Here is a 57,503-nt window from a genome sequence, read left to right on the forward strand (position 1 = left end):
CGAGTCCGCAGGAGCACGCATGGTCGCCACCGTCATCCGCCCCCACCGGGGAGCCCCGCCCCGCCTGCTCCCCGCGCGCGAAGACCTGCTCCCGGCAGGACGAGTCGGGCGGGGCTTGGTCGGGCCGGGTCTGCTCGGGCCGGGTCTGCTCGGGCGGGGTCTGGTGGGGTGGGGGCTGGTCGGGAGCGCGGCGGCGCTGGTGCCGTGGATATGGGTGCTCGCGAACACCCTGCCGTCCACCGCCACGGTGTCGAACTGGTCCACCGCCTGGGTGGGGTTGGACGCGATGGAGGCCGCCGCCCTACTGGGCACCGGCGTGCTCTTCCTCCGCCGCGACCCCCGGTACGGGCTGGGCGCCGCCGTGGCGGGGACGCTGCTGGCGGTGGACGCGTGGCTCGACGTGACGACCGCCACGCCGGGAACCGGACGGGTGTTGGCGATCATGCTCGCGGCGGGGCTGGAACTTCCGCTGGCGACGCTGTGCGCGACCCTCGCCGCACGGTCGTTCACCCAGCCTGGAGCCATGATCGACGCTTGGGTGAACAGTGATCGGCAAAGCCTTGACGGGAGTACGCCAGATGGGTGAAACCAGACGAGCCGGACCTCTAGAGTGAGTGCCGCGTGCGGGCCCTCTCGCGAGAGGGCCCTTTGTCCTGCCTGAACATCGCCTGGCCCGCACGTGGTCCCACTGCACGATTTGTCCAACTTGTGCGTATCCCGGCTGCACGATCCAGAGGTCCCGAACATGAACGACCACGAGGTGCATGAGGAGTGCATGCGGCTCCTCAGGGACGGCCTGCCCGTCCCCGCTCCCGCCGCCTTCGACGAGGGACGGGACTACCTTCCGCTCGGACTCGACATGGACGGCGACGTAGCCGTTGTCACGTTCCTGCACCAGTGGGGCGACGCCTCCGCGTTCATCGAGGGCTGGACGTTCCACCGCCGCGACGGCGAGTGGCGGGAGCTGGGCGGCGCCGGCGGGTCGGCGCCCGCCGAGCCCCTCGCGCGCCGCTCGTCCGGCGAGATGGGCCGACACCTGCTCAAGTACGGGTCGGGCAGGACGGTCCGCAACGCCAACCGGCTGCTGCCGTGGGGCGCCAAGTGGGTGAACGAGGCGCGGCTGCGGGCCTCGGCGGAGGTGGTGCGGGTCCGCGTCGGCAACCGGATCCTGGACGTCCCCGAGCACGGGCACGTCGTCGTGGTGTGGGGCGCCCGCCGGGGGCCGGTCGTGGAGGCGCTCGCCGCCGACGGCTCGGTGCTGGACGCCATGGACCTCGACCATCCGGCCGTCGCCGCGCGCCCGCAGGGCTGATCGCCGCCCGACGCTTTCCGGGGCGGCTCACCGGGCAGACTCAGGGCATGGGCGTCCAACCCGACTATGATTCCGACTCGGAGCGTTTCCGCCTCGCCGGCAGGGTCACCAGGAAGTACCTGATCGGGGCGCGGAGCCTGCACGATCACGTCGCCTCGAAACTGCTGAACGCCGGCGCGTCCCTCGTCCTGGACATCGGCTGCGGGGAGGGCGCCCTCAGCGCCGCCCTCCCCCATCCGCCGCCACTCGAACTCGTGGGCCTGGACGCGTCCGCCGCCCTGCTGGCCGCCCATCCGGACCCGCGCGTCCGGGCCGACGCCCTGCGCCTGCCGTTCCGCGACGGGACGTTCGACGCCGCCGTGGCCCTGAACATGCTCCTCCACCTGGACGATCCGGCCCGCGCGCTCCGCGAGGCACGGCGCGTCCTCGCCCCCGGCGGGCTGCTCCTGGTGTCCGCGATCCGCCGCGACGACAGCCCCGAGCTGTCACCCGTCTGGCGTCCCGAGCCCACCCCGTTCGACGCAGAGGACGCCCCGGACCGCGTCGGCGAGGTCTTCGGCGAGGTCGAGGTGGAACGCTGGGACGCCCCGCTGATCACCCTCCCCGACCGCGCCGCGATCCGCGACTACCTGATCGCCCGGCGCATGCCCCGTCCCCAGGCGGCCGAGGCCGCCACCCGGCTCCGCACGCCCCTACCGGTGACGAAACGCGGCTCGCTGGTCCTCGCCCGCCGCTGACGCTGGTCCTCGCCCGCCGCTGACGCTGGTCCTCGCCCGCCGCTGACGCGAAGACCCGCAACCCCGCGCCGCTCGGAAGCCCGGCCGTCGACGTCGGGATCACTTCAGGAGGCGGCCGAAGGCGAGGCGGTGGACTACAGCCAGCCGAGGTCTCGGGCGGTTCGGGCGGCGGCGTGGCGGTTGTCGGCGCCGAGCTTGGTGACGGCGGCGGAGAGGTAGTTGCGGACGGTCCCCTCCGACAGGCCGAGGCCGCGGGCGATGCGGGAGACCGGGGCGCCGTCGGCGGCGGCACGCAGGGCGTCCAGTTCGCGCGGGGTGAGGGGGCATTCCTCGGCGGCGAGGGCGTCGGCGGCGAGCTGCGGGTCGATGTAGCGGGCGCCGGCGGCGACCTGCCGGATGACCTCGGCGAGCCGCCGGCCGGGCGTGTCCTTGCCGAGGAAGCCGCGGACGCCGGCGGCCATGGCGCGGCGCAGGTTTCCGGGCCGCCCGTGCGCGGTCACGATCACCAGGCGGCAGCCGGGCAGGTCGCGGGACAGGCGTTCGGCGGCGGCGAGTCCGTCCAGGCCCGGCATGTCGATGTCGAGAACGGCGACGTCGGGTTTGAGGGCGAGGGCGCGGTCGACGGCCTCGTCCCCGCGCCCCACGTCGGCGGCGACCTCGATATCCTCCTCGGTCTCCAGCAGGAGGACGAGCGCCTCCCTGATCAGCAGGTGGTCGTCGGCCAGCAGCACGCGGATCATGCTTCTCCCTCCGGCTCGGCCGGGACGGCGGCCCTCACCCGGAACGTCCCGTCCCCGGCCGGGCCCGCGGAGAACTCGCCGCCCGCCGCGGCGATCCGCTCGGCGAGGCCGGTCAGGCCGCTGCCCGCGTCGCCGGCGCGGCGACCGGCGCCGTCGTTGACGATCTCCACGTGGACGCGGTCGCGGCCGGTCCGGACGGTGATCTCGCACCAGGTGGCGCTGGAGTGCCGCAGGACGTTGGTGGCCGCCTCGCGGGCGACCCAGCCGAGCGGCTCGTGGACGTGCGCGGGCAGCGACGGGGACACCTCGGGCCGCTCGCACCGGATCCCGGCGGCGCGCAGCACGGCGGACATGCCGTCCAGTTCGGTGCGCAGCGACGTGGCCCGGTAGCCGCGAACGACCTCGCGCACGTCCCGGACGGCATCCCGCGCCATGGTCTGGATCTCGGTCAGCTCCTTGCGGACGCGCCCGTCGTCGCGTTCCACGAACCGTTCGGCGACCTCGGCGCGCAGCGCGACCGCCTGGAGGCTGTGGCCGAGGACGTCGTGCAGGTCGCGGGCGAAGCGGAGCCGCTCCTCCCCCACCGCGGAGCGGGCCAGCTCGGCGCGCGCCTCCCGCAGTTCCTGGACGACGTGAAACAGCCAGACCGTGACGTATCCGGAGAAGGCGCCGAGCGGCACCGCGGCGACCTCGTACAGGACGGCCAGGGCGGGAAGCCCGAGGAGCACCCCGTAGGCGGGGGTCAGGACGGTCGCCGCCGCCGTCACCGCGATCGCCTCCCGGACCGGGAGGACGACGGCGATCAGCCCGGCCGGGACGAGCAGCGCGTTGCCCCAGCCCGGGGCGGTGCCGAGCAGCGGAGGCATCGCCCAGCAGGTCAGCCCGATCGCGGCCAGCCCGAGCCGGTGGGCGGGCGCGGTGCGGCGCATCAGGTTCTGCCACAGGAGCCGGGCGTACAGGGCGAACGAGGCGCCGACGCCGGCGACGGCGAGCACCAGCCGGCCCGCCTCCCGGTGCTCGGTGAGCTCGTACCAGAGCGCCGGTGCCAGGAACCCGGCCAGCGTCATCACCGTCATGCCCACGAGGATCGCAGCGATGACGGTGGGACGCGGGATGCCGGGCTGCACGCGCCCAGCGTATGCGGCCGTGCCTGCACCACCCATGGAGGCCCGGCACCTCCCATCAGGCGGCGCGGAGCCGGACGGTGTCCCGGCCGGTGACCAGGCGGCCCTCGTCCAGGAGCCCGACCCGGTCGGCGCGGCACGCCTCGTCCGGGTCGCGGGTCGCGACCACCACGCTGACCCCGTGCGCGGCCAGCAGCAGGAGGACGGCCCACACCTCGCGGGCGGCGGCGTCGTCCAGACCGGCGGTGGGCTCGTCGAGGAACAGGACGTCCGACCGTCCGATCAGGGCGAGGGCTACGTCGAGCATGCGCCGCCGTCCGGGGGTCAGTCGCTCGAACGGGACGTCGGCGACATCGGTGAGGCGGGCCAGGCGGAGGGCCTCGTCGCGGGTGAGCGGGTCGAGCGTCCAGCGCCGCCACGTGTCGATGACCTCGGTGACGGTCAGCCCTGGGAAAAGGCCGCCGTCGCGCCATACGGCGCCAGCGCGCGCGGAGTCGCGGTCGCTGTAAGGGTCCGCGCCGTGTAGGCGGATGGTCCCGCCTGTGGGTCGGCGTAGGCCGGCGAGCATTTCCAGAAGGGTGGTCTTGCCGGAGCCATAACGGCCCAGCAGCGCGTAGATCTCTCCCTCGGCCACGGTGAACGAGACATTCCGCACGGCCTCGTTCAGGTCCAGGTCGCGTACCTCGATCACAGGTGCCTTCATGACATCCATGCTGGCCCTTGGTGGCGGGGACGTTCAGTCACAGGCGTCAGGAAGGGACCGTGAGGATTGCAGGGGTGCCCCATGACAAATGTCATGGTTCGGCGATCGCCCATCCGGTGGGCGGGACGGTGGCGCCGTCGGCGGTGAAAATCGCTTCACCGGCTACGCACGTCCAGTTCGCGGCGGGAAGGTCCGCCCTGGCGGGCTCGCCGTCCAGGTTGAGGACGACCGCGAGCCGCTCTGCGTCGTGACCCACTGTGTAGGAGAGAACCGTGTTGGTCAAGGTGGCGACCTCGGTTCGGGCGCGCACGAGCCACGGATGGCGGCGCCTTAGGCCAATGAGGTCTTGGTGTAGGCGGTGGTGTGGGGCGGCGTAGCCGGGGGTCTCGTCGGGACGTTCTGGAAAGGCGGGCCGTATGGCGTCGTCCCCGCCTTCACGTTCCTCCTTGATCCCCTCGAAACCGAACTCGTCGCCGGCGTAGATGGACGGAACACCGCCGACGGTCAGCAGGATCACGAGCGCATGGTTTCGCTGCTCTTTCCGGATCAGGCGGCTGGCGATTCGAGTCACATCGTGGTTGCCCAGAAATGTCTGTGGGGCGAATGTATCGAGCATCGTGTTGTGCCGGTCGAGGGCATGAGCAAGCTCGAAGAAGTTTCGGTCGTTGAGTGAACTCCAGATGGCCTTCCAGAGTTCGTACTGGGTGACTGAGTCGAATCCGGTGTGCTTTACGAGTCCCGTGTAGTCGCCGTGGATGACCTCGCCGACGAACCAGACGTCGGGGAAGCGCGCGCGGACCCGGTCCGTGACCAGCCTCCAGAACGGAGGCGGAACGGCATAAGCGGCGTCGAGGCGCCACCCGTCTATGCCGCGCTCCAGCCAGTGGGTCATGACGTCGGTGACGTAGTCGGCGACCTCCGGTTCGTTGTGGTTCAGCGTGACGAGGCGGTCATGGCCTTCGAACGTGCGCAGATCCGGGTGGAACCAGTTGCGGTACGGCGAGTCGTCGCCCTTGGCGGTGACGTCGGCGAAGGGTTCGAAACCGTGTCCCACATGGTTGAAGACGCCGTCGAGCAGGATCCTGACGCCCTTCCGGGAAGCCTCGTCGATGAGCCGTCGCAGGTCGTCTTCGCCGCCGAGCCTTGGGTCGACGCGGTAGTGGTCGACGGTGTCGTAGCCGTGCGTCTCGGACGCGAACACGGGGCCGAGCGCGAGCCCGTTGCAGCCGAGCCCGACGAGGTGATCGAGCCAGCCGCTGAGCTTTGCGAGCCTGGGCGTCGCGGACGTGCCATCGGGCAGGGCCTCACGTTCGGCGCCGACGAATCCGAGCGGATAGACGTGCCACCAGATGGCATGATCAGGCCAGCGCATGCCGGTCTCCCTACCCGCAAGAGACGACCAATCACGACATGGCCGCGTGCCATGGCTCCTACTTGCGCGTCTCCGTGCGGGTCTATGTGCGCGTGAGGATTTCCGGAGTCAGCCCGCCCGGAGTCTTTATGCCGGAGAGGGCCATGGTCAGCTCCAGTTCGGCCTGGAGGCAGCGCAGAACATGCTGGACTCCCGCCTGCCCGGCAAGAGCCAGCCCATACGCGTACGGTCGCGCGACCAGGACGGCCTTGGCCCCAAGTGCCAGAGCCTTGGCCACGTCCGCTCCAGTCCGGATCCCGCTGTCGAACAGGACGGTCGCCTGGTCGTGGACGGCCTCGACCACGCCGGGCAGCGCGTCCAGTGAGGCGATGGCCCCGTCCACCTGGCGTCCGCCATGGTTGGAGACGATGACCGCGTCCATGCCGGCGTCCACGGCCTGGCGAGCGTCGTCGGGGTGCTGGATGCCCTTGAGCGCGATGGGCCCGTCCCAGTGGTCCCGAAGGAAGATGAGGTCGTCCCACGTCAGGCTGGGGTTCCCGAAGTTGGCGACCCAGTGCAGGATCGCCATGTCCCGGTTGGCGGCGGTGATCTCTCCGCCGACGGCCTTCTGGAAGACCGGATCGTTGAAGTAGTTCGCGACACCGACCCCGCGCAAGAACGGCAGGTAAGCCTGATCCAGGTCGCGTGGACGCCAGGCCAGCGTGAACGTGTCGAGAGTGACGACAAGGGCCGTGTAACCGGCCGCCTTGGCCCGCTCTAGGAAGCTGACAGCAAGTTCCCTGTCCTTGGGCCAGTACAACTGGTACCAGCGCGGCCCGCCACCATTGGCTTCGGCCACGTCCTCCATGGAGTACGAGGCGGCCGTGCTCAGCACCATCGTCACCCCTTCGGCCGCCGCCGCCCGTGCGACGGCAAGTTCGCCGTCCGGATGGAAGATGGACTGGACGCCGATGGGTGCGAGCAGGATCGGGGACGGCATCGCGGTGCCCAGGACGTCCACCGAGAGGTCCCGTTCGGCGACGTCCCGCAGCATGCGAGGCACGATCCGCCACCGGTCGAAGGCCTCCCGGTTGGCGCGCGCCGTCGACTCACTGCCCGCCGATCCCGCCACGTACCCGAACGCCTGCGCCGACAGCGAGCGCTCCGCGAGCCCCTCCAGCTTCGTCAGATCCGTCGGCAGCGAGGGGAGGACGTCGCCGAGACCCTGCAGATAGATCGAGTTCTGGAAGTCGGCCAGCCCGCTCAAGGGAACCTCCACCTGGGGAAATCGAAACCGTCCGTGCTCAATCTGCCAGGTTCGGGAAGGTGACGGAACGGCACCAATCCGCCGAGTTGGACGGCACACCCGGTGGGGCGGGCGAAAGATGTCCCCGGGACCGGCAACAATGTGGGGCATGGCACGACGCGGATCCCAAGCCCCTCCACCGCCGCCGGACTTCGAAGAGAACATCGTCGACGTCGATGTCTCCGACGAGATGCGCGGCAGTTTCCTCGAGTACGCCTACTCGGTCATCTACCAGCGGGCGCTTCCCGACGCGCGCGACGGCATGAAGCCCGTCCAGCGCCGGATCCTGTACTCGATGAGCGAGATGGGGCTCCGCCCCGACCGCGGCCACGTCAAGTGCGCCCGTGTCGTCGGCGAGGTCATGGGCAAGCTGCACCCGCACGGCGACAGCGCCATCTACGACGCGATGGTGCGCATGGCGCAGCCGTGGGCGATGCGCATGCCGCTCGTGGACGGCCACGGCAACTTCGGTTCGCTCGGCGGCGACGACATGCCCGCCGCCATGCGGTACACCGAGGCCCGGATGTCGCGCGAAGCGATGCTGATGGTCGAGTCGATCGACGAGGACACGGTCGACTTCCGCCCGAACTACGACGGGCAGGAGCGCGAACCGGAGGTCCTGCCGGCCGCGTTCCCGAACCTGCTGGTCAACGGGGCGTCCGGCATCGCGGTCGGCATGGCCACGAACATGGCGCCGCACAACCTCGGCGAGGTCATCGCCGCGGCCCGGCACCTGATCGACAACCCCGAGGCCACCCTCGAGGACCTGATGCGCTTCGTCCCCGGCCCCGACCTGCCCACCGGCGGCAAGATCGTCGGCCTGGAGGGCATCCGCGACGCCTACGAGCGCGGCCGGGGAACGTTCCGCACCCGCGCCACGGTCTCCATCGAGAACGTCACGCCCCGCCGCAAGGGCATCATCGTCAGCGAACTGCCGTACGCCGTCGGGCCCGAACGCGTCAAGGCCAAGATCAAGGAACTGGTCAACGCCAAAAAGATCCAGGGCATCTCCGACCTGAAGGACCTCACCGACCGCAATGTCGGCCTCCGCCTGGTCATCGAGATCAAGAACGGCTTCAACCCGGAGGCCGTCCTCGCCGACCTCTACCGGCTCACGCCGATGGAGGAGACGTTCGGCATCAACAACGTCGCCCTCGTCGACGGCCAGCCGCGCACCCTCGGCCTGCGCGACATGCTGCAGGTCTACGTCGACCACCGGATCGACGTCGTCCGCCGGCGCTCGATGTTCCGCCGCAAGAAGCGCGAGGACCGCCTCCACCTGGTGGACGGCCTCCTGGTCGCCCTGCTGAACATCGACGAGGTCATCCAGGTCATCCGGCAGAGCGACGACGCCGCCCAGGCCAAGCAGCGCCTCATGCAGATCTTCGAACTGTCGGAGATCCAGGCGCAGTACATCCTCGACACCCCGCTCCGCCGCCTGACCCGCTTCGACCGCCTCGAACTGGAGAAGGAGAAGGAGCAGCTCGCCAAGGAGATCGCCCGGCTGACCGCGATCCTGGAGTCGGAGAAGAAGCTGCGCGGCGTGGTCTCCAAGGAGCTGAGCGACGTCGCCAAGGAGTTCTCGACCCCCCGCCGGACGATCCTGCTGGAGTCCTCGGGCCAGACCGCAGCCACGGCCGTCCCGCTGGAGGTGGCGGACGACCCGTGCACGGTGCTGCTCTCGACCACCGGCCTCATGGCCCGCACGCACGACGCGTCGCCCCTCCCCGACAGCGGCCCCCGCGCCCCGCACGACGTCCTGGCCTCGGTGGTCCCCGCCACTGCGCGCGGTCAGGTGGGCGCCGTGACGTCGCTGGGCCGGATGATCCGCATAGACGTCCTGGACCTGCCGACCCTGCCGCCTTCCGCGACGCCCCCGTCCCTGGCGGGCGGAGCCCCGGTGGCCGAGTACGTCGACCTGGAACCGGACGAGACGGTCGTCGGCATAGCCGCCGTGGGCGAGGCGGGCGGCGGCCTGGCCGTCGGCACCGCCCAGGGCGTGGTCAAACGAGTCGTCCCCGACTTCCCGGCGAACCGCGACGAATTCGAGGTGATCGGTCTCAAGGAAGGCGACCGGGTCGTCGGCGCCGTCCAGCTCCTCTCCGAGGACCAGCACGTCGTCTTCATCACCACCGACGCCCAACTCCTGCACTTCGCCGCGTCCCTCGTCCGCCCGCAGGGCCGGGCCGCGGGCGGCATGGCGGGCATCAAACTGGGGGCGGGCGCGAGCGTCCTGTGGTTCGGCGCCCTCGACCCGAGCCGCGAGGCCCGCGTCATCACGGTTTCCGGCTCGTCCTCGGCACTCCCCGGCACCCAGACGGGCGCGATCAAACTCGCCGACTTCGCCGAGTTCCCGGCCAAGGGCCGCGCGACGGGCGGCGTCCGAGCCCACCGCTTCCTCAAGGGCGAGGACGTGCTGCTCCAGGCATGGGCGGCGCCGACCCCGCTCCGCGCGGCAGCCGCCAACGGCAAACCGGCGATGCTCAACGTGGCCATGGGCCGCCGAGACGGCTCCGGCGAGAAACTGGACAAGCCCATCGTCTCCATCAGCGGCCCCATAGGCCCCGCGCCGGAAGAAGACGAGACGACCGAAGAGTGATCCAAGAGGCCCCGGGTGATCGCCCGGGGTCTCTGCCTTTTCGCCCTCACACTCCCGGCCGCACCCGGGCGTTGAGGTCCTCATTGCGCCGGATGATCTCTTCGGCCACCCCGACGACGTCACAGACCGGATGGCAGGCGGCACCGGCCCCCGGCAGGGTGACGAAGAACGTGTCGTCCCGCACCCACACCGTGATCTCCGCCCGGACCGAGAGGACGGCCATCCGCCACCCCTCGCTCAGGTGCAGCGGCCCGATCCCCCGCACGCTCAGCAGCCGCCGCAGTTCCCGAGCCGCCTGACGGCAGTCCCGCTGAGGCGGACGCCACGGCATCGACGCGGGCAGCGCGAAGTACACGACCTTTCCCGAAACCGGTAGCAGCCCCAACTGCGACCGGCTCCGACACGCGCCCCACCACCCACCGCGCTCCACCGCCAGGGCGTTCACCAGTTCGAGCCCGCGCCCACCCTCGGCCTCGACCGGCGGACGCAGCCCCGCCTCGGACGGCGCCTTCCTGCACCACGACGCGGAGTCGAAGACCCGCACCACGACCTCCGTCCCCGCCCCGCGCCCGTAGATCTGCACTTCCGGCAGCCCGACCGTGGGCATGGTCGCAAGCGCCCTCCCTCCCAACGCGTGCGTGAAGGCGTTGGTCGCCAGCTCGGAGACCATCGTCACCGCGTCGTCCACGGTCTCCTCGGGCAGCATCAGCGCCGAGAGAGTCTCCCGGACGACCTTCCGCGCCACCCCGGCACACCGAGCCTCCGGCGGCAGCCCCCAAACCGCGCACCCACCCGCCCGAACCACCTCGGCGGCGCAAGACCTGTCCGACAACTCGCCCTCCACACTTCGCAACCAGGAGGCCACTTTCCGTGACGTCACTGCGACGCATCGTGCTCTCGACGGGCCGGTGATCGCAAGTGGAAGTGGAAAATTCCATCTCCACCTCCAAGGAATCTTGAGTTCCGCCACGCGCCGCGTAGCGGCTGCGGCACACTCAGTACATGCCTGAACGCCGTCCCACGATCCGGGAGCGCAAGCTCGCCGCCGAGCTGCGCCGCCTGCGCGAACGTTCAACCAAGCGCTTGGACCAAGCCGTCAGCGACCTACAGGCACATGGCGGGGGCCGATGGTCCACCCCAAAACTGTCCCGAATCGAGACAGCAGCCCAGGGCATCAAGACCTCGGACGTGAACCAGCTCTGCGACCTCTACCACGTGACGCCCGAGAAGCGCGAAGCACTCCTCGCCCTGACCCGGACGGCACGCCAACGCGGCTGGTGGGACGCCTACGCAGACACGATCCACACCGACTACGCCGCGTATATCGAACTTGAAGCCGAGGCCAAGTCCCTTCGCTGCTACGACGCGCTCATCCTCAACGGCCTTCTGCAAACGACCGAGTACGCACATGAGGTCATCCGCGTAGGTCTCATGCAATTCGCTCCGGCGGCGGAGGTCGACCGGCGCGTCGAGATACGGACAACCCGTCAGAGCCTTCTCCACACTCGCGAACCCGCGCCGCTCCGCATCTGGTCGATCATCGACGAAGCCGCGCTCAGGCGGGTCATCGGCAGCTCGGCGACCATGGCTCGGCAGTACCGCCATCTCCTCGAACTGGCCGAGCGCCCGAACATCATGCTCCAGGTACTGCCGTTCGCCGCCGGCGCTCACGCTGCCCCCACAGGCACGTTCGCGCACATGGACTTCCCCGAACACCACACGCCCGAGATCGTTTACCTTGACGGCCTGACAAGCGCCCTCTACATCGAGGACGACCACCAGGTCCACACCTACTCACTGGCGTTCAACCAACTCGCAATGGCAGCTCTCGGTGTCGATGAATCTCTCAGCATGATCTCGGCACTCGCGACCGATCCTCAACTAGGGCATATTGGTGTGAATGACCCCAAATAGATCCTTGATCGAATGGCGTAGAAGCACGTACTCGGCCCAGGGAGCGAACTGCGTCGAGGTGGCCTCGTCTGAAGAGACACGAGCGGTCCGCGACTCCAAGGACCCGGACGGGCCCCTCCTCACCCTCTCCCGCACCGCGTGGGCGGGCCTCCTCCACAGCGTCAAGACGGGCGCCCATGACCTTCGCTGACTGGTGGTTCGGGCTCTCCGTCATTGGCTGAGTTCGTCCTGACGCCAGGTGCGGGGCCACTGGCCGGACGGTGGAGGTGGGCCGGACATGCCGAGATCGCGCCTCGCGCAGGCATAGAAACGATCACGGCATTCCCCCATGTACCGGAGGGCGGTCGTCCAGCCCTCCTGGTCGTCCCGGAGTCCCCGGGCCCACAGTTCGACGTTCCAGACGGCCTCGTGCCAAGACCTGGCTGCTGCCACGGTCTCCGCGTCGCCGACGAGGAGCACCGCCTCCCATTCGGCCTGGCGCTGAGATTCGGCTTGAGCGAGAAGCGCCATCCCCTCCTCGGGGTCCAGCGGATCGACGGTGAATTCCAGTCCGCGGTGCGCCGCAAGACGTTGCCCCAGACGTATCTGAACCTTCAGTGCGTTGGCATAGCCCGCATAGGTCTCGAACTTCTTCTCGTCCCACCGTTCGGCTCGCAGCCGTCGCCAGCGGCTGCGTTCGTTCAGACTCGTGGTCACGTACGATCCGAGCGCCCCGATGACCACACCCACCAGCGCCGGCGTCTGATCTAGAAGTCCCACCTCTACCTCCCGACATAGGACGACGGACGTCCGGCATCGGGTTCCGGTGTCCAAGCCGGGTGACTTCAACGGTTCGTTCTCGATCGCCATCGCAGTCATAGGCCGGGGGTCCTCCCGTAGTAGGGGCTCACCACCTTGGCCAGCTTTCGTTGGATCGAGCGCAGGTCTCTGATGGTCGCCTCGTCGGTGAGCCCCGTCGTCGTCGGCCATTCGACGCCGGAACCGGCCAGGTCGCTGACGAACACGATCTCGGTGGCGAGGAGGGTGCGGGCCCAGTCCGCCGCAGTGAGCGGGGAATCGTCGCCGAGCGCGGCGCGCAGCCTGCCGCACTGATCGAGCAGGTCACGCCGACCCGCAAATCCCATGCCGACCGCGAGTTGATCACTGCACCGGGCCGGTCCGCCCCATTCCATCAGCGCGCGTCTCAGCAGTCCGATCTCATGGCCGGTGAGCAGCTCACTCGCCGACATCATCCGTTCCTCTCGCAAACCGAACTTCCCAACTCGCGGAGCGGTGTCCATGCCGTCGACGGATCACAGCACAGGTGGTGCCACATGGCGGTGTGCGCGACGGCGGCCGGTGGCGGGCAGTACGGTCAGGGCGCCGGGGACGTCCCACGACCCGTTCAGCGTGGACGCACGCCCTCGAAGACCAGGTCGAGGAGGCGACCGGCGGTGTCCGGCGGAGGGGTGGTCTCCTCGACCCAGGCGACGGCCGTGACCAGCCGGATGAGCTCGGAGGCGGTCAGGTCCGCTCGCACCTGGCCGGCTTCCCGAGCACGTCGCACCAGTCCGGCGGCGGCCTCTTCGACGGCATGGCATCGCGCGCCCAGCGGGCTGTCGGCATTGCCCGCGGCCTGCGCGTAACTGGCGGCCAACCCGCGGTACCGGGTGATGTGGCGTATGAGCGCGGAGGCCCACTGGCGCAGGAAGTCCCGCGTGCCGGGGCCTTCGAGCAGCTCAGCGGCCAAAGTCGCGAGTCCGTCCAGGCTCTGGCCTACGACCTCGGCCGTCACCGCCCCCTTGTCGGGGAAGTGGCGCCACAGCGTCCCCGGGCCGACCCCTGCGCGCCGGGCGATGTCGTTCATCGACGCCGCATCCGCTCCGACCTCGTCGAAGAGCGCTTCCGCCGCCTCGACCAGGCGGGCCCGGTTGCGGCGGGCGTCGCTGCGCTTGGGTTCGCCCGACACGTCGTTCCTCCCGGTTTTTAGCGGAGTGCCACTCCGGTAATATGCGGAGCGCTACTCCGAATGCTACCCGAGGAGGTCGTCCATGGAGTCGACGCTGCCCCCCATCGGCACGGTGGGACTGTGGGTGCCCGGTATGGACCTGCGGTCGCCGACGGCGGCCGCCGAAGCCGCCGCCGAAGCCGAGGCGCTCGGCTACGGCGCGCTGTGGCTCAGCGAGGGGCTGGTCCGCGACCCCTTCATGGAGGCGGCCACACTGCTCGGCGCCACCCGTTCGCTGGTCGTGGGCACGGGTATCGCGGTGATCTGGGGACGTCATCCCCGCGTGCTCAGGTCGCAAGCCCGTGCGCTGCTCGACGCCCATCCCGGCCGATTCGTGCTCGGCCTGGGCACTTCCCACGCGCGGCTAGTCGAGGGCGTGATGGGCCTGCGCTACGAACGGCCCTTGACCGCGCTACGCGAGACCCTCGACCGCCTCGACGAACCCGACCCCATCCTCCAACTGGCGGGCGTCGGACGCCGTTCGGCACCCGAGGCGCCCCGGGTTCTCGCCGCACTGGGCCCACGCGCCCTCGGCCTGGCCCGTGACCGGTCGTCGGGCGCGTTCTCCTATCTCGTCACGCCGGAGCACACGGCCGATGCCCGCGCAGCGCTCGGGCCCGACCGGGTCCTCATCGTCGAGCAGGCCGTCGTCACAGGATGCAGCGCCGACCAGGCACGGGACAGAGCACGCGCCCACATCGCCGGATACCTGCCCGGGGCGCCCTACCGTGCGAACTGGCGGCGGCTCGGGTTCGACGACGACGATTTCCACGACGGCGGGAGCGACCGTCTGGTCAACGCGCTCGTCGCGATCGGCGAGGAGCAGATCGCGGAGCGAGTCAACGCCCACGTGACGGCGGGCGCCGACCACGTATGCCTCCAGGCGCTGCCGGCGGATCCGGCCGCCCTTCCGCAGGACCAATGGCGAAGTCTCGCGCACCTCACGCAGTGATCGTGGTCCTTCGCCACCTCCCTGCCCGCATGGCGCGAGAGGCGGTCCGGACGACCGGTCAGGCTTCGATGTCGTCGGGGCCCCAGTGGGCCTGCATGCGGGTGATTTTGCCTTCGTCGTTGAAGGTCATGACGTCGATGGCGCGGATCCGCATGCCCGGGATGTCGACGGTGAAGGCCATGGCGGCCCGGTCGCCGTGCGAGCCGCGGATGGGGGCGTCCAGGGTGAGCTTGGCGCCGCCCGCGATGGCGTTCGTGTAGAACTCCTCGATGGCCGCGCGGCCGGTGAGCGGGGGGTGGCCGACCGGGTCCTCGATGACGGCGTCGTCGGCGTAGAGGCCGGATATGGTCGCGGCGTCGGAGGCGTTGAAGGCGTCGACGTAGGTCTGCAGGACCTGCTTCATGTGCTCGTGGGGCGGCATGGGCGAAGTGTAGCAAGCGTTCGCTTGGTTCTACCGGCGGTGTCGCGGCGAATCACACCGGTGAATGCCACCGGCCGAATCACATCCCGCCGAGTTACGCCGGAGTTGTTTCGGGCTCGCGGCGTGGGTCGCGGGCCGGGTGCGGCGAAAGCCGCCATGGCTTCCGACGGTCACCGATGATCAGTCGGTGAGGCCGTTCCGGTAGGCGTAGGTGACCGCCTGGGCCCGGTCGCGGAGGTTCGCCTTCGCGAACAGGTTGTTGATGTGCGTCTTGACCGTCGCCTCGGAGATGAACAGGTCGCCCGCGATCTCGGCGTTGGAACGTCCCTGGGCGATGAGGGTGAGCACCTCGACCTCCCGGCGGGTCAGGCCGTCGGGCAGGCCGGCGCGGCGGGGACGCTCGCCCGCGGCGACCGCCTCGACCAGGCGGCGCTGGACCGCCGGGTCGAGCTGGGACGCCCCGCCGCGGACGGCGCCGATCGCGCGGGCGATCTCGTCGGCGCCGGCGTCCTTGGTGAGGTAGCCGCGGGCCCCGGCGCGGAGGGCGGCGAAGATCGAGTCGTCGTCGGCGTAGGTGGTGAGGACGACGATTCCGACCTCCGGATGGGCCTCCTTGATACGGCGGGTGGCCTCGACGCCGTCCATGCGAGGCATCCGCAGGTCCATCAGGACGACGTCGGGACGCAGTTCGGCGACCATCGCCACCGCCTGTTCGCCGTCGCCGCACGCGCCGGCCACGTCGATGCCCGGCAGCAGTTCAAGGAGGAGGACGAGGCCCTCGCGCACCACGGTCTGGTCGTCGACGACCAGGATTCTCGTCTTCACCGTGTCCCCCATCACGCCGGCACCTGGAGGGACACGCGGAATCCCTTGCCGTCAGGTCCGGTGACAAGGGTTCCGTCGATCAGTTCGGCGCGCTCCCGCATGCCGACGAGGCCGTACCCTCCGCCGTGCACTTCGACGACCGATTCGGTTCCGCCGCTGTCGGTCACTTCAAGTTCGACCTTGTCGCCTAGGTAGCGCAACGTGACCTGTGCGCGCGCGCCGGGAGCGTGTTTGCGGATGTTCGTGAGCGCTTCTTGAGCGGTGCGGACGACCGTGAGCCCGGCCTGCGGCGACAGCTCGCGCGGATCGCCTGTCACCTGCACGTCGCAGGGACGGCCTGTGGTGGCCTGGAACTCCCCGGCGAGTTCCGCGATGACTTCCTTGGGTTCCGGTATCTCCCCGCGGAGTGTGGCGAGGGCGCGCCTTGTCTCCTCCAGACCCGAACGGGCCAGGTTCCGCGCGCGCTCCACGCGGTCCAGGGCCTGGACGCGGTCGCCGTCCCGCGAGAGGAGCAGCCTCGCCCCCTCCAGGTGGACGATCTGCGCCGACAGCGAGTGAGCGAGGATGTCGTGGATCTCCCGCGCTATGTGCGACCGTTCGGCGAGCACCGCGTTCGCGGCCTCGGCGCGGCGGGTGGCCTCCTGCGCGGCCGCGCCCTGGCGGCTGGCGACGGCCCCCAGCGTGAGACCGGCGAACGCCGACATCAGGCCGATGTCGGCGCCGCCCGCCCGGAAACCCTCGCCCAGCCCGCCGATCGCGGCGATGGTGAGCGCGCTCACCGTGATGCCCCATGGCAGCGGCAGCCACATCATCAGCATCCAGAGCCCGGCCATGCAGAAGTAGAACCCGCCGCCGGCGTGCGGGGCGATCGCGTACAGCGCCATCGCCACCGCCACGGACGTGAGCAGCAAGACGATCGCCGGCCCCCGCGCCGGCGGCTCCTTGCCCCGCCCCAGCCAGATCCCGCTCCCCAGCAAGGCGAACAGGAGCACGTTGAGGATGACGATGCTCAACCCGACCCCGTGCAGCGACGGCGCCGGCTCCGCGTGGAGCAGCCCCCGGACGTAGGCGACCATGCCCCACGTCAGCAGGATCCCGATCACCAGCAGCCGGGTCAGCCGCTCGCCGCGGCTCGCCTTGCAGTTCACCGTGCGACGCCGACCGACGCGGGCCCGCCGAGCCGCTCCGCACGCGGTGCGGCGCCCGGGCTCCCGGCGAGCACCGTGACGGCGAGGGGCGGGTCGTCCAGCGTGTTCATGCCCTCGACGCTAGAGAAGGACGGCCTTCCCCAGATCGGCGCACGGCTGGACATCCCGGTCTCCACCCCCGGGTGGAGACCGGGCACCGCGCTGACTGACCGGATGTGGCCGCGAAGCCGATGCGGGCCTTCCCCGTCCTCACGGACGCCTCCACACCCGGTCACCCTGGGCCGCCGGTCAGGTGTCGATGCGTTCGACGTCGAGTTCGGTGGCACCGGCCGTGATGAACGCGCGGCGCGGGGCGACCTCGCTGCCCATCAGTAGTTCGAACACCTTCGCGGCCTCCTCGGCGTCCTCGATCCGGACGCGCCGGAGCACCCGGTGCCGGGGGTCGAGCGTCGTCTCCGCGAGCTGGTCGGCGTCCATCTCACCGAGGCCCTTGTAGCGCTGGATGGGCTCCTTCCAGCGCTGGCCCTTGCGCTCCAGCTCGACGAGCCGCTGCCGCAGCTCGGCGTCGGAGTAGGTGTAGACGTACTTGTCCTGCCCCTTCTTCGGCTTGATCAGCTCGATGCGGTGCAGCGGCGGGACCGCGGAGAACACCCGCCCCGCCTCCAGCATCGGCCGCATGTAGCGGTGGAAGAGGGTGAGCAGCAGCGTCCGGATGTGCGCACCGTCGACATCGGCGTCGGCGAGGACCACGACGCGTCCGTAGCGGGCCGCTTCCACGTCGAAGGTGCGGCCCGAGCCGGCGCCGAGCACCTGGATGATCGCGGCGCACTCGGCGTTCTTCAGCACGTCCGCGACGGACGCCTTCTGCACGTTGAGGATCTTGCCGCGGATCGGCAGCAGCGCCTGGAACTCGGAGTTGCGGGCGAGCTTGGCGGTGCCGAGGGCCGAGTCGCCCTCGACGATGAACAGCTCGCTGCGGTCGTCGGTGGTGCGGCAGTCGACGAGCTTGGCCGGCAGCGCCGAGTTCTCCAGGGCGTTCTTGCGCCGCTGGTTGTCGCGCTGGGTCCGGGCGGCGATGCGGGTCTTGGCCGCGCCGACGACCTTTTCCAGGACGGCCCGGAGCGGCTGCTTCTGCCCGCGCGGCGGGTTCTCGAAGATCGCGCGCAGCTCCCGCATGACGACCTGGGACACGATGCGGGCGGCCGCGGACGTGCCGAGGACCTCCTTGGTCTGCCCCTCGAACTGCGGCTCGGGCAGCCGGACCGTCACCACGGCGGTCAGGCCCTCCAGGACGTCCTCCTTGATGACGTCCTCGTCGCCGTTCTTCAGCAGCTTGACCGCGCGGAGCTGCTCGTTGAGCACCTTGAGCACGGCGCGGTCGAAGCCGCGCAGGTGGGTGCCGCCCTTCGGGGTGGCGATCACGTTGACGAACGACTTGGTGATCGTGTCGTAGCCGCTGCCCCAGCGCAGCGCGACGTCGACCTCGAGGTCGCGTTCGACATCGGTCGGGGTCAGGTGGCCCTGGTCGTCCAGGACGGGGACGGTCTCGGTGAAGTGGCCGCGCCCCTGCAGCCGCAGCACGTCGATGATCGGCGCGTCCTTGGCCAGGTAGGTGCAGAACTCGCTGATGCCGCCGTCGAAACGGAACGTCTCGTCGACGACCTCCTCGCCGCGCTCGTCGCGGACGTCGATGGTGAGGCCGGGGATGAGGAACGCGGTCTGGCGCATCCGGTCGAGGACGAGCGCCTGGTCGACCGTGGCGTCCTTCAGGAAGATCTGCAAGTCGGGCCAGAAGCGGACCCGGGTGCCGGTGACCGTCTTGGCGACCTTGCGGATCTGCCGCAGGCCCGACTTCTTCCTGAAGCGGGCGTTCGGGCGCCCTTCGTCGGCGAACTCGCCGGGAAGGCCGCGCCGGAAGCTGATCGCGTGGGTGTGGCCGTAGCGGTCGACCTCCACGTCCAGCCGCGCGGACAGGGCGTTGACCACGGACGCCCCCACGCCGTGGAGCCCGCCGGACGCGGTGTAGGAGACGCCGCCGAACTTGCCGCCCGCGTGCAGCCGCGTCATGACCAGCTCGACGCCGGGCAGGCCCGTCTTAGGTTCGAGGTCGACCGGGATGCCGCGGCCGTTGTCGCCCACCTCGAAGGACCCGTCGGCGTGGAGGATCACGCTGATGTGGGTGCAGTAGCCGGCGAGTGCCTCGTCGACGCAGTTGTCGACGATCTCCCACAGGCAGTGGGCGAGACCCCTGCTGTCGGTCGACCCGACGTACATTCCGGGTCGTTTCCGGACGGCCTCCAGCCCCTCCAGCACCGACAGGTGCCGGGCGGAGTAGCCGTGCGGGTCTTCGGTTGTCGCTTCGGCGGTCGCGGCGGTCAACGTGCGTGCGCTCCTCGGGGGTAGGACGGTCGGCAGAAGAGTACCCCCGGCCACGGACGATCCACCGAAAGGCTCGCCGCCACGGGCGTTCCGCACGTGCCGCACGGCGGCTCGGGACCATTCACCAGGTTACCCGGAGTCCGACTTCTAGACCTTAACGTCCACCTTTGGGTGGGTGTGTGGGGACGCGGCGCTCCCTACTGTTCGGTGCATGGTTCAAACGATCGAGGTCTCGGGCCTCCGTAAACGCTACGGAAACGTCCAGGCCGTGGACGGGGTCACGTTCGGGGTCGAGGAGGGCGAGTTCTTCGGCATCCTCGGCCCGAACGGCGCGGGCAAGACGACGACATTGGAGATCGTCGAGGGGCTGCGGCAGGCCGACGAGGGAGACGTCTCGGTGCTCGGGGGCTCCCCGTGGCCGCGCAATCCGGCGCTGCTGCCCAGGATCGGCGTCCAGTTGCAGGCGTCGTCCTTCTTCGAGCGCCTGACCACCCGCGAGCAGTTGCAGACATTCGGCTCCCTCTACGGCGTCCCTTCGAAGAAGGCCGACGCGATGATGGAGCTCGTCGGGCTGACCGACAAGGCGGACGTCCGGGTGGAGAAGCTGTCGGGCGGCCAGGCCCAGCGCCTGTCCATCGCATGCGCGCTCGTACACGACCCGGAGCTCCTGTTCCTTGACGAGCCGACCGCCGCGCTGGATCCGCAGGCCCGCCGCAACCTGTGGGACCTGCTGCGGCAGATCAACACGGAGGGCCGCACGGTCGTCCTGACCACGCACTACATGGACGAGGCCGAGATCCTCTGCGACCGGGTCGCCATCATGGACGCGGGCAGGATCCTGCGGCTCGGCCCGCCGGCCGTGCTGGTGCGCGGCCTGGACGCCCCGTCCAGGATCAGCGTCGCCAGCGGCGTCCTCGACGTCGCCGACGCACGGCTCCTGCCGGGCGCGGACGACACCACCGACGACGGCGTCTCGCTGACCATCTCCACCCGCGACCCGTCGGCAGTGGTCGCGGCCATGGCCGCTAAGGACGCCCTGGACGGCGTCCAGATCCGCGGCGCCACCCTTGAGGACGTCTTCCTGGACCTCACCGGACGGGAGTACAGGGCGTGAGCACGTTCGAAAGCTTCAAGAGCCTCTCCAGGGCCATGTTCCTGGGATTCAAGCGAGACCGGACCGCGCTGTTCTTCACCGTCCTGTTCCCCTTGATGTTCCTGGTCATCTTCGGAGGCGTCTTCGGCCACCAGACGACGTCCAAGGTCGAGGTGCTGGAGGTCGGCACGTCGCCGATTCTGGAGGGGGCCGTCACGCACGGAGGCGACGAGGTCGGCAAGGTCATGAAGGTGACCAAGACGTCCGACCGCGCCGGAGCCCTGCGCAAGGTGGAAAAGGGCGACGCGGCCGCGGCCGTGGAGCAGCGGGGCAACCAGCTGGTCGTGCACTACTCGGCCGCCGACCAGGTCAAGTCGGGGACGGTGCAGGGTCTGATGAACTCGATCGTCCAGGCCGCGAACCAGTCGGCGACCGGCAAGCCGCCCGCCTACACGATGGCCGCCCAGCAGGTGGAGGACGACTCGCTCAAGGCCATCCAGTTCTTCACGCCCAGCCTGCTGGGGTGGGCGCTGGCGTCGGCGGGCGTCTTCGGGGCGTCCCAGACGCTGGTGACGTGGCGCACCAAGGGCATCTTGCGCCGCCTCCAACTCTCCCCTGCCCCGATACCCACCGTGTTCGCCGCGCGTGTCGCGGTCAGCCTCGCCGTCGCGCTCGTGCAGTTCGCGCTGTTCGTGATCGTGGCGCAGCTCCCGATGTTCGGGCTGCAGCTCAGCGGCGCCTGGTGGATGGCCATCCCGATGGTGATAGCGGGCGTGCTCGCCTTCCTGTCGATCGGGATGCTGGTCGGTGCGTGGGCCAAGACCCAGGAGACCGCCCAGGCGGTGACGCAGCTCATCGTCCTGCCCATGGCGTTCCTCGGCGGATCCTTCTTCCCCCTGGACTCGTCACCGGGCTGGTTGAAGACGCTCTCCTACATCTTCCCGTTGCGGTATCTCAACGAAGGGATGCTCAACGTGATGGGTCGCGGGCTCGGACCGACCTCCGCACTGCCCCAAATCGGCGTTCTGGTGGGCGTCGCGGTCGTCGGCGCGCTGATCGCCGTGCGCCTGTTCCGCTGGGACGCCACCTAATGTGACCTCGGTCACTTATTGGTCCATTCTGCTGTGGGCGTACGAAGAACCAGGTTGGGAACGTCAACGTCGGGTTAGATGTTGTCCTAAGTACCGACCCCGAGCATGAGGAAGGTGCCGTGACTGGAGCCCTTGCCCCGACCAAGCCGCTGACCGTCGCCGACCGATGCGACCGCTGCGGCGCTCAGGCCTACGTCCGTGCAGTCCTTGTAGGCGGCGGCGACCTTCTGTTCTGCGCCCACCACGGACGCAAGTACGCAGAGGCGCTCCGCTCGAATGGGGCCGACATACAGGACGAGACCGACCGGCTCAACGAAACCCCGGCCGCCGCGTCCCCCGAGGAGCGGTAGATCTCCCAATAGAAACCCCAGGGACGGCGGTCACCGTAGACGGTGGCCGCCGTTCACATTTCACCCGTTCCAGCCGGCCGCAGAGCCAAATGGACATGGCTTCATAGCGTAATTTATTGATCGCAGAACGTAGCGACATTCACGCACTGCCGTGAGGTGAATCACGTGACGCACGGACTTCTCACCCGGCGGTGACATTCTTCACGCGGTAGTGGTAGCCGCCGGCCTGCACGAACCCCGCCGCCTCGTACATCGCCCGCGCCGGAGCGTTCCGCGCGACGACGACCAGGTACGCGCGATCACACCCCTGCTCGCGCCCCCAGCCCAGAAGAGCCTCCAGGACGCGCCGTCCCAGCCCCTGCCTACGCGCTTCCGGTGCTACGGCCATCGCATAGACGCCCAGCCACTCCCCCTGGAGGACGCCACGGCCGACGGCGACGCCGTCCAGGGACGCATAGCCCGCAGGTACACCGGTAAGGATCTTCTCCGCCATGGGCAGCTGATGGTCGTAGCGACCGTCCACCGACCACCACAGGTCGAGCCACTCCTGGGACGGCGCCTCGGCGATCTCTACTCCGCCCTGCTCGTAGGGGCCGTCCAGCTCGGTCTCCATCGCGATGGTCGGATCGACCAGTTCGTAGCCTCGTCCGTCCAGGAACCGGTCGAGCTCCTTGGGCCGCGCTTGGGCGTCCACTGAGAACACCGTCGGCAACCCCAGCGCGCCATAGAAGCGCTCAGCCCGTTCGACAGCCTGGCCCACGTCCCCCGGCTCACCGACAGGCAGGACGGAGTTGGCCCGCTTGGTCACCCCGTCGGCGTGGCGCAGCAGCCAGCCGCCAATATCCTGGGTGGACGGCGCGGGCCATGCCTCGGCGACGAGTTCGCCCAACCGTGTCTCCAAGCACCGCGCCACCTGTCACCGCTTTCGGGGGTATCGTGCACATCCTGCTGCCGCCGTCGGAGAAGAAGGCTACCGACGGGGACGGCCCGCCCCTCGACCTGGGCTCGCTGAGCTTCCCCGAGCTGAACCCGGTGCGGAGGCGCCTCGTCTCCGCCCTGGCCAAGGCGTCCCGGCGGGCCGACGCCCCGGACGTGCTCGGCCTGCCGCCCGGCCAGGTCGACGACGCCCTGGCCCGTAACAAGGCACTGCGCGACGCGCCCACACTGCCGGTCGCCCGGCTCTACACCGGCGTCCTCTACGACAACCTCGACCTCCCCGACCTGGACGCCGAGGCCGCCGCGGCACAGATCATCGTCTTCTCGGGCCTGTGGGGCGCGCTGAGGCTCACCGACCGGATCCCGCCCTACCGACTGGCCATGGCGGTGTCGCTGCCGCCTGCGGGCCGTCTGGGGACGCTGTGGCGTCCCGTGATGCGCAAGGCGCTCCGGCTGGAGGACGACCTGATCGTCGACATGCGCTCGGGACCGTACGCGTCCGCGTGGAAGGCCCCACAACCGGCCGTCGCCGTCCGCGTTTTCCGGGAACGGCTCGTCGGCGGCGCCCCCAAGCGGACGGTCGTCAGCCACATGGCCAAGGCCACCCGCGGGCAGATCGCCCACGACCTGCTCAAGGCGGGCGCCGCGCCGCGCACCCCGGACGAACTCCTGAAGGCCGTCGCCGACCTCGGCCACACGGTCGAACTGAACGGCTCCAACCTCGACGTCATCCTGCACGACTGAGGTCAGCCTGCACGATGAGAGGGAATCCCGACCCGTCGCCCCAGGGGCCGAGCCGTAGCGTTCAGGCCGTGACGACGTTCAGGTGCCGGCACGCCTTGACGTACTGGCCCACCTCGTCACCGCCCAGGTACGTCCACGGGAGGCTGCTCGGCCGCCCCCACGTCCGGATCAGATGCTGCCGCGCCGGACGCCGCACGTCCGCGAGGTGGAACGCGGCACCGAAGAGGTTGTGCGCCTCGATCGTCCGGGGATGCAGACGGTGGCCCTCGAACCAGCCCCGCGCCGCAGCCTCCACGTCCCGGCACTCCTCCAGCGAGAACCATGAGGACGCGCCCCGGATGATGCCCGAACGCTCCTGCACGAAGTATTCGAAGTAGGCGAGCGGGATCAGTGCGGCCCTGGGATCCTCACTGGAGGCGGTGGCCATGGCCACGCGGGCGAAGTCGAACATCTCATCCGTCATACCGCCCCACTGCGGGGACAGGCTGACCAGCCGCGCCACGTGCGCCCCGTACAGCGTGGGACACCGCCTGCTCACCTGCCTCCACAGCGCGTCCTTCTCCTCGCGGTCGAGGCCGAGACCGAGCGCATACCAGAGCATCGCCTCCCATGGGACGGGATCGTCCGGCCACAGCGACGCCGCCCGCATCAGCGGTTCGCGGGCGGCCTGCATCGACTGCGTGTACGCGGTGTAACTCGCCGCCTGAACGGCCCGCGCACGCGCCTCCGGACGTATCTGCCAGGCCTCCTCCAGCCTCGTCCGACCGAGCCACAGCCACAGGTCGGGGTTGGACGAATCCTCGGCGACGAGCGCCTCGACACCCCGGCTGAGGCCCACCGCCGCCTTGGCCAGCGCCTCGACACGGACCGACCGCACCTCCGGGTCGCCGCGGCTCTCCGCGAGCAGGCGCACGCCAAGGCGCGGGAACCGGCCCTGGATGGCGTCGACCGCCCTGTCCAGATCGGGATCGTGCCACGGACGGCCGCCCATCACCTGGACGGCACGGCCACGGGCCAGGACGGGGTCCGCCGGCCTGCCCTGCTCCACCGAACGTCCAAGTGCCCGGTCGACGTCTGTCAGTCCCATGCGCGCAGGCTAGGAACGCGCACGACGGCGCACGCTACCTGGATGTTAAAAGGAAGTTACATGGCGACGCCCTGCGCGCGGACCGACCGGGCGCGGGTGTAAGGGGCCGCCGCAAGAACAGCGGGCCTCGTCCCGACGGGACGAGGCCCTCCGGCCCGGGAGCCGATCAGTCCAGGTAGTCGCGCAGGACCTGGGACCGCGACGGGTGGCGCAGCTTCGACATGGTCTTGGACTCGATCTGCCGGATGCGCTCCCGGGTCACCCCGTACACCTTGCCGATCTCGTCCAGGGTCTTCGGCTGGCCGTCGGTGAGGCCGAACCGCATCGAGACCACGCCGGCCTCACGCTCGCTGAGCGTGTCAAGGACGGAGTGGAGCTGCTCCTGCAGCAGCGTGAAGCTGACCGCGTCAGCAGGGACGATGGCCTCGGAGTCCTCGATGAGGTCGCCGAACTCGCTGTCGCCGTCTTCGCCGAGCGGGGTGTGCAGCGAGATGGGCTCGCGGCCGTACTTCTGGACCTCGACGACCTTCTCCGGGGTCATGTCGAGCTCCTTGGCCAGCTCCTCCGGAGTGGGCTCGCGGCCCAGGTCCTGGAGCATCTGCCGCTGCACGCGGGCCAGCTTGTTGATGACCTCGACCATGTGCACCGGGATGCGGATGGTGCGGGCCTGGTCGGCCATCGCGCGGGTGATCGCCTGCCGGATCCACCAGGTGGCGTACGTGGAGAACTTGTAGCCCTTGGTGTAGTCGAACTTCTCGACGGCGCGGATCAGGCCGAGGTTGCCCTCCTGGATGAGGTCCAGGAACAGCATGCCGCGCCCGGTGTAGCGCTTGGCCAGCGAGACCACCAGGCGGAGGTTGGCCTCCAGGAGGTGGTTCTTGGCACGGCGGCCGTCCTCGGCGATCCACTCGAAGTCCTCGAGGTCTTCCTCGGACATCGCGGGACCGGACGCGGCGAGGCGCTCCTCGGCGAAGAGCCCGGCCTCGATGCGCTTGGCGAGCTCCACCTCCTGCTCGGCGTTGAGCAGCGGGACCTTGCCGATCTGCTTGAGGTAGTCCTTCACCGGGTCGGCGGTGGCGCCGGCGGCGGCGATCTGCTGGGCGGGCGCGTCCTCGTCGTCGTCGCCGAGGGTGAAGCCCTCCTCCTCCGTCGAGCCGGTGCCGTCGGCGCTCTGCTTGCCGACGGGGGCGGAGGGCGCCTTGGCGGCGGGCGCGGCCGGGGCGGCCTCCTCCTCGTCGTCGGTCTCAGGCTCCTCGATCTCGGCGGCCGCGTCGTCCTCGATCTCGACATCGAGGTCGGCCAGGTCCTCGTCGAGGTCGACGTCGACCTCGTCGTCGACCTCCGGGTCGGCGCCCTTCTTGGCCGGCGCGGCCTTCGCGGCCGCACCCTTGACGGCCGGGCCCTTGGCGGCGGCCTTCTTGGCGGCGGGCGCGGCCTTCCTGCCCTTGGCGGGCGCGGCCTTCTTGGGCGCGGGCTTGGCGGCGGCCGCGCGCGGCTCGGCGGCGGCCTCCTCAGGCGCGTCATCGCCGACGACGGCGGTCACCGTGTCGGGCTGCTCCTTGGCCGCCGCGGCGGTCTTGGGCCTGCGCGCCGCCGGCGTCGCGCGCTTGCGCGGACGCTTGGGCGCCGCGGAGTCGGCAGCGCTCACCATGACGGTCACACCCTCCTTGCTGAGGCTCCGCAGAATGCTGGAGGCCTTCGACACGGGGATGTCGGCCTCCTCGAACGTACGGCGTACGTCGTCGGCTTCGAGGTAACCCTGGGACCGTCCACGCTCGATCAGTTGCGCGATGACGTGATCGTGCAGATCCGACGCTTTCGAGGTCGAGCTAGCAGGCGACACAAATACCTCTCGAACGAACGTGTGGCTTGGTTGACCCAAGTGCCCTGACGGGCCCGGCCTCACACTGAGTGGGACCACACACGGAGCGGACCACCGGTGCGGGACCGCAGCGTACCCGCTCTGTCTGGGTCAAGCATTCTGGCACTGCTGCGCATTCCGCCCTGAAGTCCTACCCGGTAACTCTCCACCTTAGAGGGCGCGGGACGGTCCTTCGAACGTGCCAGTCCGTCTTCATGCGGTCTCGGGCGGTTTTCACGCGGGCTCGGGCGGGACGTGCAGGGCGAGCACGGTCACATCGTCCACCTGCTCGTATCCGGCAAGCATCCGATCGACCAGGAAGTCGACGAGTCTCTCGGGATCTCCTACCACTTCAGGTGGGGCGTCCGCCGCCACGGCGACGAGCTCGTCCAGCCCGGCGTCCACCCCACGCCTACGGTTCTCCACAAGTCCATCGGAATAGAACACCACAGTGTTGCCGGTCTCGATGGAAAAACTTGTCTGCTGTCGCTGGCTCGGCCAGCCGAGCGGCGTGCCCGGCTCCAGCGTGCTCACGCGCGCGGGGGTGTCGGGCGAGATCAGCAGGGGTGGCGGGTGGCCCGCGTTGCTGAACTCCCCGTGCCCGGTCTCGGGGTCGATGACCACGTACGCGACCGTGGTGAACTGCTCCTCGTCCTCGGTGGCGCTGAACAGCCGGTCGAGGCCGGCCAGGACCGCGGCGGGACGCGCGTCGTTCAGGGCGAGCGCGCGCAGCGCGTTGCGGACCCGTCCCATTCCGGCCGCGGCGAGGACGCCCTTGCCCATGACGTCGCCGACGGCGACGGCGAGCCGGTTGTCGGCGAGGCGGAACACGTCGTACCAGTCGCCGCCGACCTGGACGTGGCGGGTGGCGGGGTTGTACCGGGCAGCCAGCACCATGTTCGGCAGCTGCGGGAGATCGCTCGGCAGGAGGCTGCGCTGGAGTTCCTCGGCGGTCCTGTGCTCGCGCTCGAACAGCAGGGCCCGCTCGACGGCCAGGGCGCACTGCCCGGCCAGCGCCTCCAGGAAGACCCGTTCCTCCTCGGTGATCTCCCTGGGCCGGGTGAACGAGAACCTGAGCGCGCCTATCGGGGCGCCCGCCGCGAGCAGCGGCAGGCCCACCCAGGCGCGTTCCTCGGTGTGCTGGGCGAACAGGTCGCGCTCGCCATGGCCGAGTTGCAGGCGCAGGCTGTCGGGATGCTCGGCCAGGAACGGCCGGCTCTCCCGCACCGCCACCGACATCACGGTCTGGTCGCTCACCTTGATGTCGTCGCGGGAGGCGGGACCGGTCTCGCCCTCCGCCCCCGGCTGGGACGGCGCCACGATGCTCAGGCGCAGCTTGTCGTCGTCCAGCAGCGCCACGGCCGAGTAGTCGGCACCTATGGCGGACCGTCCGACCTCGGTGATGACCTGGACGACCTGGGAGACGGTCAGGGCCTCGGCGAGCATCGAGGTGGCCTGCTGGAGGCGCGCTGTGCGCAGCGCCGCCGCGGACAGCTGCTCGGTCAGCCGGCCGCGCATCTCCTCGGCCTCGCGCTGGCCGGTCACGTCGGTGTTGGCGCCGACCCACTCGATCACAGCGTCGCCCTGCCAGATGGGCACGGCCCTGACGTCGAAGTGCCGGTAGGTGCCGCTCTTGGTGCGGATGCGGTAGTTGGTCTCGAAGACCTGGTTCTCGTCGACGCACCCGTTCCAGAGGGACTCGATGCGCGGCCGGTCCTCGGGGTGCACCACCGACAGCCAGCCGCCGACCGCGTAGTCGTCCGGCGTCTGCCCGGTGATCGCGCGCCACTCGGGCGCGTCGTCGATCACGCCGCCGCCCGGCGCGGCGACCCACACCACCTGGGCACTGGCCTCCACGAGGGAGCGGTAGCGCTGCTCCTTGCGGCGGATGACCTCCTCGGCCCGGCGCCGCTCGGTCACGTCCAGCGCGGTCAGGACGACGCCCTGGTGCTCGCCGTCGCCGTCCCTGGCGGGCAGCCACGTGCACGCCAGGATGCGTTCCTCGACCGCCGTGGCGACGCCCGTGGGGTCGCTCGGCGCGGGCGGCTCGCCGGCCGGAACGACCAGATCGAGATCGCTGACCGGACGGTTCTCGGCGATCACCTTCCGCAGCGCCGTCTCGAACGCGAACGCCAGCGCACCGGTCAGCACCTCGGACGGTCTGCGCTTGTGGAGCTCGCGCACGGGCACGCCCAACAGCGCGGCCAGCGCGTCGTTGGCCCGGCGGCAGCGCAGATCGCGGTCGAAGAACGCCAGCCCGCCGGGGGCTTCCTTCAGCAAGGTCGCGTACAGCGCGGCGTCGGACGCATCCATGGGCTGGCCCTCCACCCCTGAGACGCGAGGATGCGGGACGGACGTCTCGGCGCTCATGGACAACACCTCCGCCCCAGAGGGTCCCGTACCGCGCGGCAATTTTTCATCACTATGAGTGAATGGGAGCAGGCTAGCGCTCCCGCCTCCATCACAACACCGGTCGGAGTCAGGTATTCATCATCCCGATGGTTCGCCGCGTACGGAACCCCTGCTGAACATCCTTGTCCCTTCGGTCCCGGACGAACGCGCCGGATTCGGGCACCATCGCGGGAGGACGCGGGAGGCGGCCCGCCCGGACGGCGAATAGGAGATGTTACGGCCCCCGGGCGTCACGGCGCGTCAACTTCCCGAGCCCGGGTGTGTCTCCCGCCCGGCGGCTACTTGGCGGCCTTGGCGGCGGCCTTCTGCTCCTGCTTGAAGGCCCGCACCCTGGCCAGCGACTCCGGACCGGTGATGTCGGCCGCGGAGCGGTGCGAGCCCTCCTCGCCGTAGGCACCCGCGGCCTCGCGCCAGCCTTCCGGCTGCACGCCGTACTGCTTGCCCAGGAGCGCGAGGAAGATCTGAGCCTTCTGCTTGCCGAAACCCGGGAGGCCGTTCAGGCGCTTGAACAGCTCCTTGCCGCTGTCCACGTCCTTCCACACCTTCTCGGCGTCCCCGTCGTAGTTCTCCACGAGGTACTGGCACAGTTGCTGGACGCGCTTGGCCATCGAGCCCGGGTAGCGGTGGACGGCGGGCTTCTCCGACAGGAGGGCGGCGAAGCGCTCCGGGTCGTAGGCGGCTATCTCGTGCGCGTCCAGGTCGTCCGAGCCCAACCGCTGGACGATGGTGTAGGGGCCGGAGAAGGCCCACTCCATCGGGACCTGCTGGTCGAGCAGCATGCCCACCAGCGCGGCCAGCGGGCTGCGTCCGAGCAGCTCGTCGGCTTCCGGACGCTGTGCGAGTTGAACCTTCGTGGCCATGGGGCCAGCTTAGAGCGGCCCCGAGATCTGTCAGAAGTCTTACGGGGCTCCGCGGGCCCTGGCGGGCCGCGGCCCCATGGTGCTCGAATGAAGAGGTGAACGAGGAGGAGCGAACAGAGGGCACACCTGTCGGACGGCGGGTGGTGCTCGGGATGCTCGGCCTCGGCGTGGCGGGGGTCGCCGTCGGAGCGTCCGTCCAGGACAGGGTGAGCCGGACCCTGGCGCCGGTAGGACCGATCGGGGATGTCCTACCGGCTGCCGGAGGGTTCCGCTATTACTCCGTTACCGACAGTGTGAAGCGGCACAGCGCCGCAACCCACCGCGTGGCCGTAAGCGGCCTCGTTGGCAGGCCCCAGGCGTTCCGGCTGGCCGATCTGGCGCGGCTTCCGCAGACCACCCTTGATCGCGACTTCCAGTGCGTGACGGGCTGGCGTGTGCCGGACGTGCACTGGGTCGGGGTCGCCCTGCCCGACCTGCTCGCCGCGGTCGGCGTGTCGCCGCAGGCCCGCGCCGTGCGGTTCACGTCGTTCGACGGTGTCTACACCGAGTCGCTGACACTTGAGCAGGCTCGCCGCAGGGACGTCCTGGTGGCGACCCAGATGGACGGTAAGCCGGTGTCACACGATCACGGCGGCCCGACACGGCTCTACGTGGCGCCCATGTACGGCTACAAGTCACTGAAGTGGCTCGGCGGCATCGAACTGACCGGCAAGGTGGAGCCCGGCTACTGGGAGAACCTCGGATACGACGTGGACGCTTGGGTGGGACGATCGAACGGGCGTGACGATGCGCCGACATGACCCGCCCGTGTGGCTGGTGCGGTTCACAAGGGCGGAACGGGCGATCCATCATGTGACCGCCCTACTGATGATCGCCTGCCTGCTGACCGCCGCGCTGCTCTACCTGCCGATGCTGTCGACGCTGGTCGGCCGCAGGGAGATGGTCAGGACGGTCCACGTGTGGTGCGGGTTCGCGTTGCCCATGCCGATCGTGCTGGGGCTGGTGTCCCGGGCGTTCAGGGCCGACCTCGGTCGGCTGAACAGGTTCGCTCCGCACGACTGGGAATGGCTCAAGCGCAGCGACCGGAGGGCCGTGCGGGACGGACGCGGGGTCCTGCCGGTGGGCAAGTTCAACGCCGGACAGAAGCTCAACGCCGCGTTCACGGCGGGCGCGATCCTCGTCATGCTCGGCACCGGCGAGATCATGACGTTCCCCGGACCGTGGGGCGACCGGTGGCGGACGGGCGCCACGTTCGTCCACGACTGGCTCTTCCTCGCCGTCCTCGTGGTGACGGCCGGGCACCTGTGGGAGGCGCTGCGGGACCGCGGCGCGCTCACCGGGATGCTGACCGGGCGGGTCGACCGCGACTGGGCGGCGCGCCATCACGCGGCCTGGGCCGACACCGCGCGGGCGCCTGGACGGCGGCCAGAAGAGGCCGGTCCAGAATTTGCCAAACGGCGTCCCGGCATGCCTTGACTCTCCCGGCAAAAGCGCTGGAATGGGACATCGAGGCGAGGCTCTCAACGGAAGCTTCCACCGGGCTCGGTCCGTGCCGCGCTTCGTCTCGGCCGGCGGCGTCCCCGCCCGCCGGAACCCCGTTTGGCGGAGGTGTGCGCAAGATGCCTGCACTGGCCGATCACCGAAACAAGACACGCGACGCACTTGAACAGCGACTTTGCGACGAGTTCGCTGCCTTTCCCTCGGACGCGGTTCAGCGGTGCGTGGCCGACGTCCAGGCATGTATGGCCCACCTAGGGCTGGAGGCAACGCCTGACAGGGTCGAACGGATGGCCCGTGAGCATCTCACCGGAATCATGAAATCGGAGCCGCCGTCCGGGCGGGGCTCCGGCGGAGGGGTGGACGGCTGAGCGGTCACCCGAACCGAGGTGCCGGCCAGCGCGGTCTTAGGCCGTGTCCTGGACATCGCCCGCGCGGGATCTGAGAGGCTAGAAGCGTGAGTCCCCGCAGCCGCAGCCGCTCCTCCGGGGACCCTGGCCGGGACGGCCCCACCCCCCCGGACGAGGTCTCGGCGATTTTCGACGGCATGCTCCACCACGCCCGCGAACTGCTCGCCGTGCGCAGCCCCCTGGACGCGGAGCTGATCGTCAGCGAGATCCTCGGTTCCTGGTGGGGGCACCGGGTACCGGACGGCGACGTCGAGGAGGTCATAGGCGAGGCGCTCGTCGACTACGCGGGAGCCCGCAGGACGCCGGCCGCGCTGGCGCTGCTCACCGGGATGGCCTACATGGGCACGCCCCGGCAGGCGGCCAAGGCCGAACGCGCGGCTCTGGAGCTGATGGCCGGCGGCGTCGCAAGGCCGGGGTGGGCCGACCACGTAGGGATGGTCGAGCCCGAAGGGTGCTTCGTCTCCAGGGACGTCTACGGCGACCAGGACTCCATCGTGTGCACCTACACCTACGGCGGCACCGAACGGCACGCCCTGGTCATCCTGGTCGACCGCGCCAAGGCCGGGGCCGTCCAGCCGTCGGGTGACCCGTTCGCCCCGGCGGGACGTCCGCCGGCGATCGGGATGGTCAGGGACGCGTGGGTCTCCTCCCGGGTCGACACGCTTCTCGACCATTGCCGCCGCGAGGGCCGCGACAACCCGCTCATGCGGTTCGAAGAACTCGACGCGCGCGACACCAAGGCGCTGTTGCAGAGCGCCCTTGACCTCACCGACGACATCGACGATCCGCCGGTGAACGAGAACTTCGGCTCCTACCACGCCTTCGTCCGCGCGCGCGTGGACATCCTCCCGCCGGGTGGACGGCTGCCCCAGCCGCCGGTGTACGGACGCGACAGGCGCGCGACGATGGCGGCCCGGTTCCTCGCCTCGGACGAGGCGGAGGGGCTGTCGGATCTTTCCGCGGCGAGCCGGTGCGTGGACCGGATCATCGACTACGGCTGCGCCCACGACTTCGGCCGGCCGCTGCGGGTCTCCCCGGTCAAGTGCGAGATGTTCCTGCTCGACTGGCTGCCGAGAAAGATTCTGCTATCCCCGACGGAACAGGAAGCGGTCCCTCACGTGCTGGCCGCCTGGGTCCGGTGGGCGGGCAAGCGCACCGGCCTCCCGGAGGAGGGCATCAGGGCCACGCTGGACGCGCTGTGGGACGCGACGGCGAAGTTCGCCGAGGCGTACCGCGATCCGGCCGCTTTCGGCCTCGACCCCGGCCTGGTCGCCCGGCTGCTGCCCGACGGCGACCTGGAGGCCCTCCCCCGCCGCGCGTTCGCCCTGCCCTTCCTGTCGGGCACCCACCGGCGGTCGGGGCGGCACGGGTTCATCAACCTGTCCAAACTCGATCCGGCCGATCCCGACGACCGCCGCGCCATCCTGGAGTTCGAGCACCCGGGCGCCGACGAAGCGCACCTCGACGCGCACGAACGCCTTGCGGAGAGGCTGTGGGACGGCCGGCCGACGCAGCTGTGGACCACCGCCCAGGCGCTGCTGGACGTCGGCTACGAACGCCATGAGATCCTGCACAGGCTCATCGGCGTCCTCGACCGCTCAGGGGAGGACGCCGACGCCCTCCGCGAGGCCCTGCGTGTGCTCCGTCACGAACCCCCGCCCGGGTGAACTCCCGGTTTGCGCGCGGCGGCCCCGGCGACAATCATCGGGACCCGGGCATGGTCTCGCGGGGTCCCCGGGGCCCGGGGGCCGGCCCCCGGTCGTAGGGAGTGATCTTGTTGGAGTGGTCCGAGTTCGCCCGGCGGCTGGGACGTGAGCTGGCGGGGCTCGAGCGCGACACCATCCTCATCGTGCGCGAACGGGACGAGAGCCGTCACTACGTCCAGGCCATGCGCGAGCCCGACCGGCTCTATGCCGAGGCGGTGAGCAACAACTTCCTCGACGGGCCGCTGCTGCTCACGCTCGCGGACGAGGAGGTCATGAGCGACGCCGGCTGGCGCCCGCCCGCCGACCCCGCCCCGCGCAACTGGTGGACGGAACTGCCCGAGGCGGGCGTCCCCGGCGGGCTGCTGAGCGTGACGGACGGCGACTACTCGCGGCTGGCCGGCGTGATGGTCACGGCCTTGCGGGACGTCCAGGGAGTCCGGCGCCCGTCCGACCTCGTGTACGAGTCGTTCCACCGGCATGGGACCGGCCTCATCGAGCTGCTCGACTTCGGCATCGATGTCGCCGACGCGTCCCGCGTGAACAAGCGGCGGGCCACCTCCGGCGGCACCCTCCCCGGAGCGAGTCCTCTTCCGGCCGTTCCGCCCCTGGCAGGCCCTCCGATGCCGCTGTCGGCGGAGGGGCTGCCCGACGCGGACGCCGAACTCCTAGAGCCCCGTCTGGCCGAGGCCAAGGCGAACGGCGACAACACCAGCTACTTCAGCCTGCTGGCCGATGCCGACCTGGTCCTACCGGCGACGGCCTCCGCCGTGGAGGACCCCGACCGCGCCGAACTCCCCACCATCACGATCGGCGGCGACACCTACGTCACGGTGTTCACCTCGCCTGGGGCACTGGCCCGCACCGGCGACCGGCATCCCGGCCTGTACCGCCGCACCTCGTTCGCCGGGCTGGCGTCGAGCTGGCCGGACCCGGCGTGGCGGGTGGCGATCAACTGGGGCCTGCCCAGCGAGGTGCTGCTCGACTCGTCCGTCCTAGGCCGGCTGACCGGCGGCCAGGACGTGCCGCCCACCACCGGGTTGGATGCGCCCAACCCGTACGGGACGGTCGACCCGCACGCGCTTTCGGGGCCGAACCCCGTCGCCGGTGGCTCGGTCCCCAGCATGAACGGCGCGGGTCCTGACCTGAACGGCTCGTTCCCTGGGGCGGACGGCCCCTACGACGACTCGCACACGGCGATCGACCCGTACAACGCCGCCGACTTGCAGGCTGCACTGGAGGCGGGCACCACCGAGCCGGAGACGCGCGAACCGGCATCGGCCGCTGCCCCTCCGCTGGGCGCGCCGACGGACAACCCGGCGAACAAGCCACAGAACGACCAACCCTGGGATGACCAACCTCGGAGCGACCAACCACCTGTCGGCCAACCACCGGTCGGCCAACCACCGGTCGGCCAGCCACTGGTCGGCCAGGCACCGAACGGCACGCCCGCCCCTGAGCGGCAGCCTGCGGGCGTCCCGATGCGGCTTCCCCATGGGACGCACCTCTGGCGGTCCACCGGTGGCGGTGACGAGACGCCCCTCGCGGTGTACGACGCCATCGGCGGCGTCTGGGCACAGGTAAGGGCCGACGCCGTTCCGGCTCCCTGGACCGAGTGACCGGCCGTTCGGCTACCGTCGATTACGGAATCCTCACCCCGCGAACGTGAAAGTGGATCCCGAGTGGACTGGAACGACTTCGCCAAACGGCTGACGCTGGAGCTTTCACGGCTGCCGGTCAAGTCGTTCCTCATCGTGCAAGGGCCGAGCGGACTCCCCTACGTCCAGGCGATGCGGTCGGAGGGCGTGCTGGACGCGGAGGCAGTCGGCAGCGCGTTCCTGCCCCGCCCGCTGGCCCCGCGGCAGGAGCGGCGCCTCAGGGCGCTCGGCTGGGAGCCGCCGGACGAGGAGGAGCGCAAGAACTGGTGGGATCGGTTCACCTGGCGCGACCGGGGCAGCCGTGCCTCCGCCGAGTACCTGGAGGCGTGCGCGCTGCTCGCCGGGCAGGTGGTCGGCGCCTTCCGGGACGTGTACCGGATCGAGTCCCCGCTCGAACTCGTCTACCAGGCGAGCAAGGCGGGACCGGACGGCGGGCCGCTGGCGCTGCCCGGCCTCGGCATCCCACTGGCCGTGCCCGAGGACGAAGGCCGCCGCACCGCGTCCTCGGCTCGCCCCGCCCGGCCCTCCGGCTCCGCTCTGGAGACCGCCCTCACCGACGCACGGGAACGCGGTGACCAGCACGGTTATCTGGAACTCCTCGCGCGCGCGGTCCTGTACCTGCCGTCGCCGGGCGAGCCGGGAGCGGCCGGGCACCAGTTCGCCACGGCCCAGTTCGGGGACGGCACGTTCGTCCTGGCGTTCACCTCGCCCGAGGCCATGGACCGTTCTCTGCAGGGCCAGGCCGTCCACCACCGCGAGGCTTCGCTGGCGGAGCTGTCCCGCCGCTGGCCGCATCCCGACTGGCAGCTCGCCGTCAACCCGGGGCTGCCCAGCGCCTGCTACCTGGACGCCAACGCGCTCCTGGAGCCCGAGACGCCCCGCACGCCCGCCGTGACCACGCCGCCGGTCCCCACGGACGTCCACGTGGCGGGCGCGTCGTCCCGCACCCGGACCCGCGGCGTCAAGCCGCCGCGCGCCGCCGCCGGCCGCCAGGCCGCCCCGAGGCCGCCGCAGAGCCCCGAACCGTCGCGGAGTCGAGCGGAGACACCCTCCGGCGCCGCTGCGTCGCCACAGGCGCCCACAGACCCGCGCGGCGGATCCGTCGCGCCGCGCCCGCCCGCCCGCGCGCCGCGCCCCCCGGCCCCGGCCGCACCGACCCCGCCAGCCGCACCGGCGCCCGCTCCTGCGCCGCCCGCACCGGCACCGCCCGCCACCGCGCCGCGGGTCCCCGCACCCGCGCAGCGCCCCGCGGCACCCGCCGGACGGCCGACCGCTCCCGCCGCACGGCCGACCGTCCCTACCGCCCGTCCCGAGGCTCCCGCCGCACGGCACCCGGCTCCGGCCGAACAGCCGCCGGCCCCCGTCCCCCGGCCACCTGCTCCAGCTGAACGGCCACCCGTTCCGGCCGAACGGCCACCGGCCCCTGCGGCGCGCACACCGGCCCCCGCGCAACTCCGGCCGGAGACCCCGGAGGCCCGGAAGACGCCGAGCGACCCGCACGGGCTCCCCGTCGCACCGCTGTACGGCCAGGGCAAGCGAGACACGACCGCCACCAGGCAGGAGAGGCTTCCCGCCGACCCGCAGGCGGGCGACCTGGGGTCCGAGGACGGAATCCGGGACCTGGCGTCCGAGGTCGTGGTGATGCAGAAGGTGGTGCGGCCCGAGCACGTGCAGCACTACCTGGAGGGCGGCTACGACCTGGTCGCCGGTTACGTCCACCGGTTGCAGGACGTTCAGGAGATCAGGTCCCCCGCGGCGATGATCCGGGCCCTCGGGCTCATGTACGAGGGGTCGCCCTACACGCACGCGGACGAGCAGATCTTCATGATCCGGTGGCCGGCGGTGAAACCGCCGCTGTTCCGCCGCCCGCTCGGCGGGATCGACGAGTGGAGCATGGGGATCATCCCGGGCGGATGGGTGATCGAGCGGGCGCCGTTCCCCGGGTCGGGGTACGCGCCGGGCGACGGTCCCGCCATCCCGGAGTTCAAGATCGAGAGTCAGCGGCTCCCGCACGGAGCCGAGCTGTACCGGCTGGACGTGCGCGGGGCGGAGACCCTCGTGGCGGCGTACGACGCCGATCTGCGCAGGTGGCTCGTCAAACTGCCGGGAGGACGGGGATGAGCATCCGGCACGGGTTCTACGCGGGCTGGCGCGGCGCCGAGTACGAGGCGAGCCCGGACGGCGAGCAGGTGCGGCTGTACGCCCGGCGGCACACCGACGGGTTCCGGCAGGTCTCGCCTGACCGGTACGTCCAGGTGGTGCCCCTGTCGGACGTCGATCGCGTCCAGTACGTGACCACGCACTGCACCTGGCGCGGCGAACCGTTCGTGGTGCTCGGCGAGCACGAGGGCTGGCTGCGCGTGGAGTACTGCGGCGGGAAGGCGCCGGTCGCCGAAGGGCTCGGACTGGAGCTGTTCGACCGCGGCGTGTACCAGGCGTGGGCGTCCAGGCACGAGGTCGAGGACCTGCACGAGGAGACCGTCTGAGCCCTCGGCCCGTGACGCGGGGCCCGTGACGCGGGATCTCTGAGGCGGGATCTCTGAGGCGGGATCTCTGAGGCGGGATCTGTGACGCGGGATCGGTGATAGGTCTTGGACATGGCGGTCATCGACATCAACGCGGACCTCGGCGAGGGGTTCGGCATCTGGGAGCTGGGCGACGACCTGGCGCTGCTCGACGTGATCACCAGCGCGAACGTGGCGTGCGGGTTCCACGCGGGCGACCCGCTGATCATGCGGCGGGTGTGCGCGGCGGCCGTCGAGCGGGGTGTGACGATCGGCGCGCAGGTGTCGTACCGGGATCTCGCTGGGTTCGGACGCCGCGAGATGGACGTCGCCTCACCCGAGCTGACCGCCGAGATCCTCTACCAGGTGGCCGCCCTGGACGGGATCGCGCGCGCTGAGGGCGGGCATGTCGCCTACGTCAAGCCGCACGGTGCGCTCTACAACAGGATCAGCCGTGACCCGGTGCAGGCGGGTGCGGTGGCCGAGGCCGTCCGGGCGTACGATCCGTCGCTGCCTTTGCTGACCCTTCCGGGCTCTGCGGTTTATGACGTCGCCGAAGGGCTCACTGTTGTCGCGGAATGTTTCGCCGACCGCGCCTACACGCCGTCTGGGGGGCTGGTGTCCCGCCGTGAGCCAGGGGCAGTCGTCCACGACGAGGAGGATGTCGTGCAGCGAGCCGTCAGGATGGCCGTCGACGGCACCGTTGTCGCGGTGGACGGCAGTGAGATCGCGCTTAAAGCCCGTTCTATCTGCGTGCACGGTGACACGCCGGGGGCAGTGTCCCTTGCGCGGTCCGTCCGTTCGGCGCTGTCCGGGGCGGGCGTCGCAGTGGAGCCGTTCGCGTGAAGGTGTTGCGGGCCGGTGACGCGGCCCTCCTCGTGGAGACGGGCGACCTGGCCACCGCGCATCGGCTCAACGCCGCCCTTCGGGACACCCCTCTGCCGGGGATCGTGGACGTCGTCCCAGGCGAGCAGACCGTTCTCGTGGTCGCCGACCCGTCCGCCGACCTGGACGGCCTCGCCGCGCGTCTGCCCCGTCTGCCGCTGCCGGACGATGTGGAGGGCGGCGCAGAGCCGGTGGAGATCCCCGTCGTCTACGACGGCGAGGATCTCGACGAGGTCGCCGGTCTCACGGGGTTGTCCCGGGAAGAGGTCGTCCGCCGGCATTCCGGGGGCGCCTACACGGTCGCCTATCTCGGCTTCTCCCCCGGCTTCGGTTACCTGACGGGCCTCGACCCCGTGCTGCACGTGGCACGCCGCGAATCGCCCCGGACGGCCGTGCCCGCCGGGTCGGTGGCGATCGCGGGACCGTACGCGGCCGTCTACCCGTCCCGGTCGCCGGGCGGATGGCGGCTGCTCGGGCGCAGCGGGCTGCGGCTGTGGGACGTCACGCGCGATCCGCCGTCGCTGCTGCGGCCTGGCACGCGCGTCCGCTTCGTCCCCGAGGAGCGTTCTTGATCGAGCCCGAGGAGCGTTCTTGATCGAGGTCATGCGACCCGGCCCGCTGGCGACCGTCCAGGACCTCGGCAGGCCCGGCCGGGCCCATCTCGGCGTCCCGCGGTCCGGCGCCGCCGACGCGCGCGCGTTGCGGCTGGCGAACCGGCTCGTCGGCAATCCCGAGGGCGCGGCGGGCGTGGAACTCACCTTCGGCGGCGCGGCGCTTCGGTTCCACAGGCACGCCTGGATCGCGGTCACGGGCGCGCCCGCCCCTCTTCGGATCGACGGCCGCGCCCACGGGACGAACGCGCCGTGCTTCGTGGCGGACGGCGCAGTGGTGGAGGTCGGAGCGCCTTCGGTGGGGCTCCGCAGCTATCTCGCCGTGCGAGGTGGTGTCGCGGTCGATCGCGTTCTTGGCAGCCGTTCGACCGACCTACTGTCCGGCTTGGGCCCGGCCGTGCTCTCACCGGGCGACCGTCTGCCGATCGGTTCCGCAAAGGACCTCGCTGACATCGGCGTGGACATCGCTGCCACACGGTCCATGCCGGAGACGCCACTACTGCGAGTCCTGCCCGGCCCACGCGACGACTGGTTCACAGACGACGCACTGGCCACGCTCACGTCCACGTTCTACGAGGTGTCGTCCGACAGCAACCGCGTAGGGATCCGGCTGGACGGGCCGGCTCTCGTACGCGTGCGCGACGGCGAGCTGGCCAGCGAGGGGATGGCCACGGGCTCGGTCCAGGTGCCGCCCAGCGGGCTGCCCATCATCTTCCTGGCCGACCATCCGACGACGGGCGGGTACCCCGTCATCGCGACCCTCGCGTCCGCCGCCGTCCCCGACGCGGCGCAGTTGCGTCCAGGGCAGAGGGTCCGCTTCCGCCTGTAGGTCAGCCGCCTCTAGGTCAGCGGTGCGGGGGCGGACCAGTCCAGGTGGGACACGTCGTTGAAGCCGCGGACGGACGTCAGCTCGCCGAGCCGCACCAGCCGGGAGATCGACGCGTTGTCCGGGGCGAGGAACGCGAACGGCCGGGCGCCGGACGCCGCGGCGAGCGCCTGCGCGATCACCCCGCCGTGGGTGAACACCGCGACGCGGCCGCCCGCGTGCGCCGCCGCGAGCCGGGTCAGGCTCTCCTCGACGCGAGCGGCGAACTCCGCTCCGCCCTCCGCGCCGGGGATGACGTCCCACCGTTCCTCGGCGAACATCCGCTGCGCCACCGGATCGTTCTCGGCGACCTTCCTGCGGAACAGGCCGCCCTCCCACTCTCCGAGGTGGACCTCGCGGAGGCCCACCTCGACGCGCGGCTCCAGGCCGAGGCGGCGGGCCAGCGGCGCCGCCGTCTCCGCGGTGCGGCGCAGGGACGTCACGTAGATCGCGTCGAGTTCCTCCTCCGCGAGCCGGTCGGCGACCCGCTCGGCCTGTTCCCGACCTTCGGGGGCGAGTTCGGGATCGGCGTGGCCGTCCACGAGCGGGAACGGCCGGTCGGCACGTGCCGGCGCCGAGGCGCCGTGCCTGATCAGAAGAAGCTCGGTCGCGCCGTCCGGCGCCTTGTACCGCGTCTGCCGGTACTCGACCGGCTCCTCCCGTTCGTCCACGGACCGCACCCTAAACGATCGATCCGGACCGGCCCCCGGGCGGGCCCCGCGTGGTCAGGACAGCAGCGAGGCGACGCGGTCGACCTCGTCCTTGAGCGGCCCGGCAGGGACGTCCTCGAACACGGTCACGGCGACACTGCCCGCCTGCGCCTCCCAGACGCCCGCCACACGGCCCTCATGCAGAACCACTGGGGAGATCCAGCCGGCCGTACGGCTCACCTTGGCACGATGCTCCGCCGGAACCAGGTAGGTCGATCCAGTACCCGCCCCCAAGACGTACTGGTCGAACGCACCCAGCAGCCGGACGGACGTACTGGGCGCGGTGGCGAGCAGTTCGTCACGATGCTCATCCAGTACGTACGCCTGGACGCCATCCACATCCACTGTGGACAGCCCGTCCTCAGCGGCCGCGAACCAGCTCCTGACGTCCTTCTTCCGGCTCGTCGTGCGCATCAGCCAGTTGTCGAACATGTCGGGGGTCGCGGGGCCGTGCGCGCCAAGGTACGCACGGAGGACGGTCCTGGCGGCCTCGTCCATCGGTGGCAGCCCCGTCCAGCCGGGGAGCCAGCGCTCCGGTGCCGTGAACGTGACTCGCGTGCCCTGCGCCGGGCCGTGACACAGCACGCCCCACCAGGCGAGCGGTTTGAGGAGGGTGCCCCAGCCGGAGCCCAGAACCTCGGCGAGATGCCGCGAGCCGGTCTCCTCCACCACAGCCTCGGTCAGCTCCTCACGGGTCAGCTCCTCACCCCCGGCCAAGGCGACCGTGGCCGCGTCGGCGAGGGCCTCCAGATCGGCGGGCGTAGCCCCGAAGTTCTTCTGCCAGCTGGGCTTTTCCCAGTTGCGCACCGTGGAGCACAACGCCAGGTAGGCGGCGGCCTCGTCAGCGGGCAGCAGATGCAGTGTGCCGCGCATGGCCCATGTCTTGACGAGGGTCCTTTCGTCCAACAGGGCCTTCGCTACAGCGCCGCGCTCCGGGGTCGCCTGACGCACCGCCACCGCGAGTTCCGCCGCCGAAGCCACCTGGGCCTGAAGCCCCGCCAGACGCCGCGTGATGTCCACCGCCGACGCGTCGCCCAGGGGGTCGATGTACTGCCGCCGCATGCGCCAGGCGAGAACCTGCGCCCACGTCACCGAGCTCATGCGCTGATTACATCGCAGGCCACGGACATCCGGACCCGTCACGCCGGCCCCCGTCACGCCAGCCGGTGGGCGAGATCGGCGAACGCGTCGCGCACGTCGCCGGTGGTGAGGAGTGTGAGGTCGTCGGCGGTCGCCCGGTCGCCGAGTTCGGCCGCCCGCAGCGCCCGGCACCCGCACGCCTTCTCGTACATGGAGCGGGCGAAGCGCCCGTTGCCGAACTCGTCGATCCGGCCCGTGCCGCAGACCCGCTGGAAGACGAGAGCGAGGTCGTCCAGAGCGCCGTCCTCCCACCGGTCCCCGCCCTGCTCGGCGATGAGCTGGGCGATGCGGAGCAGTTCGTCCGGCCCGTAGGAGGGGAAGTCGACGCGAACGTCGAACCGTGAGGCCAGCCCTGGGTTGGACGCGAGGAACCGGTGCATGTCGGCCTCGTAACCGGCGAGGACGATGACGAGCCGGTCACGGTCGTCCTCGGCGCGCTTGAGCAGGGTCTGCACCGCCTCCGCGCCGAACGCGTCACCGCCGGAGTAGCCCGGGTTGCTCAACGCGTAAGCCTCGTCGACGAACAGGACTCCGCCGAGAGCCGAATCAACGACCTTGTTCGTCTTGAGGGCCGTCGCGCCGAGGTGCTCGCCGACGAGATCGGCACGCTGCGCCTCGACCACCTCCGGCCGGGCGAGGAGCCCCGCCGCGGCGAAGATGCCGCCGAGCACGCGCGCGACGGTGGTCTTGCCCGTGCCGGGCGGCCCGGTGAAGACGAAGTGGCGCGTCGGCGGGCGGGTGACGAGGCCCTGCTCCTGCCGCATCCGGGCCACCTGCAGCTGGGCGGCGATCTCCCGGACCTGCCGCTTCACCGGTTCGAGCCCGATCATCGCGTCGAGCGAGCCGAGCGCCTCGTCGAGCGTCGGAGTCTCGGCGTAGCCGCGGTACCGCTCGGTGACCTCGGCGAACGCGGTCTCCACATCCGCCGCGCGGAGGGTGACCAGGTCGTCGGCGCTCGGCGTGCCCGACGCTCCGGCCACCGAGTCGACGACCCGTACGTCCCGCGCGCGCGCCGCCGCCTCCGTGAGGGACCGGACGAACCGTCCGTTACCCAGTTCGTCGACGATGCCGCGCCGCTCGACCTCCTCGAAACGCGCGGCGAGCCGCCGCCGGGCCTCCGGATCGAGCCGGTCCTCCCGGAGCCCCGTGTGGTAGTCGGCGATCAGCAGCAGCTCGGACGGACGGTAGGACGGGAAGTGCACGCGCGTGCCGAACCGTGAGGCCAGCCCGGGGTTGGAGTCGAGGAACTCGGCCATCTGCGCGTCGTAACCGGCGAGGATGATGACGAGGTTGTCGCGGTCGTCCTCGGCACGCTTGAGCAAGGTCTGGACGGCCTCGTCACCGAAGCGGTCGGGTTGCCCTTCGGCGGAGTTGACCAGACCGTACGCCTCGTCGACGAAGAGGACTCCGCCCAAGGCGGAGTCGACGAGCCGGTTGGTCTTGAGGGCGGTCGCACCGAGGAACTCACCTACGAGGTCCGCGCGCTGGGCCTCGACCAGAGACGGCTCCGGGAGCAGCCCGAAAGCGTAGAAGATTTTGGCCAGCACACGCGCGACGGTGGTCTTGCCCGTTCCCGGGGGGCCGACGAAGACGAAGTGTCGCATGGGTTTCTCGGTGGGCACGCCTGCGGCGGCCCGCATGTGCGCGGCCTCGATGGACGCGGCGATCGAGCGGACCTGCCGTTTGACCGGCTCCAGCCCGATCATGTTCTCCAGCTCGGCGAGCGCGTCGGCGACGGAGATCTCCGGTGAAGCGTCGCTCCGGCGTTGGGGGGAGGCCTGGCGCTCCCAAGCCGCGGCGGCCTCGGCGGCCTGCGCCGCGGCGCGGGTCTCGTCGGCCGCCTGCGCCGCCGCCGAGTCGGTGCCGGGGGCCTGCCGGTCGGACCGGCCCGGCCGATCCCGCTTGTCGAACTTGTCAGCCCTGTCGAATTTGTCAGCCCTGTCGGGCTTGTCGTGCTTGTCGAAGGTGGAGGGGTTCTTTCGAGGTCCTGGCACGGCGTCCCCCTTCGGGCTCGCCTGCTCCTGCACCCAGCCGGTCTCGTACGCCTCGGCGGGCACCGTGCGGCGCGCCCGGTCCCAGCGGTAGGCGAGGACGGCTAGGGCGGCGGCCCAACCGGGCGCCGCGGTCGCCTCCGGGAGCAACTGGGCGACCGCCGCGGTCGCCGCCCCAGCGGCGGCCAGTGCGAGCAGGGTCGTGCGCCACGGCGCGTACCCGCTCAGGCGGAACGCGACCAGCGCGACTGGCAGGGCGAGCACCGCCAGCAGCCACGTCGGGCTCAGATAGGACAGGTCTTCGCCGTCCGGGTAGAGCCTGCCCAAAGGCACCGACAGCGCGAGCCAGGACGCGATGACCGCGACCACCGCCATGCCCGTGGGCGAGCGCAGCGTCAGATGGACGACGACCAGCAGGACGGCCGTCCCCGCCGCCGCGCCCAGGACCGGACCGCCGAGGACGACCGTGGCGGCCGGCGCCAGCGCGATCAGCAGCAGCCCGCCCAGGAACCTCAGCCCCGGCGTGATCTGGAAGTAGCGCACCCGCAGGCGCTCGAAAAGATCCCGCGCTGCGGCGTCCTTCGCCGGGCGGGAGCGGGGCCTGCCGAACAAAGCCATCAGAAGCGAGTAAAGCGCAGGACCGCCCGGAACGGGACTCCCCGCGCCCGGTTCGTTGGTCCCCGCCCAGCCTGCCTGGGGCGGGCGCAGAGCGTCCCGGAGCCGAGACCAGGACACTTGTGCTGTCCAGAAGTGGAGGTGCGAATCTGCTGCCGACACCGGACGAATCCGTAACGTCCCAGAGCGCGTTTTCTGAACTTGTCAGCCGGACGAGGCTGTGCAGGCTCCGCTGCCATGACGCACCCTACGATCGACTGCGCGGGCCACTTCCCAGGACGACGACGGGAACCGATCGGCCACGCGACCACGGCGTTCATCCGTTCCTGAGGAGTCTCTTTGACCGGCCCCACCGACTTGACCGGCCCCACCGACGCGCTACCCGGGCTCGCCCCCGCCCCCGCCGACCCCAAGGAGGTCTCGCGGGTCGCGGGCTACGAGATCGAGGACGAGCTCCAGGCCGCGCGGCCGGTCAGGATCGCCGGGGTGGACGAGGTCGGCCGCGGCGCCTGGGCGGGCCCCGTCGTGGTCTGCGCCGCCGTCACCGACCTGAGCCCGCCGCCGATCCTGCAGGGTCGCGGCAAGAGGACCATCGCACTGACCGACTCGAAACTCCTCACCGAGGCGCATCGCAAGTCGTTCGCCGGTCTGCTGCCCGGATGGCTCGCCGGGCACGCCATCGGCGCGTCGTCCCCGGAGGAGATCGACGAGGTCGGCATGACGGAGGCGTTGCGTCGCGCCGCCATACGCGCGCTGGAGTCGCTCCCTGTCCAGCCCGACGTCGTCATCCTCGACGGCAAGCACGACTTCCTGGGGCGGCCCTGGCGCGTCCGTTGCGAGGTCAAGGCCGACCAGAGGTCGGTCACGGTCGCGGCCGCGTCCGTCTTGGCGAAGGTCCACCGTGACCGGCTGATGGCCGGGCTGGACGGCGAGTTCCCCGGTTACGGGTTCGCGGACAGTGCCGGATACCCGTCACCCGTCCACCAGAAGGCGCTGGAGGAGTACGGGCCAACGCCGCACCACCGGATGTCCTGGTCGTACCTGGACGACCTTCCGCGCTGGCGGCATCTGAAGAAGCACCGTGACCCGCTCGCCGGCGAAGGGCAGCTCAGCCTTCTGTGAGTCATCCGCGCCCGGCCGGGTAAGCGCCATCCACGGGAGGTAGATGCCATGGATGCCGTCGTGAAGAACCTGCTGCACGAGTCCGGCCAGACGTTCGCCGAAGAGGCCGGGATAACGCTGAAGGACCAGCCGGCCGCACTGTTCAAGCTGCTCGTCCTGGCCAACCTGCTGAGCGCGCGCATCTCGTCGGACATCGCGATCGCCGCCGCCCGCGAGCTGTTCGAGGCCGGCGGCGGGACCGCCCGCGGGATGGGCAAGCTGTCGTGGCAGGACCGGGTGGACGCCCTCGGGCGCGGCCACTACGTCCGGTACGACGAGAGCACCGCGTCCCGCCTGGGCGACACGGCGGAGATGGTCCAGGACAAGTACCAGGGCGATATGAGGCGTCTCGCCATCGAGGCCGAGCGCGACCCCAAGAAGGCGGCAGAGCTCTTGCAGGAGTTCCCCGGCATCGGCCCCACCGGCGTGGACATCTTCAGCCGCGAGGCCCAGGCCATCTGGCCCTGGCTACGCCCCCACATCGACGACCAGGTGAAGAAGGGCGCCGAACGGCTCGGCCTGCCCACCGAGGCCGGCGAACTCGCCGGGAAGGTGCCGGACAAGGACCTCGCCCGCTTCACCGCCGCCCTGGTGCGGGTGGCCCACGACAAGAAGCTCGCGGACCATCTCAAGGCCGCGTGAGCACCGGTGCCCACCGCACCGCGTGAGGACCGGTCCTCGCCGTGTGAGCACCGGTCCCCGCCGCAGGAGCGCGCGTCAGTCCTTGCCGCGTGAGGCGACCCACTCCAGGTTCCAGGCGTAGGCCTGGTCGACCGCCATCTTCCCCCAGCGCGGGCGGCCCGGCGGAGGCAGGACGAACCGGCCCTCGCGGCGGACGACCAACTCGCCCTGCACGTTCTCGATGAGCGCCAGGACCGCGTCGCGTGAGGCGTCCACGCAGTCGTCCATCCTCATGTCGATGGGCGGCGCGCCCACCGGGAACAGGGTGGCGATCGCGTCCAGCCCCCGGAAGTCGTCGGCGCCGTCGTAGATCTCGGCGAACACCAGGATCCGCTTGATTTCGGCGGCGTGGTCGAGGTTGATGTGGAGGTTCTCGCCCGACTCGATGGCCCCGGTCCGGTCGTCCTTGTCGAGCTTGATGAACGGTGCGCGGTCGAGCGCGCCCATGTCGCCGATCGCGTGGATGATGCCCTTGCGGCCGTCCTGCAGCTCCCAGAGGCAGCACAGGTCAAGGTCGAGGTCGACGCCGCGGCGGCGTTTACCGAGCCGTCCCTTGGCGGCGCCCTCACGCGCGGTCCAGTTGAGGTTGACGCGCATGTGGCCGCCCGTCGCGCCGTGCTTGGTGAGCGACACCGACGGCGCGTTCTTCGTCAGGGAGATCTTGCCGCCCCCCTGCTGCTGCGGAGCCGCGCCGGGCATGGGCGGAGCCGCGCCGGGCGGCGGCGGAGGCGTGTACTGACCGGGCGGAGGTGCGTACTGGCCAGGTGGCGGCGCGTACTGACCAGGTGGCGGCGCGTACTGACCGGGCGGGGGCGGCGCGTACTGGCCACCTGGCGGAGGCGGGGGAGCGTACTGGCCGGGGGCGGGCGGAGGTGGAGGCGGCGCGTACTGGCCGGGTGGAGGCGGAGGCGCGTACTGGCCGGGGGCGGGCGGAGGCGCGTACTGGCCGGGGGCGGGCGGAGGCGCGTACTGACCACCCGGAGGCGGCGCGTACTGGCCAGGCGGGGGCGGCGCGTACTGCTGCTGCGCCGGCGGGACGGGCGCCTGCGGAGGCTGGGGCGGGGCCGCCCCCTGACCGGGATCGTCGACCGAGATACCGAAGTCGGTGGCCAGCCCGGCGAGACCAGAGTCGTAGCCCTGGCCGACCGCGCGGAACTTCCACGCGCCCTGCCGCCGGTACAGCTCACCGAGCACGAAGGCCGTCTCCGTGGTGGCGCCCTGGCTGTCGAACCGGGCGACCTCCGCGCCGGCCGCCGCGTCCACCACGCGCACGTACAGGCCCTGCAACTGGCCGAACGTCCCACCGTCCGAGGATGCTGCGATGACGACCTTGTCGATGGCCGGCTCGACCCGGTTCAGGTCGACCGACAGGACGTCCAGGACCGTCGGCCCCCGCTGCTTGCCCTCGTGCCGGACCGCGCCGGAGCCGTGCGCCGGCTGGTTGTAGAAGACGAAGTCGTCGTCCGAGCGCACCCGGCCGGTCTCCGTCACCAGGAGCGCCGACGCGTCCGCGTCAGGGACGCCCGGTCCGGCCTGCCAGCCCAGCTCGACCCGCACCGCGGGAACCGGCACCGGGGTGTTGGCGCCCTTCTGCATCGACATGAACGCTCCTCATCATCGGCCGACCTCACCAACCTAGGGCGTGCCGCATCACCCCCGCGACCTCCCTGTGCAGAGGACGCACGGCGGCGCCCCATGGTTCCGCCCGGCCGCACCGGACGTCGGCCGGACGTCAGGGAACGCGGGCGGTCCACTCGGGGGTGCCGAACTTGTCGGTGACGTACTTGCGGGCCAGCCGCAGCTCGTCGTCGCTCACCCGGTCGCCGGTCAGGCCGTACCGGGTCCGGAAGTGCGCGATCATCCGGTCGATGATCTGCTCGCGGGGCAGGCCGGTCTGCCGCCGCAGCGGGTCCACCCGCTTCACGGCGCTCGCGATGCCCTTGTCGGAGATCTTCTCCCGGCCGATCCGCAGCACCCGCAGCATCTTCTCCGCGTCGATGTCGTAGGCCATCGTCACGTGGTGCAGCACCGCGCCCGAGGCCAGCCGCTTCTGCGCCGCGCCGGCGATCTTGCCGTTGTCGGAGGTGATGTCGTTCAGCGGCTGGTACCACGCCTTGATCCCGAGGTCGCCGAGCGCGCCCAGCACCCAGTCGTCCAGGAACGCGTAGCTCTCCGCGAAGGACATCCCCGCCACCAGCGACTCCGGCGCGTACAGCGAGTACGTGATCGTGTTGCCCGGCTCGATGAACATCGCGCCGCCGCCGCTGATCCGCCGGACCACGTCCACCCCGTGCCTCCGCGCCGCCTCCGCGTCGACCTCGTTGCGCAGCGACTGGAAGCTGCCGATGACGACGGCGGGCGACGCCCACTCCCACACCCGCAGCGTCGGCGGGCGGCGCCCCGCGCCGACCTCTTCGGCGAGCACCTGGTCGATCGCCATGTGCAGGGCCGGGTCCTGCGGCGGCTCATGGATCAGCCGCCAGTCGTGCTCGCGCCAGTCCGACGCCCGCGCCACGGCGCGCCGCACCGCGATGCCCACGGCTTCAGCGGAGACTCCCAGCATCACCGTGTCGCGCGGCAGCCCCGCCTGGACGCGGACCCCGATCGCCCTGGCGTCGAGCCCGGCGGGAAGCCCGTCGAGGACGCCGTTGATCGCGTCCAGGGCCGCGTCCGGTTCGAGGAAGAAGTCGCCGCTGATCCTGGGGACGCGCAGCAGGCCGTCCACGACGTCGACATCGGCGACCACGAGCTTGCCGCCGGGCACCTTGTACTCACCGTGCATCACATAGAGGTGAACCCGGAGCCCGCACGGCCCATTCCGTACGTTCGACGGCGAAGGCAGTAGGGCAGAGTTAAAGGACGGTATTGCGGGGAGGGGCGGTTCTGGTGAGCAACCTGGATGTGCGGCCGAAGCCGGTCGAGTGCGGTGGACGCGACGACGTGTCGGCCGGGCCCGTCCACGAACTGCTGCCGCCGCGCCGGGTTCCGCTGGGCGAGAGCACGTTCGTCCGGCGGCTCCTGCCGAGCCTGGGACGGCGGATGGTCGGCGCGTGGTGCTTCGTCGACCACTACGGGCCGGACGACATCACCGACCAGCCCGGCATGCAGGTGCCTCCGCATCCGCACATCGGGCTGCAGACGGTGAGCTGGCTGCACGGCGGCGAGGTCCTGCATCGCGACGGTCTCGGCAGCCTCCAGACCGTCCGTCCGAGACAGCTCGGGCTGATGACCGCCGGGCGGGCCATCGCGCACTCGGAGGAGTCCCCGCGCGCGCACTCCCCGATCCTCCATGGCGCCCAACTGTGGGTCGCGCTTCCCGGCACCCACCGGCATACCGAACCCGCTTGGGAGTACCACGCCGACTTGCCGGTGGTCACCGCACCCGGCTTCACCGCCACACTGCTCCTGGGCGAACTCGACGGCACCGCCTCTCCCGGATCGACGTTCACCCCGATCGTGGGTGCCGACATCGCACTACAGGACGGCGCCGACGCGCGCATACCCGTCAAACCTGACTTCGAGTACGCGGCGCTCACCATGTCCGGCATCATCGAGATCGACGGTGAGCCCGTGGCGCCCGGCTCGATGCTCTATCTCGGCTGCGGGCGCCGCGAACTGCCGGTACGGGCGGCCGACGGGCCGGGCGGCTTCATGCTCCTCGGCGGTGAGCCGTTCGAGGAGAAACTCGTGATGTGGTGGAACTTCGTCGCGCGGACTGGAGAGGAGATCGCCCAAGCGCGGGAGGACTGGATGACGGGCGACCGGTTCGGCACGGTCGAGGGCTACCACGGCGACCGGCTCCCGGCGCCCGCCATGCCCGCCACACGCTTGAAGCCACGCGGCCGGACGCGCTGAGCGTCAGCTTGCAAGCCGCCATTCCGGGGCCTCCGGCACCGTCTTAGGTGAAGCTCGCCTCGTGGCGGACGGGAAAGTTGACCGAGTTCGCGATAAAGCACAGCTCGTGGGCCCGTTCATGCAGCTCGGCGGCCCGTCCGGCCTGCCCGGGATCGGCGAGGGCCACCCGGGGACGCAGGACCACGTCCTCGAACCGTCCGCCGCCGTCCGCCGTCTCGACCATGACGCCGCGCGGACGGTCCTCGTAGCCCGTCACCACGAGCTTCTCCACGGCGCACAGGTGAAGGAACCACAGCATGTGGCACTGCGACAGCGAAGCGACGAGAAGCTCCTCCGGGTTCCATCGGGACGGGTCGCCGCGGAAACCGGGATCGGAACTTCCCACGATGGCCGGCTTGCCCTCCGCCTGAACCTCGTGAGCCCGCTCGTAGGCGCGATAGGAACTCGTCCCGGACCCGGTGTTCCCCGTCCAGGTCACCGACATTTCGTACTGGTGGCGCTTCACCGCTCGACCCTAGTCCTTACCTGCAGCGTTCGCGATATCTCCCACCAGCCCGTCATACTCTCGGTCGAACCGGGCCCCATCCCCGTGCTGAAGGAGTCGACGGCATGCGCTCTCGGCCGCTCTACGACGTTGTGGCAGTCCTCGCACGGCTCGGCGTGGGCATCGTGTTCATGGCGCACGGCTGGCAGAAGATCGAGGCGGGCATCACCGCGACCGGCCGCACGTTCGGCGATCTCGGCGTGCCGCTCCCCACCGCCGCCGCCGTCTACTCCGCCTTCGCGGAACTGCTCGGCGGCGCCGCGCTCATCGCCGGGCTGGGCCTGCCCGTCACCGGCGCCCTGCTGTTCATCGACATGGCGGGCGCGTTCCTCTTCGTCCACGCCGACCAGGGCCTGTTCATGGTGGACGAGGGGACGGTCGGGAACGGCTACGAGCTGGTCCTCGCCCTCGGCATGGCCAGCCTCCTGTTCGCCGCGGGCGGCGGCGGGAAGCTGACCCTCGACCAGTGGATCATCAGCAGGCGCTTTGGCCGCCCGGGCGACGAGGACGAGGACGACGCCGCGAGCTTCGTGGAGTCTCTGCGCCAGGCCGAACTGAAGCCCGCGAAGAAGCCCGCCCGCCGCACCCCGAAGTCTCCCGCGCCGACATCATCCGAGCCTTCGGACAAGCCCGCCGTCCCCGAAGGCACCGAGGACGACACGCTGGTCGCCGGCCGCCGCAAGTCCCCCCAGCGCCGCCGCGCCTCGACCACGCAGCCGATCAAGCCCACCGGCGACGACAAGACCAAGTCCCCCTGACGCCACCCCCGGCACCCGACGCGAGGTCCCGGCAAGCGCATCCCACACCTACCGGGACCGGGCAGGGATGCTGGTGGAGAATTAATAATCCCCTCAAGTCGGGTCACCGACTCGGCGTCATAAAGGCGATATACGCCTGCGGACCTTCCGACGGGCGACGCCAGCCCGGCCAGAACCGGATCTCCGCGCCGACATCCCGCACCCACTCCGCCAGCCGCCCGATCGTGAACAGCTCCGCGCTCGTGCTCATGGAGGCGACTGTGCAGCTTCCAGCCGCTGGAAGCTCAAACCGAGACCCCGACCGGTCGCATGCGAGCAGCGACGCCGGCGACCAAAGCGAGAGCGGGGAGCCGGCTCCCCCCGGACTCCCCGCTCTCACCAGGATGATCACACCTCGATGGTGCCCGTGATCAGCTGCAGCCGCTGGTGGAGCCGCAGCCCTCGCAGACGTAGCAGCTGCCTGCCGGGCGCATCTTCGTGCCGCAGGTGAGGCAGAGCGGGGCGTCGGCGGTGCGGCCCTGGCGGCTCTCGATCGCCTCGACGGACGAGTGCGCCTCGGCGGACGAGTGCGCCTCGGCGGCCGGAGCCGCGGCGGCCGGACGGGTGATCGCGGCGGACTGGGCGAGCGACTCGTGGTCGACCTCGTCCTCGGCGTGCAGGGCGGCGGGGTCCTCGCCGTTGGCCTGCATCGCGCGCTCGTCGGCGGTGAAGATGCCGAGGCCCGCGCGCTCCTCGTACGGGAGGTGATCCAGCGCCAGGCGGCGGAAGATGTAGTCCATCACCGAGGTCGCCATGCGGATGTCGGGGTCGTCGGTCATGCCGGCGGGCTCGAACCGCATGTTGGTGAATTTCTCGACCCACGTCTCCAGCGGGACGCCGTACTGCAGGCTGATGGAGATCGCCATGGAGAAGGCGTCCATCACTCCGGCGAGCGTGGAACCCTGCTTGCCGAGCTTGAGGAAGACCTCGCCGACGCCGTCGTCCGGGTAGGACGAGGCGGTCATGTAGCCCTCGGCGCCGGCGACGGAGAACCGGGTGACGGTCGCGGGCCGCTGCTTCGGCAGCCGCCGGCGGACCGGGCGCGGCGCCAGGACCTCCGCCGGCTCCTCCGCCTCCTTGCCCTTCTTGCCCGCGGCCGACAGCGGCTGGCCGACCTTGCAGTTGTCGCGGTAGATCGCGAGGGCCTTCAGGCCGAGCCGCCAGCCCTCGAAGTACACCTTCTCGATGTCCTCGATGGTGGCCTGCTCCGGCATATTGACCGTCTTGGAGATCGCGCCGGACAGGAACGGCTGGACGGCCGCCATCATCCGGACGTGCCCCATCGGGCTGATCGCCCGCTCGCCCATCGCGCAGTCGAACACCTCGTAGTGCTCGGGACGCAGGCCGGGCGCGTCCACCACGTGGCCGTGCTCGGAGATGTACTCGACGATCGCCTCGATCTGCTCCTGCTGGTAGCCGAGCTTCTCCAGCGCGCGCGGCACCGTGTTGTTGACGATCTGCATGGAGCCGCCGCCGACGAGCTTCTTGAACTTCATCAGCGCGAGGTCGGGCTCGATGCCGGTGGTGTCGCAGTCCATCATCAAGCCGATGGTGTTGTGGCTCACCATGCCGTTGGCCACGTAAGTGACGTTGTCCGGAACCGACAGGTCGTACGTCGGCTGAACGCCACCGTCCTCGTTCACCTGCACGCGCTCGAACAGGTAGCCCAGCGCGTACCCGAGCCGCTCGTCCAAGGTCTTCGTGTACAGCGACCGCGCCAGCATGCGAGACACGGCACCGTTCTTGCGGATCGACTGCAGGACAGCGTCCCTGGACGGGTGGCCGGCCGGGACGATCTGCTCCCATGCCTCCCGTGGCAGCACCACGTGGTCGTTCTTGGCCGACCGCTCAGGTTCCAGAGCGGCCATGAGCCGGGCCTTGCGCTCGCCGATGAAGCCGATGGTCTCGTCGAAGTTCAGCGCATGGTCGACGTTCCGCAGCCGGACCTGGAAGATGTCTCCGCCGAAGCCGCTGACCGTCGTCCGGGTCGTCGTGGCCAGACCGAGCGCGAGCAGCAGGGTGCGGACCTCACCGGCGAAGGACTCCGAGGCGGTCGACAGGCTCGGGACCCCCTGCGTCACGGTTCCGTCCGCTTCGAAGAGCCCACGCAGGAAGCCTGCGTAGATTTCGGCGTCGTTCGTCTCGAGGATCGCGGAGGGAACCCGCGGCGTCCACCCCTTGCCCGCGTGGTCGACGCCGGGCAGGTCCTTAGCGAACCCTGCCGCCTTCCACCACCGGGCGAGCCGCACGGACTGGAGCGTCACCTCGCGGTACCCCTGCTGCTGGACTACGGCGGGGGCGATGCCGAACAGTTCCTTCGCGAGGATCTGCAGCCTTTCGGAGACGTCCAGGTCGCTGTCGGCGACGCACAGCCGCACGCCCTTCGCGTGGAGACTACCGTCGCCCATGAAGTATCCGACGAGTTCGGCGAGTTCCGGGCTGACGGAGCCCGGGACGTGAACGTTCCGGTCATCGGTGTAGTACGCCTGATCGAGGACGGGCATGGGGACCTCGCGGCGGTCACCCACCAGTGTCCGCATCTGCATGGGCACGAGGTCGCCTTCGGCGATATCGGCGAGCCGCCGCCACACCCACTCGCCCGTGCCCTCGTCGACGACCTTGATCCGGTGCGTGAGCGTGCCCTGGATCGCATAGCCGCCGCGGGTGCGGATCCGACGTGTCGGCTCCTCACCGTTGACGAAGAACTTCGTCGCCTGGCGAGGGCCCTCGTCGGTGGAGACGGTCATGTCGAGGTCCTGCCAGCGATCGCCGTACACATCCCCGATCTCGGACAACCGCGTCAGGCCGCGGTCGGTCGTGACCAGGGTGTCACCGGTCAGGCAACCGGTGGGTGCCAGCAGGCTGGCCTGCGCGTTGCGGTAGCCGTGCTTCTCGCCTGCCTTCAGGCACTCCGCCCACTGCTTGGCGGCGGCGGCGTGGATCGCCTTGTCCACCTCGTCCAGCGTGCGGATGCCGTCGTTGGCGGCGGCGTGCTTGCGCATGACGCGCTTGTGCGCCTCGGCGTTGCGCGCGTACCCGGCGTACGGGCCGACGCCACCGGAGATCTCGGCCGAGCGCCGGTAGGCGACGCCCGTCATCAGCGACGTGATCGCCGCGGCGAGGGAGCGCCCGCCCTCGGAGTCGTAGGCGTGCCCGGTCGCCATGAGCAGCGCGCCCAGGTTGGCGTAGCCGATGCCGAGCTGCCGGTAGTCGCGCGTCGTCTCCGCGATCTTCTCGGTCGGGAAGTCGGCGAACGTGATCGAGATGTCCATCGCCGTGATGATCAGCTCGGTGAGCTTCACGAACCTCGCGACGTCGAACGTCCCCGCCTCGGTGAGGAACTTCAGCAGGTTGATGCTCGCGAGGTTGCAGGACGAATTGTCCAGACTCATGTACTCGGAGCACGGGTTACTTGCGGTGATTCGTCCGGTCTCGGGGTTCGTGTGCCAATCGTTGATCGTGTCGTCGTACTGGATGCCGGGGTCGGCGCACTCCCACGCGGCCTTCGCCATCAGGCGGAACAGATCCTTGGCCTTGACGGTCTCGACGACCTCGCCGGTCATCCGGGCGCGCAGCCCGAACTCGCCGCCCGACTCGACGGCCTGCATGAACTCGTCCGACACGCGGACGGAGTTGTTGGCGTTCTGGTACTGGACGCTGCCGATGTCCTTGCCACCGAGGTCCATGTCGAACCCGGCGTCCCGCAGCGCGCGGATCTTGTCCTCCTCGCGCGCCTTGGTCTCGATGAACTCCTCGATGTCGGGGTGGTCGACGTCCAGCACGACCATCTTCGCGGCGCGCCGGGTCGCGCCGCCGGACTTGATCGTCCCGGCGGAGGCGTCGGCGCCGCGCATGAAGGAGACCGGGCCGCTGGCGGTGCCGCCGGAGGACAGCAGCTCCCGGCTGGAGCGGATGCGGGAGAGGTTCAGGCCGGCGCCGGAACCGCCCTTGAAGATGACGCCCTCTTCCTTGTACCAGTCGAGGATCGACTCCATCGTGTCGTCCACCGACAGGATGAAACACGCGCTCACCTGCTGCGGGGACTGCGTGCCCACGTTGAACCAGACGGGCGAGTTGAAGCTGAATAGCTGGTGGACGAGGGCGTACTTCAGTTCGTGGTCGAAGATCTCGGCGTCCTGCTCGGAGGCGAAGTAGCCCTCCTTGACGCCGGTCTCGGTGTAGACCCGCACGACGCGGTCGACGAGCTGCTTCAGGCTCCATTCCCGCTGCGGGGTGCCGACCGCGCCGCGGAAGTACTTGGACGTGACGATGTTGACCGCGTTCAGCGACCAGGAGTCGGGGAACTCGACGCCGCGCTGCTCGAAGTTCACCGAGCCGTCGCGCCAGTTGGTCATGACGACGTCACGACGTTCCCAGCGCATCTCGTCGTACGGGTGCACGCCGGGCGTGGTGAAGATGCGCTCGATCTTCAGCCCTTTGCGGCCCCCCTTGCCGCGCCGGGCCGCCGAGCCGCTCACCGTCTCCGTCATGACCTTCCCCCTTCTCGGGCCCTCCCGCCGGACCCTGTTCAGGAACAACCCCGCCGCCGCACGGGACATGCCCGCGCGGAGGCGCCTTCGATGTGCTGCCTTGTGTTGCCGGAACCGTCCCTATCGGGACGGGCCGGGCTCCCCCGAGGAACCGGCCTTCCGCAGTGCTTCGATCTCCTTGGCGAAGTCGTCCAGCGACTCGAAGCTCCGGTAGACCGAGGCGAATCGCAGATAGGCGACCTCGTCGAGTTCGCCGAGCGGCCCCAGGATGGCGAGGCCGATCTCGTGCGAGGGGATTTCCGCGGATCCGGACGATCTGATCGCCTCTTCGACCCGCTGTCCCAGCTTCGCGAGCGCATCCTCGTCGACCGGGCGGCCCTGGCAGGCCCTGCGCACCCCGGCGATGATCTTTTCCCGGGAGAACGGCTCGGTGACCCCGCTGCGCTTGGCCACCATCACGAGCACATTCTCCTGTGTCGTGAATCGCTTGCCGCATTCCGCGCACGACCGGCGCCGCCGAATGGCGCCGCCGTCGTCGGTGGAACGGCTGTCGATCACTTTGGTGTCAGGGTTGCGACAGAACGGGCAGTGCACGCTCGATTCCTCCCCTGACGTAAACGAGTTACACCGATGCGAGCGCCATATATAGGGAATTACATCGATGTGACTACTAGATGTTGTGGTCCAACCGTACGGCTCGGCGCAGGCGTTCGCAACCTGATCCGGTGCCCCGCGCGTCACATCCGCCACGTCCGCGCAGGTCACCACGCGGCCCGCCGATTTTCCCCCGGGCGTGTCGGCGCGCGGAGCCCGCCTCGGCCACGAATCCCCTGGTCGGACGGGTCGCCGGCGGCGCGCATCGCCCGGCCCGGAGTGCGGAGGACACGGGGGCGACGGCCCGTGGAGAGCCGTCAGCCGGCCGGGAGAAGGATCTCCTGGCCCGGCCGGACGGTCGGGTCGCCGCCGAGGCCGTTGAGGTCCATGATGCGCTGGACGGTGCGGCGCGGGTCGGCGCCGGGGTCGGCGGCCGACGCGATGCCCCAGAGCGTCTCGCCGGGCTCGACGACGACCGTCCTGGCAGGACGGGCCGGGTCGTCGTGGCCTTCGGCGGAGCCGGCGAAGGCGCCGGGGCCCACCGTGAGCCAGAGGGCGACGAGGGTGAGGGTGGCGGCGAAGGCGACCAGGACGGCGCGGCCGCGGCGGGTCAGGCGGATCGGGGGACGGTCACTGTGCGGTGAACCGGGCATCTCTCCCTCCTCGGCGTCGAATGAATTTTCGATCGAACGCCTGTACGATGTTCTACCAGGGGGCGGCCACAAAAAGCGAGTACATCTTCGAACAATTGTTTGATCATTAGCCCGGGACGCGATAGCGTTCTATGACAAGGAGTGACCGATCGAGGCGCCCGGGAGGCGACTAGCGATGAGCAAGGTCCGGGAGCTGCCCGACGGGCC

General features: G+C 70.6%; 53 protein-coding genes (1 of these 53 cut by a window edge). 25 read left to right on the plus strand and 28 right to left on the minus strand.

Annotated elements, in window-relative coordinates; genetic code table 11:
- Window positions 1-19: 19 nt before the first annotated feature.
- From SM418_RS05815 to SM418_RS05825, 3 genes are all read left to right on the plus strand, one after another.
- On the plus strand, window positions 20-586 hold the full coding sequence (locus SM418_RS05815; RefSeq protein WP_371939554.1) for an LPXTG cell wall anchor domain-containing protein: 567 nt from the start codon (window positions 20-22) through the stop codon (window positions 584-586).
- A 159-nt stretch (window positions 587-745) separates the two neighbouring features.
- Complete coding sequence (locus tag SM418_RS05820; protein ID WP_371939556.1) at window positions 746-1,312, plus strand: hypothetical protein; 567 nt, start codon at window positions 746-748, stop codon at window positions 1,310-1,312.
- A gap of 47 nt (window positions 1,313-1,359) precedes the next feature.
- Window positions 1,360-2,049, plus strand: coding sequence for a class I SAM-dependent methyltransferase (locus SM418_RS05825; protein ID WP_371939557.1), 690 nt, complete (start codon window positions 1,360-1,362; stop codon window positions 2,047-2,049).
- A gap of 134 nt (window positions 2,050-2,183) precedes the next feature.
- On the opposite strand, the gene SM418_RS05830 is transcribed toward SM418_RS05825, so the two are convergent.
- From SM418_RS05830 to SM418_RS05850, 5 genes are all read right to left on the minus strand, one after another.
- Entirely contained in the window at window positions 2,184-2,789 is a 606-nt protein-coding gene (locus SM418_RS05830) for a response regulator (protein ID WP_371939558.1), read from the minus strand.
- Window positions 2,786-3,916, minus strand: coding sequence for a sensor histidine kinase (locus SM418_RS05835; protein ID WP_371939559.1), 1,131 nt, complete (start codon window positions 3,914-3,916; stop codon window positions 2,786-2,788). Before SM418_RS05835 ends, SM418_RS05830 begins: the two co-directional genes overlap by 4 nt.
- Window positions 3,917-3,971: 55 nt before the next feature.
- On the minus strand, window positions 3,972-4,616 hold the full coding sequence (locus SM418_RS05840; RefSeq protein ID WP_371939560.1) for an ABC transporter ATP-binding protein: 645 nt from the start codon (window positions 4,614-4,616) through the stop codon (window positions 3,972-3,974).
- Between the two features lie 91 nt (window positions 4,617-4,707).
- On the minus strand, window positions 4,708-5,988 hold the full coding sequence (locus SM418_RS05845; RefSeq protein ID WP_371939562.1) for an alpha-amylase family glycosyl hydrolase: 1,281 nt from the start codon (window positions 5,986-5,988) through the stop codon (window positions 4,708-4,710).
- A gap of 82 nt (window positions 5,989-6,070) precedes the next feature.
- Window positions 6,071-7,234, minus strand: coding sequence for a lactate 2-monooxygenase (locus tag SM418_RS05850; protein WP_371966047.1), 1,164 nt, complete (start codon window positions 7,232-7,234; stop codon window positions 6,071-6,073).
- Between the two features lie 148 nt (window positions 7,235-7,382).
- Here SM418_RS05850 and SM418_RS05855 point away from each other — a divergent pair, with 148 nt between their 5' ends.
- A complete protein-coding gene (locus SM418_RS05855; RefSeq protein ID WP_371939564.1) occupies window positions 7,383-9,872 on the plus strand; it encodes a DNA gyrase/topoisomerase IV subunit A in 2,490 nt (829 codons plus the stop codon).
- Between the two features lie 46 nt (window positions 9,873-9,918).
- Here SM418_RS05855 and SM418_RS05860 read toward each other — a convergent pair whose 3' ends face one another.
- Window positions 9,919-10,617, minus strand: coding sequence for an ATP-binding protein (locus SM418_RS05860; RefSeq protein ID WP_371939565.1), 699 nt, complete (start codon window positions 10,615-10,617; stop codon window positions 9,919-9,921).
- Between the two features lie 257 nt (window positions 10,618-10,874).
- On the opposite strand from SM418_RS05860, the gene SM418_RS05865 reads away from it, so the two are divergent.
- Complete coding sequence (locus tag SM418_RS05865; RefSeq protein ID WP_371939566.1) at window positions 10,875-11,786, plus strand: helix-turn-helix domain-containing protein; 912 nt, start codon at window positions 10,875-10,877, stop codon at window positions 11,784-11,786.
- Window positions 11,773-11,976 (plus strand): DUF397 domain-containing protein, encoded by a 204-nt coding sequence (locus SM418_RS05870; RefSeq protein WP_371939568.1) that lies wholly within the window; start codon window positions 11,773-11,775, stop codon window positions 11,974-11,976. Before SM418_RS05865 ends, SM418_RS05870 begins: the two co-directional genes overlap by 14 nt.
- Window positions 11,977-11,996: 20 nt before the next feature.
- On the opposite strand, the gene SM418_RS05875 is transcribed toward SM418_RS05870, so the two are convergent.
- The 3 genes from SM418_RS05875 to SM418_RS05885 all read right to left on the minus strand — a co-directional run bounded on the left by SM418_RS05875 (window position 11,997) and on the right by SM418_RS05885 (window position 13,734).
- Window positions 11,997-12,545 carry a hypothetical protein gene (locus tag SM418_RS05875; protein ID WP_371966048.1) on the minus strand — a complete coding sequence of 183 codons (549 nt, stop codon included), beginning with the start codon at window positions 12,543-12,545 and terminating at the stop codon, window positions 11,997-11,999.
- Between the two features lie 95 nt (window positions 12,546-12,640).
- Entirely contained in the window at window positions 12,641-13,018 is a 378-nt protein-coding gene (locus SM418_RS05880; protein WP_371939571.1) for a hypothetical protein, read from the minus strand.
- A gap of 152 nt (window positions 13,019-13,170) precedes the next feature.
- Window positions 13,171-13,734: a TetR/AcrR family transcriptional regulator gene (locus SM418_RS05885; protein ID WP_371939573.1), complete on the minus strand. Its 564-nt coding sequence runs from the start codon at window positions 13,732-13,734 to the stop codon at window positions 13,171-13,173.
- 82 nt (window positions 13,735-13,816) lie between these two features.
- Between SM418_RS05885 and SM418_RS05890 the strand changes: the two genes are divergently transcribed.
- The gene (locus SM418_RS05890; protein WP_371939574.1) at window positions 13,817-14,725 is read left to right on the plus strand and encodes a TIGR03620 family F420-dependent LLM class oxidoreductase; all 909 of its coding nucleotides are present in this window, start codon (window positions 13,817-13,819) and stop codon (window positions 14,723-14,725) included.
- A gap of 58 nt (window positions 14,726-14,783) precedes the next feature.
- Here the strand turns inward: SM418_RS05890 and SM418_RS05895 are convergent, their stop codons facing one another.
- From SM418_RS05895 to SM418_RS05910, 4 genes are all read right to left on the minus strand, one after another.
- Window positions 14,784-15,146, minus strand: coding sequence for a nuclear transport factor 2 family protein (locus SM418_RS05895; protein ID WP_371939575.1), 363 nt, complete (start codon window positions 15,144-15,146; stop codon window positions 14,784-14,786).
- Window positions 15,147-15,326: 180 nt separating this feature from the next.
- Window positions 15,327-15,983 (minus strand): response regulator, encoded by a 657-nt coding sequence (locus SM418_RS05900; protein WP_371939576.1) that lies wholly within the window; start codon window positions 15,981-15,983, stop codon window positions 15,327-15,329.
- On the minus strand, window positions 15,983-17,119 hold the full coding sequence (locus SM418_RS05905) for a sensor histidine kinase (protein ID WP_371939578.1): 1,137 nt from the start codon (window positions 17,117-17,119) through the stop codon (window positions 15,983-15,985). Before SM418_RS05905 ends, SM418_RS05900 begins: the two co-directional genes overlap by 1 nt.
- A 288-nt stretch (window positions 17,120-17,407) precedes the next feature.
- Window positions 17,408-19,498, minus strand: a complete 2,091-nt coding sequence (locus tag SM418_RS05910; RefSeq protein WP_371939579.1) for a DNA gyrase/topoisomerase IV subunit B — start codon at window positions 19,496-19,498, stop codon at window positions 17,408-17,410.
- Window positions 19,499-19,709: 211 nt separating this feature from the next.
- Between SM418_RS05910 and SM418_RS05915 the strand changes: the two genes are divergently transcribed.
- From SM418_RS05915 to SM418_RS05925, 3 genes are all read left to right on the plus strand, one after another.
- Window positions 19,710-20,612: an ABC transporter ATP-binding protein gene (locus SM418_RS05915; RefSeq protein WP_371939580.1), complete on the plus strand. Its 903-nt coding sequence runs from the start codon at window positions 19,710-19,712 to the stop codon at window positions 20,610-20,612.
- Window positions 20,609-21,682, plus strand: coding sequence for an ABC transporter permease (locus SM418_RS05920; RefSeq protein ID WP_371939581.1), 1,074 nt, complete (start codon window positions 20,609-20,611; stop codon window positions 21,680-21,682). The genes SM418_RS05915 and SM418_RS05920 overlap by 4 nt, the downstream gene beginning before the upstream one ends.
- A gap of 119 nt (window positions 21,683-21,801) precedes the next feature.
- A complete protein-coding gene (locus SM418_RS05925; RefSeq protein WP_371939582.1) occupies window positions 21,802-22,032 on the plus strand; it encodes a DUF7455 domain-containing protein in 231 nt (76 codons plus the stop codon).
- Between the two features lie 181 nt (window positions 22,033-22,213).
- Here the strand turns inward: SM418_RS05925 and SM418_RS05930 are convergent, their stop codons facing one another.
- Window positions 22,214-22,933: a GNAT family N-acetyltransferase gene (locus tag SM418_RS05930; protein ID WP_371939583.1), complete on the minus strand. Its 720-nt coding sequence runs from the start codon at window positions 22,931-22,933 to the stop codon at window positions 22,214-22,216.
- A gap of 35 nt (window positions 22,934-22,968) precedes the next feature.
- Here SM418_RS05930 and SM418_RS05935 point away from each other — a divergent pair, with 35 nt between their 5' ends.
- Window positions 22,969-23,712: a YaaA family protein gene (locus tag SM418_RS05935; protein WP_371939584.1), complete on the plus strand. Its 744-nt coding sequence runs from the start codon at window positions 22,969-22,971 to the stop codon at window positions 23,710-23,712.
- Between the two features lie 61 nt (window positions 23,713-23,773).
- Here SM418_RS05935 and SM418_RS05940 read toward each other — a convergent pair whose 3' ends face one another.
- The 4 genes from SM418_RS05940 to SM418_RS05955 form a co-directional block, all read right to left on the minus strand.
- Complete coding sequence (locus SM418_RS05940; RefSeq protein ID WP_371939585.1) at window positions 23,774-24,799, minus strand: hypothetical protein; 1,026 nt, start codon at window positions 24,797-24,799, stop codon at window positions 23,774-23,776.
- Between the two features lie 166 nt (window positions 24,800-24,965).
- A complete protein-coding gene (locus SM418_RS05945; protein ID WP_371939586.1) occupies window positions 24,966-26,642 on the minus strand; it encodes an RNA polymerase sigma factor in 1,677 nt (558 codons plus the stop codon).
- 252 nt (window positions 26,643-26,894) lie between these two features.
- On the minus strand, window positions 26,895-29,030 hold the full coding sequence (locus SM418_RS05950; RefSeq protein WP_371939587.1) for a SpoIIE family protein phosphatase: 2,136 nt from the start codon (window positions 29,028-29,030) through the stop codon (window positions 26,895-26,897).
- Between the two features lie 320 nt (window positions 29,031-29,350).
- Window positions 29,351-29,932, minus strand: coding sequence for an HhH-GPD-type base excision DNA repair protein (locus SM418_RS05955; RefSeq protein WP_371939589.1), 582 nt, complete (start codon window positions 29,930-29,932; stop codon window positions 29,351-29,353).
- A 95-nt stretch (window positions 29,933-30,027) separates the two neighbouring features.
- Between SM418_RS05955 and SM418_RS05960 the strand changes: the two genes are divergently transcribed.
- The 9 genes from SM418_RS05960 to SM418_RS06000 all read left to right on the plus strand — a co-directional run bounded on the left by SM418_RS05960 (window position 30,028) and on the right by SM418_RS06000 (window position 40,029).
- On the plus strand, window positions 30,028-30,732 hold the full coding sequence (locus tag SM418_RS05960) for a molybdopterin-dependent oxidoreductase (RefSeq protein ID WP_371939591.1): 705 nt from the start codon (window positions 30,028-30,030) through the stop codon (window positions 30,730-30,732).
- On the plus strand, window positions 30,719-31,408 hold the full coding sequence (locus tag SM418_RS05965) for a cytochrome b/b6 domain-containing protein (RefSeq protein ID WP_371939672.1): 690 nt from the start codon (window positions 30,719-30,721) through the stop codon (window positions 31,406-31,408). The genes SM418_RS05960 and SM418_RS05965 overlap by 14 nt, the downstream gene beginning before the upstream one ends.
- A gap of 568 nt (window positions 31,409-31,976) precedes the next feature.
- Window positions 31,977-33,506, plus strand: coding sequence for a hypothetical protein (locus tag SM418_RS05970; RefSeq protein WP_371939674.1), 1,530 nt, complete (start codon window positions 31,977-31,979; stop codon window positions 33,504-33,506).
- A 107-nt stretch (window positions 33,507-33,613) separates the two neighbouring features.
- Window positions 33,614-35,161 (plus strand): TY-Chap domain-containing protein, encoded by a 1,548-nt coding sequence (locus SM418_RS05975; protein ID WP_371939592.1) that lies wholly within the window; start codon window positions 33,614-33,616, stop codon window positions 35,159-35,161.
- A 63-nt stretch (window positions 35,162-35,224) separates the two neighbouring features.
- The gene (locus SM418_RS05980; protein WP_371939593.1) at window positions 35,225-37,321 is read left to right on the plus strand and encodes an SseB family protein; all 2,097 of its coding nucleotides are present in this window, start codon (window positions 35,225-35,227) and stop codon (window positions 37,319-37,321) included.
- Window positions 37,318-37,686 carry a UCP033725 family protein gene (locus SM418_RS05985; RefSeq protein WP_371939594.1) on the plus strand — a complete coding sequence of 123 codons (369 nt, stop codon included), beginning with the start codon at window positions 37,318-37,320 and terminating at the stop codon, window positions 37,684-37,686. Before SM418_RS05980 ends, SM418_RS05985 begins: the two co-directional genes overlap by 4 nt.
- A 111-nt stretch (window positions 37,687-37,797) precedes the next feature.
- Entirely contained in the window at window positions 37,798-38,550 is a 753-nt protein-coding gene (locus SM418_RS05990; RefSeq protein ID WP_371939595.1) for a LamB/YcsF family protein, read from the plus strand.
- On the plus strand, window positions 38,547-39,161 hold the full coding sequence (gene pxpB, locus SM418_RS05995) for a 5-oxoprolinase subunit PxpB (RefSeq protein ID WP_371939596.1): 615 nt from the start codon (window positions 38,547-38,549) through the stop codon (window positions 39,159-39,161). The genes SM418_RS05990 and pxpB overlap by 4 nt, the downstream gene beginning before the upstream one ends.
- A 19-nt stretch (window positions 39,162-39,180) precedes the next feature.
- Window positions 39,181-40,029 (plus strand): 5-oxoprolinase subunit C family protein, encoded by an 849-nt coding sequence (locus tag SM418_RS06000; protein WP_371939597.1) that lies wholly within the window; start codon window positions 39,181-39,183, stop codon window positions 40,027-40,029.
- Window positions 40,030-40,040: 11 nt separating this feature from the next.
- Here the strand turns inward: SM418_RS06000 and SM418_RS06005 are convergent, their stop codons facing one another.
- From SM418_RS06005 to SM418_RS06015, 3 genes are read right to left on the minus strand one after another with little or no spacing between them, the layout of a single operon-like run.
- Window positions 40,041-40,736 (minus strand): histidine phosphatase family protein, encoded by a 696-nt coding sequence (locus tag SM418_RS06005; protein ID WP_371939598.1) that lies wholly within the window; start codon window positions 40,734-40,736, stop codon window positions 40,041-40,043.
- Between the two features lie 54 nt (window positions 40,737-40,790).
- The gene (locus tag SM418_RS06010) at window positions 40,791-41,876 is read right to left on the minus strand and encodes a winged helix DNA-binding domain-containing protein (RefSeq protein ID WP_371939599.1); all 1,086 of its coding nucleotides are present in this window, start codon (window positions 41,874-41,876) and stop codon (window positions 40,791-40,793) included.
- A gap of 53 nt (window positions 41,877-41,929) precedes the next feature.
- The gene (locus tag SM418_RS06015; RefSeq protein WP_371939600.1) at window positions 41,930-44,524 is read right to left on the minus strand and encodes an AAA family ATPase; all 2,595 of its coding nucleotides are present in this window, start codon (window positions 44,522-44,524) and stop codon (window positions 41,930-41,932) included.
- 438 nt (window positions 44,525-44,962) lie between these two features.
- Between SM418_RS06015 and rnhB the strand changes: the two genes are divergently transcribed.
- Together rnhB and SM418_RS06025 are read left to right on the plus strand one after the other, a co-directional pair.
- On the plus strand, window positions 44,963-45,643 hold the full coding sequence (gene rnhB / locus SM418_RS06020; protein WP_371939676.1) for a ribonuclease HII: 681 nt from the start codon (window positions 44,963-44,965) through the stop codon (window positions 45,641-45,643).
- Between the two features lie 48 nt (window positions 45,644-45,691).
- Entirely contained in the window at window positions 45,692-46,324 is a 633-nt protein-coding gene (locus SM418_RS06025) for an HhH-GDP family DNA glycosylase (RefSeq protein ID WP_371939602.1), read from the plus strand.
- A gap of 75 nt (window positions 46,325-46,399) precedes the next feature.
- Here SM418_RS06025 and SM418_RS06030 read toward each other — a convergent pair whose 3' ends face one another.
- A complete protein-coding gene (locus SM418_RS06030) occupies window positions 46,400-47,965 on the minus strand; it encodes a TerD family protein (protein WP_371939603.1) in 1,566 nt (521 codons plus the stop codon).
- Window positions 47,966-48,095: 130 nt separating this feature from the next.
- Entirely contained in the window at window positions 48,096-49,145 is a 1,050-nt protein-coding gene (gene lplAB, locus SM418_RS06035; RefSeq protein ID WP_371939604.1) for a lipoate-protein ligase LplAB, read from the minus strand.
- 104 nt (window positions 49,146-49,249) lie between these two features.
- On the opposite strand from lplAB, the gene SM418_RS06040 reads away from it, so the two are divergent.
- Window positions 49,250-50,218, plus strand: a complete 969-nt coding sequence (locus SM418_RS06040) for a pirin family protein (protein WP_371939605.1) — start codon at window positions 49,250-49,252, stop codon at window positions 50,216-50,218.
- Window positions 50,219-50,261: 43 nt separating this feature from the next.
- Here the strand turns inward: SM418_RS06040 and SM418_RS06045 are convergent, their stop codons facing one another.
- Entirely contained in the window at window positions 50,262-50,723 is a 462-nt protein-coding gene (locus SM418_RS06045) for an OsmC family protein (protein ID WP_371939607.1), read from the minus strand.
- A gap of 104 nt (window positions 50,724-50,827) precedes the next feature.
- On the opposite strand from SM418_RS06045, the gene SM418_RS06050 reads away from it, so the two are divergent.
- Window positions 50,828-51,520, plus strand: coding sequence for a DoxX family protein (locus SM418_RS06050; protein WP_371939608.1), 693 nt, complete (start codon window positions 50,828-50,830; stop codon window positions 51,518-51,520).
- Window positions 51,521-51,623: 103 nt separating this feature from the next.
- On the opposite strand, the gene SM418_RS06055 is transcribed toward SM418_RS06050, so the two are convergent.
- The 4 genes from SM418_RS06055 to SM418_RS06070 form a co-directional block, all read right to left on the minus strand.
- Window positions 51,624-51,770, minus strand: a complete 147-nt coding sequence (locus SM418_RS06055) for a hypothetical protein (protein WP_371939609.1) — start codon at window positions 51,768-51,770, stop codon at window positions 51,624-51,626.
- Window positions 51,771-51,930: 160 nt separating this feature from the next.
- Window positions 51,931-56,049 (minus strand): vitamin B12-dependent ribonucleotide reductase, encoded by a 4,119-nt coding sequence (locus tag SM418_RS06060; RefSeq protein WP_371939611.1) that lies wholly within the window; start codon window positions 56,047-56,049, stop codon window positions 51,931-51,933.
- A gap of 120 nt (window positions 56,050-56,169) precedes the next feature.
- Window positions 56,170-56,643, minus strand: coding sequence for a transcriptional regulator NrdR (nrdR, locus tag SM418_RS06065; RefSeq protein ID WP_067636063.1), 474 nt, complete (start codon window positions 56,641-56,643; stop codon window positions 56,170-56,172).
- 317 nt (window positions 56,644-56,960) lie between these two features.
- Window positions 56,961-57,296 carry a LysM peptidoglycan-binding domain-containing protein gene (locus SM418_RS06070; RefSeq protein ID WP_371939612.1) on the minus strand — a complete coding sequence of 112 codons (336 nt, stop codon included), beginning with the start codon at window positions 57,294-57,296 and terminating at the stop codon, window positions 56,961-56,963.
- Between the two features lie 175 nt (window positions 57,297-57,471).
- On the opposite strand from SM418_RS06070, the gene lexA reads away from it, so the two are divergent.
- Window positions 57,472-57,503, plus strand: partial view of a transcriptional repressor LexA gene (lexA, locus tag SM418_RS06075; protein ID WP_371939614.1) — the 5' end (the start) only. It continues 667 nt past the right edge of the window; 32 of the gene's 699 nt are visible here — the first part of the coding sequence; it begins with the start codon at window positions 57,472-57,474; its stop codon lies off the right edge, out of view.

Origin of the sequence: Actinomadura chokoriensis, from assembly GCF_041463665.1 — a bacterium.
GTDB classification, from domain to species: Bacteria; Actinomycetota; Actinomycetes; order Streptosporangiales; family Streptosporangiaceae; genus Spirillospora; species Spirillospora chokoriensis_A.

Coding starts and splice junctions, on each gene's coding strand:
- SM418_RS05815 (WP_371939554.1), top strand. CDS start 20: ATGGTCGCCACCGTCATCCGCCCCCACCGGGGAGCCCCGCCCCGCCTG.
- SM418_RS05820 (WP_371939556.1), top strand. CDS start 746: ATGAACGACCACGAGGTGCATGAGGAGTGCATGCGGCTCCTCAGGGAC.
- SM418_RS05825 (WP_371939557.1), top strand. CDS start 1,360: ATGGGCGTCCAACCCGACTATGATTCCGACTCGGAGCGTTTCCGCCTC.
- SM418_RS05830 (WP_371939558.1), bottom strand. CDS start 2,789: ATGATCCGCGTGCTGCTGGCCGACGACCACCTGCTGATCAGGGAGGCG.
- SM418_RS05840 (WP_371939560.1), bottom strand. CDS start 4,616: ATGAAGGCACCTGTGATCGAGGTACGCGACCTGGACCTGAACGAGGCC.
- SM418_RS05845 (WP_371939562.1), bottom strand. CDS start 5,988: ATGCGCTGGCCTGATCATGCCATCTGGTGGCACGTCTATCCGCTCGGA.
- SM418_RS05855 (WP_371939564.1), top strand. CDS start 7,383: ATGGCACGACGCGGATCCCAAGCCCCTCCACCGCCGCCGGACTTCGAA.
- SM418_RS05865 (WP_371939566.1), top strand. CDS start 10,875: ATGCCTGAACGCCGTCCCACGATCCGGGAGCGCAAGCTCGCCGCCGAG.
- SM418_RS05870 (WP_371939568.1), top strand. CDS start 11,773: ATGACCCCAAATAGATCCTTGATCGAATGGCGTAGAAGCACGTACTCG.
- SM418_RS05880 (WP_371939571.1), bottom strand. CDS start 13,018: ATGATGTCGGCGAGTGAGCTGCTCACCGGCCATGAGATCGGACTGCTG.
- SM418_RS05890 (WP_371939574.1), top strand. CDS start 13,817: ATGGAGTCGACGCTGCCCCCCATCGGCACGGTGGGACTGTGGGTGCCC.
- SM418_RS05895 (WP_371939575.1), bottom strand. CDS start 15,146: ATGCCGCCCCACGAGCACATGAAGCAGGTCCTGCAGACCTACGTCGAC.
- SM418_RS05900 (WP_371939576.1), bottom strand. CDS start 15,983: ATGGGGGACACGGTGAAGACGAGAATCCTGGTCGTCGACGACCAGACC.
- SM418_RS05915 (WP_371939580.1), top strand. CDS start 19,710: ATGGTTCAAACGATCGAGGTCTCGGGCCTCCGTAAACGCTACGGAAAC.
- SM418_RS05940 (WP_371939585.1), bottom strand. CDS start 24,799: ATGGGACTGACAGACGTCGACCGGGCACTTGGACGTTCGGTGGAGCAG.
- SM418_RS05950 (WP_371939587.1), bottom strand. CDS start 29,030: ATGAGCGCCGAGACGTCCGTCCCGCATCCTCGCGTCTCAGGGGTGGAG.
- SM418_RS05955 (WP_371939589.1), bottom strand. CDS start 29,932: ATGGCCACGAAGGTTCAACTCGCACAGCGTCCGGAAGCCGACGAGCTG.
- SM418_RS05965 (WP_371939672.1), top strand. CDS start 30,719: ATGCGCCGACATGACCCGCCCGTGTGGCTGGTGCGGTTCACAAGGGCG.
- SM418_RS05970 (WP_371939674.1), top strand. CDS start 31,977: ATGCTCCACCACGCCCGCGAACTGCTCGCCGTGCGCAGCCCCCTGGAC.
- SM418_RS05985 (WP_371939594.1), top strand. CDS start 37,318: ATGAGCATCCGGCACGGGTTCTACGCGGGCTGGCGCGGCGCCGAGTAC.
- SM418_RS05990 (WP_371939595.1), top strand. CDS start 37,798: ATGGCGGTCATCGACATCAACGCGGACCTCGGCGAGGGGTTCGGCATC.
- SM418_RS06010 (WP_371939599.1), bottom strand. CDS start 41,876: ATGAGCTCGGTGACGTGGGCGCAGGTTCTCGCCTGGCGCATGCGGCGG.
- SM418_RS06015 (WP_371939600.1), bottom strand. CDS start 44,524: ATGGCTTTGTTCGGCAGGCCCCGCTCCCGCCCGGCGAAGGACGCCGCA.
- SM418_RS06025 (WP_371939602.1), top strand. CDS start 45,692: ATGGATGCCGTCGTGAAGAACCTGCTGCACGAGTCCGGCCAGACGTTC.
- SM418_RS06030 (WP_371939603.1), bottom strand. CDS start 47,965: ATGTCGATGCAGAAGGGCGCCAACACCCCGGTGCCGGTTCCCGCGGTG.
- lplAB (WP_371939604.1), bottom strand. CDS start 49,145: ATGCACGGTGAGTACAAGGTGCCCGGCGGCAAGCTCGTGGTCGCCGAT.
- SM418_RS06050 (WP_371939608.1), top strand. CDS start 50,828: ATGCGCTCTCGGCCGCTCTACGACGTTGTGGCAGTCCTCGCACGGCTC.
- SM418_RS06055 (WP_371939609.1), bottom strand. CDS start 51,770: ATGAGCACGAGCGCGGAGCTGTTCACGATCGGGCGGCTGGCGGAGTGG.
- SM418_RS06060 (WP_371939611.1), bottom strand. CDS start 56,049: ATGACGGAGACGGTGAGCGGCTCGGCGGCCCGGCGCGGCAAGGGGGGC.
- SM418_RS06070 (WP_371939612.1), bottom strand. CDS start 57,296: ATGCCCGGTTCACCGCACAGTGACCGTCCCCCGATCCGCCTGACCCGC.